Below are 57,671 nucleotides of genomic sequence, written 5' to 3' on the forward strand. Positions count from 1 at the left end.
ATTTCATAAAAATAACACCCCAAATGTTAGATTTTTCTGTCTAACTTTTGGGGTGCGGTTCAATGAGCAGATTTTTTTCATTGATGATAATCATAGGCAAGCCGAGGGCTGCCATCTGGCAAATAAATCGTGCCACACTGACTAAAGCCATAGCGGCGAATGGCTGCCTGCATAGGATGGTTATCCGCATGCGTATCGATACGGAGATAGGAAATCTGCTGCAAGCAAAAATCAAAACACTGATGAGCCAGACCCTTGACTTGTCCATTTGAAGCGATACGGTGAATCGTACCATAAGGCTCTGTGAAGTGCCAAGCGCCTTCAATCTGCTGGTAGGTAGGATCTGGTCCAATGATAAGGGCAAAGGTCCCGACAATTTGTCCAGCTTCTTCGCAGAGATAGCAGTTGTCAGCCTGGATATCTCTCTCCACCAGCTGACGATTCGGATAGGAAGCTGGCCACTGAGTTGGATTCCCATTTGCCCGCATAAAATCTCTAGCCTGATCAAAAATTGCTAAAATTGCTGGGACATCCTGCATTTCCGCCAAACGAATCATGTTCTCTCCTTCCAGCTACGCTTTTATTATTTGACAAAATCCTCGTAGTTACCCGTATAGTTAGCCCACTCCTTGCTGAAGAATTTTTCATTAATCTCATAGTTTGGAGCCGGTTGAGGGTTGGATACAAAAGGATCTACGGCCTTATCGAAGGCCAGCCAGCCATTCCAGCCCATGTGGATCGTATCCTGCATAAAATATGGCTTGTCCCCATCTTTGGAAAAGTCGGCGATATGCGTAAAGCCCTGACTTTCCAGCTGGAATTTAATCTTATCGACTGTCCGCTGATACATGTCTGCACTCAGGCCAGTGTAGGCCATCCATTTGGCGTTGACCGGCGGGATAACAAAGATAACATTCGTATGAGATTTGGCAAACTGTTCCAAAACCAGCTGCAAATCATTGTACTCTGGAGATTTTTCATAAGACTGCTTGGATTGGAAACCTTTGAATTTCTTGATTTTGCTGGCCAAACGTTTCTTATAAAAACCATTGTCAATACCCAAATCATTATTGCCAGTTCGTTTAATAGCGTCCGCTGTAGCAACCTTCTCCAAGGCTTCATAGGAAAATTCGTCTGGAAGGCGCGAAAGCTGAGGCAAAATTTTAGTCTCATAGTTCTTATTATTACCAGCCGCAAGAGCACTGAAAAGGGCATCCTCCCGCTGATAGAACTGGCACATAGTATAGATATACTGTTGCTCAAAAGAAGTCAGCTGACTACCATCTGACACTTTCTTAACAATGTCTCCCATGGCAATATTAGGATAGAGCTGCAGGAGCCGTTGGGCTGCATACTGAGAGCCTACTCCGCCGTCCTGCTGACTGAGAAAACCAATCAGCTGATCGCTATTGAAATACTGCTGAAAAGCCGAAGCATCGTAGCCTGTCTTGGTAAACCACTGGGGAGAAACGACATAGACCGCTGTCTTATTCTCCAGTTCAGAAGCCATCTGCTGCATCCCAAAATACTGGTTGAGCGAAGCGGCTCCCCGCTGCCCCAGAAAATAAGGTCGGTAATTGCGGTCATACTTCTCAGCCAGAACAGCTGGATGCATGCTGTCAAAGCGCAGCCATTCGCTGGAGCCAAAGTAGGGCACAAAACGGGTATCTTGATCTGTCAGGGCCGTCATTTTTTTGCTACGGCTCTTGAAAGTTTCTGCTGTAAGAGTCACAGCTGCCCGCTTCTCTGTTTCCACATCATGCTTTTTCTCAAGCGGATAGAAGAAAAAGAGCAGGGCGACCATGACCAAGGCGCAGAAGACTGGCCCCAGAATCAGCCAGAGTCGTTTAAGCATTACGAAGCTCCATTACACCTTCAACGATTTTAATGGCTGTGTTCCAGTCATCGCGGCCAAACTCTGATACTGGCACGCGGATATCAAATCGGTTTTCCAGTTCAACAATCAGCTCGACCGTTCCCATACTGTCCAAAACGCCAGCATCAAACAAATCTTCGTCCATCATATCTGACACATCTTCCATAAATAATTCGTCAATAATTTCAATTACTTCTGCTTTTACATCCATTATAGTTTCCTCGTTTTACATTTTATTTTTTAAACCAAAGGTCATTCAAAAATCCTGAGAAGATCAAGAATGAGAACATGACAACATGGAAGGTGATAACAACCCCCAGTGCTTGGGTCCACTTGTTATCAGGCAGGGTTGGTAACCCCTTGCTTTTGCGCTCTTTATTGATGGTCTTTTTCTTACGGAGCCAAGCATCATTGACCACCAAGCCCAGACCGTGGAAAAGACCATAGGCGATATAGTACCAAGTCACACCATGCCAGAAGCCCATAATCAGCATGTTGATGAGATAGGCCACACTGGAAGTCGTATTGCGGTTTTTAAAGACCTTGTTGCGCATGAGCACCATGACCAGCCGCATAAAGACAAAGTCCCGGAACCAAAAGGACAGGCTCATGTGCCAGCGATTCCAGAATTCCTTCAAATCGCGTGAGAGAAAGGGCTTATCAAAGTTGATAGGGCTCTTGATGCCCATGAGATTGGAAATGGCCACCGCAAACATCGAATAACCAGCAAAGTCAAAGAAGAGATCCAGACCAAAGACATACATGACGCCTAGCGTTCCTAGATTGAAGAAACCGCCGATATAGAGGGCATAGGTCTTGACATGCCCTAAAATCATGTGGCCAAAGATATGAGCCAGGACAAACTTATAGAGAAAGCCCAGCATGATATATTTGACCGACTGCTCCAGCATATCCAAAAGCTCATCGCGCTCTGGTATTTGGAGATAATTTTCATTGAAACGCTTGAAACGATCAATGGGGCCACTAGAAAAAGTGGGCATAAAGAGCATAAAGCGGAGAAATTCCCAGAGACTGAAATCAGTCAGCACGCCATCCCTCAGCTCAATGATCATACCAACTGAGCGGAAGGTCAGGTAGGAAATTCCCAGAAAACCAAAGAGCGATTGATGCCCACTGATAGCTGGCTCGACCTTGACCCAGAATAGGGGCAGGACCGCCAATGCTGTGTGCAAATAAAATATCCACTTGCTGTCCCGCTTTTTGCGGTAGAATTTATAAGAATAAACCCAGACCATCTGCCAGACGACATAAAAGAGCAGGGCATAGAGCTGCGCCAGACTAGGGCCGGTCAACATCAAGACGATGAAGGCCAAGCTGACCAAGGCTTCGTAGACTGGGAAGCGTTTTTTAAAGAAAAGTCCGATAAAAATTGGCAAAACAGCCAAGATAAGATAAAGGAAATACTGTGGGTCTCCGTAAGGCTCCAGATGAGGAAGCTGTTTCAAGAAATCCATCATGACTTGTTGACCTCACTAATCAGCCCCTTGATATCAATCTTACCGTTTGGTGTTAGGGGCAGAGATTCCCGATAGAGGAACTTAGACGGCATCATATAAGACATCATGATATCCTGCAGGTCCTCCTTGATAGCCTTGGTAATATCGATTTCGCGGTCAAATTGCTCTGCGACACCGTCTTTCAAAATAACGTAGGCTAATAAGTTTTGAACCTTGTGGTCCTTATTGTAGCGTGGCACTGCTACTGCCGCCTCGATATACTTGGATTTGTTGAGGTTTTGAGATACGTCCTCCAGCTCGATACGATAACCGTTAAACTTAATCTGGAAGTCCATCCGGCCGCCGTAGAGCAGCAGGCCTTCATCGGTCATCGTACCCACATCACCTGTATGATAGGCTGGTAGCCCTTCAAATTCAAAGAAGGCTTCAGCTGTCTTTTCAGGATTATTGAGGTAGCCCTTGGATACAGCTGGTCCGCAGACAATAATTTCGCCCTGCTGACCATTTGGCAATTTTTGCTCATTTTCATCGATGACAAAGGTTGGTGAATCCGCCTTGGTATAGCCGATTGGCAGACGCTTGAGGGTCGCTAGCATCTCACCCGTGATGGCAACTGCAGACAGAGCCACCGTTGCCTCAGTCGGACCATAAGCATTGATAATGCGAGCCTCAGGGAAACGCTCCCGCAATTTCTGAGCTGTCTTGACCGTCAGCTCCTCTCCATCAAAGTAAAAATGCGTGATGCCTGGCATCTTCTGGCTGTTAAAATCTTCCGAAAGCATGGCCATATCCGCAAAGGATGGGGTAGAGGTCCAGATTGCTACAGGCAGGCTGAGAATCGCTTCAAATAGCTGCTTGAAGTCCTGAGTCAGACTAGAAGGCAGGGCATAGAGAGTCCCTCCCAGCGCCAAAGTCGGTGCCCAGTACATAACTGACAAATCAAAAGAATAAGGTGGTTGCGCCAGCATTTGCGGACGGCTCGGTGTCGCAAATTCCTTGTCTGTAATCATCCAGTTGGTAAAGCTGAGCAGGTTATCATGAGAAATTTGCACACCTTTAGGTTTGCCGGTCGTACCAGAAGTAAAGATGATGTAGTAATTATCATCGCCCTTGACTGGATGGCTAATCTCATAGGCAGTCTTCTCTGCATAAGCTGCTCGAACCTGATCCAGACTGAGGATAGCTGCATCTGTATCAGTCAGCGGAAAATCCGCAATGGCAATAATCAAGCTTGGCTCAGCCACTTCGACAATAGCCGTCACGCGCTCCAAGGCTGAATGGCTGTCAATAGGAATATAGGCATGACCCGTCTTGGTCAAGGCCACAAAAGTAGCCAGCATCTCATACTCCTGACCACCGTAGACCACCACTGGTGACTTAGGAGCCAGCCCCAAGCTATCAATCTTCGCCGCTAGCGCATCTGAATCAGCCTTCAGGTCTCCATAAGTATAGACTTCTCCAAGGACATTATAAACAGGAAAATCCGGCTGCGTCTGAGCAAAGTGCTCAATCGCTTCAATCATATCTGTAATTGCTGTATTTGACATGTGTATAGTATACTCTCTTACATTAAAATTCATTGTAGATAAAGCCACCCTGACCTTGGCCAAGATAACTAAAGAAATAAAGCAGGGCAACAAAAATCACAAAGTATAACAGTGTCTGCCCTACAAACTTATAAATCGTCTTATATTTCGTCATTTCATTCACTCTTATCTTTTTTTAGATAGACATAGATTATTTTACCATTTTATAGAGAAAGATTTCAATATAAAAGCTATGGATTGTGTAAAGTTCTTGTAAGAAAATAAAGCGAAAAAGAGCTGATTCCCTTATTTTTCAAGGATGAAATCCTTTTTAAAACATATATGTGAAAGTTATATACATTGCTTGACTTTCAGTACAAAGGGTGTTATCCTATATGTAGAAAGTTTATATATAATATTTTTATATATAGGAGGTAGTGCATGTATTTCCCTACATCTTCTACCCTGATAGAATTTCTGATTTTAGCAATTTTAGATAAAGAGGATTCTTATGGCTACGAGATTAGCCAAACTATCAAACTCATTGCAGATATCAAGGAGTCCACGCTTTATCCTATCCTGAAAAAATTGGAAAAGAGTCAGTATTTAGAGACATACTCTCAGGAATATCAAGGTCGAAAACGAAAATATTACTCTCTGACCCCAACAGGTCAGAAACAACTGGTCAGCCTCAAAAAGGAATGGGAGCTTTATACCAGCATGATTAAGGGCATTATCGAAGGGAGTGTTCGCCATGACAAGAACTGAATATCTAGCCCAACTAGATCACTATTTGAAAAAGTTGCCAGCAAAAGACTATCAAGAAGCCATGGACTACTTTACTGAGTATTTTGACGAGGTCGGTCCAGAGGGCGAGGCAGCAGCTATGGCTGAGCTGGGCAGTCCCAAGGAAGCAGCTCACGAGATTATCATCAATCTTTTGGACAAGAAAATAGAAGAAGACAGCCAAGATGCTAGCTCTGTCAAAAACAGCAAGCAGATCGTCCAGATTGCCATTCTGTCCATCTTGGCAGCACCGCTGGCAATTCCTCTCTTAATCTTGGCTTTGACTTTGGTCTTTACTTTCTTCCTCCTCATCAGTGTCTTTGCTTTTGTCATGGCCACCTTTGCTTTTGCTATGTTTGCCATGGGGGCTAGTCTGATTTGGGACAGCCTGACTCTTGGCATGGGCACTTCTATTCCTGCTTTTGCCCTCAGTTTGGGAATGAGCCTTTTAGCCTTAGGCTTGGCTGGACTCTTCTATCTCAGCATTGGTCCTATCCTTCGCTTTATCAAACTGAGTTTTGTCAAACTCGCTCAAGCCTTGGCACGGAAAGGAGGCCGTCATGTCTAAAGTAAGAAAAAACATATTCCGCTTTGCTATTGCTGCCTGTCTGCTGGGTATAGGTTTGATACTCGTAGGGCTAGCTAGTGGTGGTCTGCAGGATCTGGTGAAGAGCTCAGCCGCTAACACCAAGATGACCAAGCAAGAAGAAACCTATGACAATATCCATTCCTTAAATCTAGAGCTGAGCAACCGCTCGGTTATTATCGAAGAATCGCCCGATGATAAGGTTCATTTGACCTATTATCAAGGAGACGGAAAGACAACTGAAAAAATCAGTACCAAGGCTGAAAACGGAAGTTTATACATTAAGGAATCCAGCTTTTTTGTCAACATTAACAGCGGTCTGCGCTCTTTACTGGGCTTGATAAATGGAGAATTAGAAAGGACTCAACAAGTTATCCTATCCCTGCCTAAGGGAAGGAACTTGGAAGAGGTTAAGGCCAGTTTAGCTAATGGCAGCCTATCAATCAAGGATCTGACTATCCAACAATTAAAGGCCGATCTCAGCAATGGTTCAATCGAACTCAGTCAGAGCCAGATTGAGAGCGGTAGCATTGAAAGTGCTAATGGCAGCATCGAGCTAGTCCAAACCAGCCTGACCGATACTCAAATCAGTCTCGCCAACGGGAGTATCACTAGTGATAAACTAACCCTCAAGGGCAATATCAACATGTCCAGTGGCAATGGCTCCATCGATCTCCATCTCACCGAAGAGACCTACAAAGCCATCTCACTAGACCTGCAAACAGACCTAGGTGACATTGAACTGCCCAACGACATGCAGACGAGCCACGACCAAGAGGACTTTATCGGTGACCGGGTCATCCATACCAATGAACATGCCCAAGCCAAGCTGACCGCCCGCACCAGCACCGGCAGTATTGAGATTAGTTATTAAAGATAGAACGGAGCCTGATTGGTTCCGTTTTTTATGGTCATTTTCTCTAACCTAACCTTTACTTCTTATAGCCTTTATGTTATGATACTCTATAAAATTTGCCACAAGGAGGTTCCTATGAAAAAACTCACACCTGGTATGCATATTCGGGTCGTCAGCCCTTCGGCATCAATCGAACACATCGGAGGATTTGAGGCCAATCTAGCCGCCAAGGAGCGCTTGGAAAAGATGGGCTTTACCGTGTCTTTTTCGGAGCATTATCTGGAAAATGACATGCTAGGCTCTGCCTCCATCGAAAGCCGGGTGGCAGACATCCATGCTGCCTTCGCAGATGAGTCGGTTGATGCTATTCTGGCCACTATCGGCGGCTTCAACTGCAATGAACTCCTGCCCTATCTGGACTTTGAATTGATTGCTAGAAATCCTAAGATTTTCTGCGGCTACTCGGACACAACAGCCTTGCTCAACGCCATCTATAGTAAGACCGGCATGAAAACTTATATAGGTCCCTCCTACTCTAGCTTTAAGATGGATGCCCTGCAGGACTATCAGACTGAGAGCTGGCTCAAGGCCGTCAGCCAGACTTCTTATGAATTGACTCCTAGTGAAAAATGGGGCGACAACGCCTGGTACCTGCCCGATGCGCCACTGACCTTCCATGAAACAGAGTGGAAAGTCTACAACCATGGAAAAGCCCAAGCCACTGTTATCGGCGGCAATCTCTCCACCTTCTCACTCCTGCGTGGCACCCCCTATGCCCCGACAGATGAAAACTATGTCCTCTTTGTTGAAGAGGCGGAGGAAGATGATTATGTGGAGTTTGACCGCAATCTAGCTGCCCTCCTTCAAGCCTATCCTAACCCTCAGGCCCTTCTCATCGGCCGCTTTCCAAAAGAATGTCAGATGACAGAGGAGTTGCTCCTTTATATCTTGGACAAACATCCAATTCTAAAGACTATTCCCGTCCTCTATGACTTAGACTTTGCTCATACTCAGCCACTCTTTACCATTACCATCGGTGCTCAGGTGACGGTTGATACGGAAAAGATGGCCATCAGAATTGATGAATAAACAAGAATCCCTCGTTCCAGCTGGAATGAGGGAGATTTCTTTTTTGGTTCTATTCAATTAAACTTTCATGATTGGGCTTAATGTCCTCCGGGACCGCCACCTTGGCCGTCTGGGGCACCGCCGCCACCAGGGCCATCGGCTGTGATTTCGGTTCGGGTTTGCCCATTAACCGTGATAGTCCCGCCCGTATAGGTAGCTTTGCCATCAAAGTCAAAGGCAGACACAGTGGAAGTGATAGCTAGGTTGCCACCTGTCATGATGATATCGCCATTGGAGTCAAGAGCATCCGTATCGCCTTGGCCAACCTCAACCTTGATGTCACCACCAGTAATCTTGATGAAAATCTCAGCCCCAGTCGCCGTACTAGCTGCATTGATACCATCATCCGTCGCATAAAGATCAAGTGTACCGCCGTTAATCGTGACATTTGTTCCCTCTAACGCTTCGACACTGGACTTGACTGTGATGGTGCCACCGTCAATCACTGCTGCATTGCTGGCATGAAGACCGTCATCACCAGCATTAATCGTGATAGTGCCGGACTGGATATAGAGATTTCCGAGCGAAGTGTCCTCGTCATTATCTGCGTGGATCGCATCCTCCGTCGCGGTAATATCCAGACTAGCCTCCTTGATGTTAATGGCATCATTAGCTGATAAGCCATTCTTGTAGCCTTTAATCGTATAAGTCCCGCCTGTGATACGCAGGTCATCATTAGATTCGACCACGTTACCGTATTTTCCTTCGATGGTCAGACTGCCTGAGCCGTTAAAGGTCAAGTCGTCCTTGCTGTAAATAGCTGCATCGTAGTCAGTATTAGTATGATTGGCTGAGTCAGAAATGCTATTCTTGCTTCCTTCAGCTAGGGTAATGAAGGTTTTATCCGCATTTTCTACCACAATCGCTGCATCCGTCCCTGTCATGGTCACGCCATCCAAGACGATCTGAATCTTGTCTTGATCGCTAGCCTTGATAACAATCTGCACATTTTCACTGTTGCCAGAGAGGACATAAGTCCCGGCTGCCGTAATGGTCACTGTGGAGCCCGAAACGCTCGCTCCGTCACCGGATATCTTGGCTGTAGAGGCGCTCAAGCTGATCTTGGTCGCTGTCGACTCATCATAAGAAGCATCCTGATCACGATCTGTGAAATGGCTAGATGTGTCTGTCTTTGTCGTACTGGTAGCCGTTTGACTGGTGCTGGTGCTAGCACTTGTAGAAGTGCTGAATTGGCTGCTCAAACTACAAGCCCCCAAGCTAACGCTCATCAGCGCTAGGGGCACCATTAGTTTTATTTTCTGAAATATTTTTTTCTTGCCTGTTTTCATGATTGGCCTCTTTCTAGTTATAATTCATTTTCTTTCGTGATGTAGCGGCTGATAGCAATCTCTAGATTGCCATTGCGCGTGCGTAGGGCATCGATGAGTTCTTTTTCGGTCATCCGACCATTCAGCTGAAGGATGTATTTAAGCTTGAACAAACTTCCCATATCAGAGGTTTTGACATTAGCCAGTTCAACATGATTGGTAGCTTTGCTGAAAATATCATCAAAAATACTTTCATAGTCCAGACTTTCTGGTATGACGACAGTCAGCTGGCGCATGGAATGCTTCATCTGTCCAAAATTGACCACCTCAAGCAACAGCATGACGAGCGACATGATGAGGGTAAAGACGGTCGCAAAGACCAGATAGCCCATTCCGATGGCAATCCCGATTGTCATAACTAGGAAAATGGACACCAACTCCTTGGCCCCTCCTGGTGCGGAACGGAAACGAATCAAGCTGAAGGCCCCCATGACAGCAACCCCTGCTCCCAGACTTCCATTGACCAAGAAAATCACAATTGCAATCAAGGTCGGCAAAAGCGCCAAACTCATCACAAAGGATTTGCTGTAAACCGTCTTAAACTGGTAAACCTTGGCAACGACCAAGCCCAAAAGCAAGGACACTCCGATTGCCAGCATCATCATAGCTGGATCTACGGCCGTATCGGTAAAAATATCATAAAATAAGTGACTAAGCATGATTTACAACTCCTTTATAGTCTGTCGTTTTCTTGTAAGCAACCCCGTATTTGGAAAAGGAGCTTGGAAAGACCTGATGGCAATCCAAAATCTCACTCAGCCAGAGCGGATAGGCTCCTGGCACCTTGACTTCCATAATCACATGATGATCCGGCAGAAGATTTTCCCCGTAATGACCATGCAAGAGGCTCAAATCATAGTTGCGGTAGGTCAAATCGTGGTCAATGGTAATCCGAACATTGGGATCCTCAATCCCTTTCATGGAATAACGATTGTAGTAGATATACATCATGGGCTGCAGGCCACCGTAGCGCTGACTCAGCCAGTCTATTTCCTCACGAATCTGACAATCCTCAATCTTACTGTGATCGCCTGCTAAGTAAGCCTCGGCAGCGACTAAATCTGTCGAAATACGGCGTTTGTAGACAATCTTGCGCACTTTTTTCTTGATTTCCAAAAAGACTTGGCTGTCTTCACTAGGGTTTTCGTCGTAGGTGCGCACGCGCAATTTTTCTTTAAAATAAGGCTTTTCTAAGGACTCACGAATCATTTGATAGGTCGGGGTGTCGTAGTAAAGATTGTTAATGGTCGAATAAGCATGCTCATCCTCTACCAGATGGCCTTCAAACTCGGTCAATAAATCGGCCAAAGTTTCTTTGGAAATAATGTATTTGGTTTCAAATCGTTGAAATTTATCTTTAAATGTTTTTTTAGCCATGGATTCTCCCCCTGTCTTTCTTGTAACTAGAGCCATTTTACGGATGAAAACTTAAAGGAAGGCTAAAGAAAACTTAAAGAAAACAAAACATTCTGATTTTCATAACAAATAAAATAGACTTGTGGAGAAAATCTACAAAACTGATTATTCTGCTATTTAGCAACCGTTTCACGTGAAACTAAAAAAACTTGGTTCTGTTCACAAAACCAAGTTGTTCCTTTCGAAGAGAAAATAATCTGCATTCTTCTCTATATTAAATGATTTCTTTCTTATCAGGACGATAGGCTATTGTGCCTAAGAACATGAAAATCAGTAAAGTCGCGGTCAAGAAGGCTAGTTGGCTACCGATTTGACCATTCATCGAGATCGTTTCCCGCAGTCCTGACACTGCATAGCTCATCGGTAAGATTGGATTGAGCATTTGAAAGATTTTCGCTGTTAGGGGCAGCGGATAAGTACCAGCGCTGGAAGCCAACTGCAGGAGTAAGAGAACCAGAGATACAAAGGCTCCAATCTTACTATCCCAAGTGACCAGAGTCGTCACAACCGCCATAAAGGCCATGCTGGCTAAAACAGTCAAGGCCAGCGTCGTCCATTCATAGTTGGCCTCAAGACCAATCAAATGAACCGCTCCATAGACCAAGATTCCTGCCAAAATAGAAATCAAACCATTGACCTCCAGACGAGCCTTGAGCCAAGCTTTACGGGAAGCTGGAACCTGACCAGAAGGGAGTGTGCCGAAAATAACATTGGTCGAAATCGCCGCTACAAAAAGAGCAACAGAAATCATGTACGGAGCCATACCAACACCATTTTTACCAACCTGATCTTTGTCTGTTTTTTTCAGCTCAACAGGACCAGCCAAAGCAGCAGCATTGTCCTCTGTCACAGAAAGCTCGGATAATTGACCCTTGGCATCCGTCAAGCCTGTATTTAGAGTCTGAGCACCGATTGACAAGTCTCCCAGTCCAGCGCTCAAGGTTAAACCGCCAGCTGCTAACTGTTGAGAACCATCTGCCATTTGAGTGGCACCCGTAGATAATTTTTGCATGCCTGCGACCAAAGTTGGCGATTTGTCATTTAGCTGAGCGAAGCCTGAGCTGATTTGACCGATACCAGAAGTCACTTGGTCATTATGGCTCGCTAGATTAGCCGCTCCTTGAGAAAGCTGATCAACCCCTGCAGTATATGCCGCTACTCCCTGAGCTACTTGAGAAAGGCCGCCTGTATAGGCTATCATTCCTTGAGAAAGGGTCGCTGAACCCGTGCTGGCAGAGGACAAGGCTTCATTCACCTGCCCCAAGCCATCGTACAGTCCACTAATCATAGCTGAGGCGCCCGGCAGGACTTGGCTCGCTGCGGCTGACAGCTGACTTGCTTGGCCGCTGGCCGTTTGCAAACCTTGCAGATTCGTTTGGATAGCTTGGACTTCCTGTACAATAGCAGCCGCTGTATTGCTGCTAGAATCGGCGTTACCTGCTAGAGCAGCTTTTAGTTCTTCTTGCTCACTAGCAGCAAGTTTCTGGTAAGCAGCTGTGCCTTCCAAAGCCGCCACGGCTGCCGCCCGATCACTTTGCGCACTACTTGCCAAAGACTGGGCATTGGTCGCTATCGTCGTGAGAGAAGCCGCAATTGTTTCCGTTGGTAGGCTCGTTCCCGATGTGGCATTCTGAATGGCTGTATTGAGCTGATCTAGACTCGCCGTCAACTGAGCAACCTTTTCTTGATTAGCAGTAACACTGCTATTAACGGATGATTGCAGTTCTGCCAAACCACTATTTAGACGCTCCACACCAGCGACTAATTCCTGTGAATTGCCCGTCAGTTGGTTGGTTCCATTCAGTAATGTTTCTGACTGAGCGGTTAATTGACTGGCACCAGCTGAAAGCTGCCCAACTCCATCTGTATATTCCGTCATCTTGCTAGTAAAAGTCGGCAAGCCGGCATTGATCTGAGCCACTCCATTTGTATATGCTACTAGACCAGTCGATAGCGCTGTAGCTCCATCTGAGAAGGTTAGGCTGGACTGGGCTAAGCTTTCCAAGTTAGTAGTCAGTTTTTGGCTGCCGTTTGCTAATTTCTGACTGCCTTCGGCCAATTTAACTGTCCCATCTGCGGCTGTTCCAAGTCCACCTTTTAGCTTATCCATGCTCGCAAAAAGGCTTGTCACATAGCTTTTCGTGATCTTCTGACTGACCGACTGCTTCATTGAAGTCATGGCAGAATCACTCATTTTACTAGCGATAAAACTATGGCCACTGGATGTTTGATAATTAATCGTGACCTGCTTAGGCTGATTGCTCAAGATACTAGCCGCATTGGCTGATAGATCCTTTGGAAGAGTCACTACCATGTAATAGTCTCCCTTTTCCAGTCCCTTCTCTGCCTGATCCTCATCCACAAAATGAAAATCCAGCGCTGCATTTTTCTTCATATCTTGGACCATATCTGAACCAATGGACAGGTCTTGTCCATATAGGCTCGCCTTTTGATCCTGATTGACCACCGCTACTGGTAAATCAGAAAGTTTACCATAAGGATCCCACATGGAGCTCAAAAAAATCACATTATACAAAGCCGGAATCAAAGAGATTCCCAGCATCACCACAATAACCTTCGGTTTTTTGAAGATGGCTTTCCATTCTTTAAACATTTTTTCTCCCCTTTTTATACACCTTGTCTAAAAATTTGATATAATAGATTATACACAATAAAAAAATTAAGGCAAGCAGAAAATTCATTTTTTGAACACCTTGTCTAATTTTGTATAATTCACCAGCAAAGGAAAAATGCGGATGATAGAAAGTAATAAACGTAAAAAAACCAAGGCTATCATTGAGAAGGCCATGGTTGAATTGTTGCATAAGGAATCATTTGACCACATCACAACGGTCGAATTGGCCAGAGCTGCTGGCATCAGCCGCAGTAGCTTTTATACCCACTACAAAGATAAATATGATATGATTGAACGCTATCAGCAAGGCCTCTTTCATCAACTAGAACACATCTTTGAAAATAATCAAGAAGATATCGCGGTAGCTATCACGGAAGTCTTTCAATTCCTGACCCAAGAGCCCCTTCTGGCTGCCCTCTTGACGGAAAATGGCACCAGGGAAATCCAAAATTTCCTGCGTCATAAACTTCAAATCATGCTATCTGAAAGCTTGCAAGAGCGTTTTAGCAAAAAAGTCTATAGTCAAATTGAAAAAGAATATAGCACCGTCTACCTCTCCAATGCCTTCTTTGGAGTCTGCCAGATGTGGATTTCTCGGGGAAAAAAAGAAAATCCCGAACAAATGGCTCATCTTCTTTTAAAGATGCTATAAAATTCAACAACTAAATAAAGGCTGGGACAATTTTTTCTCAGTCTCTTTTTGTTAATCGAGTCAGCCACCAGCTCAGCTGGTGGTTTTCTTGTTTTTCTCTGCGAGAAAAACTGGCTTGAAGTCATAATAAAAGAAGCCGAAATCGGCTTCTGAATAAATTTTCAATAGAAATTAAAGTTTTTGGTTGTAGAATTCGACGATAAGCGCTTCGTTGATTTCTGGGTTGATTTCATCGCGTTCTGGCAAGCGAGTCAATGAACCTTCTAATTTTTCAGCGTCGAATGATACGAATGCTGGACGTCCAAGAGTTGCTTCAACTGCTTCAAGGATAGCTGGAACTTTCAATGATTTTTCACGAACTGAGATCACTTGACCTGGAGTTACGCGGTATGATGGGATATCAACACGTTTGCCGTCAACAAGGATGTGACCGTGGTTTACGAATTGACGAGCTTGACGACGAGTAGTCGCAAGACCAAGACGGTAAACAACGTTATCCAAACGACGTTCCAAAAGAAGCATGAAGTTGAAACCAAGGATTCCGCCTTTGATTTTTGTAGCTTGTACGAACAAGTTACGGAATTGTTTTTCACCTACACCGTAAGTGAAACGAAGTTTTTGTTTTTCAGCCAATTGCAAACCGTATTCTGACAATTTTGAACGGTTGTTTGGTCCGTGTTGTCCTGGTACGTAGTTACGACGTGCCAATTCTTTACCTGTACCTGTAAGTGAAAGGCCAAGGCGACGAGCTTGTTTCCAAGATGGTCCTGTATAACGTGACATATGTATGTCCTCCTGATATAAATAATATTTCGGTGGAAATAGTCACTTAGAAAGCTCTGATTCGTGCAGAACATTTTCGCCCAAACAGCTAAGGCTACTTTTATAGCTGATGTTCTGTTGACGAGCTTCATGCTCTCCTGCTGCTATTTCACACAAAGGCTATTGTACCATGAAATATGAAGAATGTAAAGAGGTAAAATCAGAAAACAGCTGAAAGAAGGTCTATATCAGTCCACTTTGTCATTGGCATTCAACTACCATTCAGGCACACTTTTTAACTTTTGGGATTCAGTTGTTTTTGTGATAACAGTTTACATTATAATAGACTTATTCATTATATGAGGCTTCAATATACGATGCAAATTGTTAAAATACAACAGAGCCTATATAATTACAGAAAATATTTTCAAAAGGAGACTTCTATGAAATTTCGCCGTCGACACTACCGTCCTCAGGTGGACCAAATGGATTGCGGCGTGACATCTTTGGCCATGGTTTTTGGTTACTACGGCTCCTATTACTCACTAGCGCATCTACGAGAGTTAGCCAAAACTACCATGGAGGGCACGACAGCTTTTGGTTTGGTTAGGGTCGCTGAGAAGCTAAACTTTGAGACGCGAACCATAAGAGCAGATATGTCCCTCTTTGAGCACAATGACTTAACTTACCCTTTCGTAGCGCATGTAGTCAAAAATGGCAAATTGCTACACTACTATGTAGTGACTGGGCAAGATAAGAAATTTATCCATATTGCTGACCCTGACCCTACGGTCAAGATGACCAAGCTACCTAGGGAACATTTTGAGTCAGAATGGACAGGAGTGGCAATATTCATAGCACCGACGCCTGACTACAAACCGTACAAAGAGCAAAAGCAAGGACTTCTTTCTTTCCTTCCTATTTTGATTAGACAAAAGAGCTTGATGACCAATATCGTTCTTGCAACCTTTCTGGTGACCATCATCAACATCATCGGCTCCTACTATCTCCAGTCTATTATTGACACCTATGTACCTGACCAGATGCGGAGTACGCTAGGGATCATCTCGCTGGGCTTGGTCTTGGTGTATATTTTACAGCAAGTTTTGAGTTACGCTCAGGATTATCTGCTTTTGATTTTGGGACAACGTTTGTCTATTGATGTCATTTTGTCCTATATCAAGCATGTTTTTCACCTTCCAATGTCTTTCTTTGCAACACGGCGGACAGGAGAAATCGTTTCTCGTTTTACTGATGCTAATAGTATCATTGATGCTCTTGCAAGTACCATCTTATCTATATTTCTCGATGTTTCAATCGTACTAATCATCTCAGTAGTCCTGTTCTCACAAAACACCAACCTCTTTTTTATTAGTCTCTTGGCTCTGCCTATCTACACACTCCTTATCTTTGCCTTTATGAAACCCTTTGAAAAGATGAACCGTGACACTATGGAGGCCAATGCTGTGCTATCCTCTTCCATTATTGAGGATATTAACGGCATGGAGACTATTAAGTCTCTTACCAGTGAAAAACTTCGCTATCAGAAGATTGATAAAGAATTCGTAGATTATTTAAAAAAGTCCTTTGTCTATAGTAGAGCAGAAAGTCAGCAAAAAGCTCTGAAAAAAGTAGCTCAGTTACTTCTGAATGTTGCTATCCTCTGGATGGGGGCGGGGCTGGTCATGAATAAGCAGATGACTCTGGGACAGCTCATCACCTACAACACCCTCTTGATCTATTTCACAAATCCGCTGGAAAACATCATCAATCTCCAAACCAAACTCCAAACAGCTCAGGTAGCTAATAATCGACTCAACGAGGTCTATTTAGTAGAATCTGAGTTTGAGGAGAAAAAGATCATATCTGATCTTAGTTTGATGACAGGCGACATTGAGTTTAAAAATGTTAGCTACAAATATGGGTATAGACGAGATGTTCTAGCCAATATCAACCTAACCATCAAGCAGAAATCAAAGGTTGCTTTTGTTGGGATTTCCGGCTCAGGTAAAACTACGCTTGCTAAAATGATTGTCAATTTTTACGACCCTAGTGCTGGGCAGATTAGTCTAGGTGGGGTTAATCTTAACCAGATTGACAAACATGCTCTCCGCCAGCATATCAACTATCTTCCACAACAGCCCTATGTCTTTAACGGCACGATCATGGATAACCTGCTTTTGGGCGCCAAAGAAGGCACTACGCAAGAAGATGTTTTGCGTGCTGTCGAACTAGCAGAGATTCGTGCAGACATTGAAAACATGCCTCTAAGTTACCAGACTGAGCTAACCTCTGATGGAGCTGGGATTTCGGGCGGTCAACGTCAACGAATTGCCTTGGCAAGAGCTCTATTGACGGATGCCCCCATTTTGATTTTAGATGAAGCTACTAGCAGCTTGGATATTTTAACAGAAAAACGAATTGTTGATAATCTGCTAGCTTTGGATAAAACTTTGATTTTTATCGCCCATCGTCTGACAATTGCCGAGCGAACCGAACATGTCGTAGTGATGGATCACGGACGCATTGTAGAGCAGGGCAACCATACAGACCTGCTGGCTCAGGGCGGCTTCTATGCCAATCTGGTCAATAGCTAGAAAGGAGAACCTAGTGAACCAAGATTTTTTAGAAAGCGCTGAGTTTTACAACCGTCGCTATCACAATTTCTCTAGTAGGGTTATTATTCCTATTACTTTGCTCTTTCTTTTTACCCTACTCTTCGGACTCTTTGCTCAAAAAGAGATTACTGTCTCATCAAGTGCCAGTCTGGAGCCTAGTCGTATCATTTCTAACATCCAGTCCACGAGTAATAATACAATCATTATGAATCATCTCGCAGAAAACAAGTGTGTCAAACAAGGTGACCTGCTCATTCAATATCAAAATGGAGCGGAAGAGCTACAGAAGGCTAGCTACTCTAACCAGCTAGATATGCTCCAAGATCAGAAAAAACAATTGGAGTATTTACAAGCTAGTCTCCAAACTGGGAATGATCAGTTCCCAGAAGCCGATAATTTTGGCTACCGGCAATCTTTTCGAGATTATCAAAGTCAGGCCGTCAGTCTCCGTAGTAATACAGACCAGCAAAATGCAGCCATTGCTTCACAAAACGCTGCTGCTAGCAGTGCACAGACAGAGATTGCAAAGCTCATTTCTGAGACCCAAGCTAAAATTTCAGACTATAGATCAGTCAAGATAGCTATTCAAAATGACTCAGTAGTAGATGGTAGTAATGCAGGCTATTCCCTCTACCAAACCTATCAAGCACAAGTAAACATGGACACGCAAGACCAGCTAAAAAGTCAAATACTGGCACAAGCAGATACACAGATTGCTCAATTAGAAGGAACACTGGCAAGCTACCGCATCCAATATGCAGGTTCAGGTGCTCGGCAAGCCTACTCGAGTGGATTAAACAGTCAGCTAGAATCACTCAAAGCTCAGCAACTAACTAAGGTTGCTCAAGAATTAACTGATTTAGAGCAAAAAATTCTTGAAACAGAAACTGGAAGAAAGGTGCAAGATGGGATGATTCAAAAAACTGTCATTACAGCACCTGAAAATGGGATACTTCACCTCAATCCTGAGACTAGCCATTCTACCTTAGTATCCGAAGGAAGTCTCCTTGCCCAACTCTATCCTGTCCTGACCACGGAAAAGAAAATTAAGATTACCGCTTATATTTCTTCCAAGGATATCGCTCATCTTAAAGTCGGTAACCCTATTCGCTTCACAACCATAAACAATATTAACAAGCAAGAAACTCTGACTTCCAAGATTAGCAACATCGATACTACTGCAAGCAAGACAGAAAAAGGAAATTTTTTCAAATTAGAAGCAGAGACTACATTGACAGACCAAGAAGCTAAGCAACTCCGCTATGGTTTAGAAGGAAGAATTGTAATGATCACAGGTAAGAAAACTTACTTCCAATATTATAGAGATAAATTTTTGAAAAAAGATTAGTTAAAAAAGCTAAAAATCCGTAACTCTTATGAGAAACGGATTTTTCACCTACTTTTCTACTCCCAAAATCTTCAAAATCTCCTGCTTGTATCGCAGCTTCTGCAGTTCCTTACCCTCGCTTTCTGACCAGCTTAGCTGAAGATCTGCCACGATTTGTCCAGGGCGATTTTTCAGAATATAGATGCGGTCGCTGAGAGCCAGAGCTTCCTCGATACTATGAGTGATAAGGAGAGTCGTCAGACCCAGCCTACGATGAATATCCAGATACCAAGTGTGCAGCTCCATCTTGGTCAGCTCATCCAAAGCACTAAAGGCCTCATCCAGAAGAAATAGCTTGTGACCGAACATATAGGTCCGCAGCAGAGCCACGCGCTGCCGCATCCCTCCACTCAGCTCATGTGGATACTTGCCTGCCACATCAAAGAGCCCGAACTCCTTCAAAATCTGACTTGCCTGCTCCGTCGCGTCCTTTTTTGATACCTTTCGGATTAGCAGGGGCAAGATGACATTGCCCAGCACTGTCTTGTGCCCCAGCAGTAAGTCCTTCTGCAGCATATAACTCACCCGGCCCTTGGGATTTTCCTGCCCGTCTAGGACAATCCTGCCCGACTGCACCTCCAAAATCCCAGCAATCAGATTAAAGAGGGTCGTTTTCCCGACTCCACTAGGTCCCAAAATCGCTACGACCTGGCCTGCTTCTACCTGTAGGCTGATATCTTTCAAAATCTGCTGCTCATCATAAGCATAACTTATATTTTCAAGTTTAATTTCTGTCATTATTTTATATAATTGTTGCTGAATCCCTTGTCACTCAAGTCATTGTCCACGATACCCTTATCCTTGGCCCATTTGTAAAAGGCATTCCAGCGGCTAGTCTCAAACTGACCCCACTTGTCCTTATCTGATGCATATTGCTCAGACAGATATTTTTGGGAAGCCAAGACAAAGTCACGCTTGTTTTTCAGCTCCGGAGCATGCTTGATTAAAATATCCGCTGCTTCTTCAGGATGTTCCATGGCATATTGATAGCCTTTTTTGATGGCCTGGAGGACTTTTTTCGCCTCTTCCGGATTCTTCTTCAGATAGTCATTATTGGCAATAATGACTGGTGAATAGTAGTCAAACTCTTTGACATAGTCTTTCATGTAAAAGAAATTAGTATCCATGCCCTGAGTCTGAGCCATGATGCCGTCCCAGCCATGATAAATCCACGCCGCATCAAACAAGCCATTTTCAATCGGCGTAATAGAGTTAGAATCGTTGTTGGGAACCTTTTCTACCTCATCAAACTGACCGCCTTGGCTTTCGATCAAGGTTTTGAGCATGCCTAGCTCCACAGGGTCATTCCAGGTACCGTATTTCTTGCCAGCCAGATCCTTAGGACTTGTAATCCCTGCAGACTTCTTGGAAATAATGCCCGAAGTATTATGCTCTACAATGGCCGCGACAGCTGTGATTTCTGCACCCTTATCCAGTTTTTTAGCCATGGAGTCCTGGAAGTAAATACCAAAAGGTGCCTTGCCGTTGATAATCAAATCCGAACTGCTATCTTCAGGCGGCAACTTGATATCCACATCCACGCCTGCTTCCTCGAAGTAGCCCTTTTCCTGAGCCACATAAAGGCCGGTATGGTTGGTGTTAGGTGACCAGTCTAGGATAAAATCAATCTTTTTATCCTTGCTCTCAGACGTAGATTTCGACTGACCGCAGGCCACTAAGCCAAAGATAGACACGGCAGCCAAACCTGCCAGCAACATTTTATAAGTTTTTTTCATTATAATCCTCTTTTCTTTTTTTGGAAATAGCAGAGCTGAGCTCCTATTTCCACTTAATAACATATTTTTCACTGACAGCCACCAACTTCATCCCTAGGAGGCTGATGACCGAAACCAATATGATGATAGCAAACATGGTGTCGTACTGGAAAAGTTTCTTGGACTGAATCATGTAAACACCCAAGCCTTCGAAACCACCCAGCCATTCGGAAACCACAGTCGTGATAAAGGCATAAGATACACTGACGCGCAAGCCCGCATAGAAATAGGGCAGACTAGCTGGAATCTTAAAATGCCAGAGAATCTGCCAGCGATTGGCCTGCATAAGCTCAAAGAGAGTCAGAGTATCCCGGTCACAATGCCGAAAACCGTCCAGAATACTGACGATAATCGGAAAAGTCGTCGTCAGAATAATGAGCACAATCTTGGGCAAAATCCCATAACCCAGCCAGAGAACCAGAATTGGCGCCAAAGCAATGGTCGGAATCGTCTGTACCACGACCATCATAGGATAGATCAGATCATTGAGCCAGCTCATGCTGTCCATGAGTACAGCTAGTATACAGGCCAAGATGACACCCAAGACTAAACCCAGCAAGGCTACTTTTAAGGTCGCCCAACTATGGCTTGCTAGAAATCCAGCATCTCTGATAAAGGCCTGGCCGATTTCCAGAGGTGTCGGCAGGATAAACTTGGGCAAGAGCTTGAGCCAGCCCATAACCTGCCAGATGACAAGGATTCCCAGCATACCCAAAAGGCTAATCTGCTGCCGCAGGATATTTTTCAAGTTTTTCATCAATACTTAAAATCTTTCCATAGTTTATTTTCACATTCGCAAAAACATTGTCTACCTGAGTGCCTGCAAGCTCAATCGCCTGCTGCAGAATAGGAAATAAGGTCTCCCATTCCCCTTCTAGAACGGTCTCAAAAGGCGTCACGACCATCTTCATTGGCTGTTTTTGCAAAAACTCAATCACTTCCTCTATGACTGTCAAACGATTCACATCATTTGACAAAGGAAGGATCTGTAAAGCGATGCTGGCCTGCATTCTCCTATCTCCTTTTCTACTAATAACAAAAAACTTTTCCATATATGGAAAAGTGCGCAAAAATACCTCTGATTTCTCTTGCATAATTCCCTACGCTGGCATTACCCAGATCAGGTGCGGTCGAAGCTTACACTTCCTCTCAGACTGTACACAGACTCCCATATATAGGACTATGATAGCGCAATCATCAGCAATTGTCAAGGTTGGAGCTTGGTTTCACCACTTCCAATTGCAGATGAATATGAAATCTCATAGTTTAATCAAACTTTCCTTTCGCAGCTAGCAAAGCCTCCAAAGCCCTTATATTGTCTGTCTCGCTTGTGGATAAGATGGTTTCAAAACCCAGTTCAGCTGCCGTATCTAAGTTAGCCTGAATATCATCAATGAAGACGGATTCCACTGGATCCAGATTGTACTTTTTCAGCAGTTTTTGATAAATCTCTGACTCTGGCTTGACAACCCCGACCTCTGATGAGAGGATATAGCCCGAAAGCAGTGGATAGATTGGTAACAAACCAGCCTTTTCAATATGGTAAAAAATCTCGCAAGTGGTTGACAAGATGTAAATGTGATAGCCCTGATTAGCCCATAGCCGAATTCTTTCCTGTAAACCACTGTAAACTTGCACGACCTCATACCAATGGTAAAAGGTGTTCTTAATTGCAGAATGATAGGAAGCATCTAGCTGAGCCAGTACTTCCTCACAGGCTTCTTTCAAACTCAGCTCTCCCTTGTCCGTCTTATGCCAGATACCCGACTCAAAAATGGCCTGCTTAAGAGCCTGACGCCGCTCATTTTCAGGTTCAAAATACGTTAAGATTTTCTCAGAATTCCATTCAATCAGAACATTTCCTAAATCAAAAACCAAATTTTTAATCATTTCTTTTACCAACCTTTTTCTTTACAAAAGCCATTCTCAGTTCTCTTAAAACTTGTTTCTATGATTGATACTAAGCACTGGATTCCGACAAAGAATCCTCCCCTTGCTGAAATATAATTATTGTCAGCCAATCAGCCAGTCCAGCCCTCATTTGCTATCTTTAGCAAAGCATGTTCAAGCTAAGAAAAAATCCCAGAAATGAACTGTTCCTTAAAGTTGGGGCTTTTTACCCAACTCTAGAAAGCAATACAAAGTTCTGGAATTACATGTTATTCTTGGTCAAAATAACGAATTAAATTTTTCTCTGTCAAAATATCTGAATAGGTATAGGATTCCACATAGGTGTTCGTAATTTCACCTGGTTGTCCCCCTTCATTTGCATATTCAACGATAAATAAAGAAGGGTAAACTTCAATCAAGCGGCCTTGTTTGCTTTTTTGGCGCTTACGGCCATTTTCCAAGGTCATCTCCACCATCTGCCCCTCGTGAGCCTTGATGTCTTCCTTGATTTTCTTCATTTTTGCCACATCTGTAAATGCATCACTCATACTATACATCCTCTCTTTTAGAAATACTTGAAAACTTATTATATTCTTTTTGGAAAATTAGCTCAACCGTACCACGCGCCCCGCTCCGGTTTTTCTCAATAATGACTTCAACTTTATTATTTGGAATGCCTTCCTCTTCCTCGCCGGCCCGCTCATAGTAGTCATCCCGGTAAAGGAAGGCAACGATATCCGCATCCTGCTCAATAGATCCAGACTCCCGAATATCAGACAGCACTGGTCGCTTATCCTGTCGCTGCTCCACACCACGCGAGAGCTGACTCAGGGCAATGACTGGCACCTTGAGCTCCTTAGCTAAAATCTTAAGCTGGCGGGAAATTTCCGAAACTTCCTGCTGGCGGTTTTCACGACCCGTTCCCGTAATCAGCTGCAGGTAATCAATCAAAATCAGCCCGAGATTCCCTGTCTCTTGAGACAACTTGCGAGCCCGCGAACGAATCTCCGTAATCCGAATCCCTGGCGTGTCATCAATATAAATACTCGCATTAGCTAGATTCGCTGTCGCAATGGTATATTTCTGCCACTCTTCATCTGTCAGTTGCCCCGTACGAATGGAATGAGAATTAATCACTCCTTCTGAAGCTAGCATCCGGTCAACCAAACTCTCTGCCCCCATTTCTAGGGAGAAGATAGCCACCGTCTTATCCAGCTTGGTTCCGATATTCTGGGCGATATTGAGGGCAAAGGCCGTCTTTCCGACCGCAGGACGAGCAGCTAGGATGATTAACTCTTCTTCGTGCAAGCCCGTCGTCATCTTATCCAACTCACGGTAACCCGTCGCAATTCCTGTAATATCAGTAGTTTGCTGAGAACGTGCTTCTAGATTAGCAAAGTTAAGATTGAGAATATCTTGGATGTTTTTAAAACCGCTGCGATTGGCCGTTTCGCTGACATCAATCAAGGCCTTTTCCGCACCCGCAATGATTTCCTCTGATAGTTTTTCGCCATCATAGGCTTGGTTGATGGATTCCGTCAAACGCGAAATCAGCCGGCGCAAAATTGCTTTCTCGGAGACGATTTTAGCATAATACTCTGCATTGGCAGAGGTCGGCACAGAATTAACGACCTCCACCAGATAGCTCAAACCACCAATATTCTGCAAGTCTCCTTGGCTGTCCAAAATATTACGCACAGTGGTCGCATCGATGGCATCCCCTCGATCCGCCAAGTCAATCATCGCCTTAAAAATCAAACGATTGGCATATTTAAAGAAATCTCCAGGCTCAATATATTCACGGACAAAGACCAGTTTGCTCTCATCGATGAAAATGGCCCCTAGTACAGACTGCTCTGCCAAAATATCTTGAGGCTGAGCTCGCAACTCATCAATCTCTGCCATAGGTGAATCCTTCCTTTATTCCCTTTCTACCCTTCCGTAACCCGCAGGCGAATTACGCTCGTCACATCTTGGTAAATTTTTACAGGAACATCTATCAAACCAATCGAACGAATTGGAGAGTCAACTTTGATATTCCGTTTGTCAATTTTCAGACCAAATTGCTTTTGTAGTTCATCAGCAATTTTTTTGTTGGTAATAGAACCAAAAGTCCGTCCGTCTGGTCCGACCTTCTCAGTAAAAGCAACAACAGTAGCTTCCTCTTCTAGTTTGGCTTTAATAGCCTGAGCCTCTGCCACCATCTCTGCATGAGCCTTTTCTTGAGATTTTTGCTTTCCTCTCAGCTCCCCAATAGCTTGTGCAGTTGCTTCCTTAGCCAAGTTTTTCTTGATTAAGAAATTTTGAGCGTAGCCCGTAGGCATTTCCTTAATCTCACCCTTTTTCCCTTTTCCCTTCACATCTGCTAAAAAAATAACTTTCATTTCAATTCCCCTTTTCAATTATTTCTTCATTTTTTATAACTTGATCCATGATCTCTTGGTTTAAGCGTTGGGTCACTTCAGAAATAGACTGATCACTAACTTGCGCAGCTGCAAGATTAAAGTGCCCACCACCGCCCATTTTCTCCATAATCCGCTGAACATTAATTTTGCTGCGACTACGAGCTGAAATGGATACATAACCTTCGGTATTTTTACTCACTACAAACGTTGCCTCAATTCCCGACATGGCTAACATCGTATCAGCCGCCTTACTAATCACAACTGTATCATAGCTAGTATTATCAGGCCCAGCTGCTACAATCACATTTGGCAAAATCTTCTTACCGTTGAGAATCAGCTCATTGACTGCTCGATATTCTTCAAAATTTGTCGCAGAAATATCCTGAATGACGACACTATCACTACCACGATTTCGCAAATAGCTAGCCACATCAAAGGTTCGACTCGTCACTCTCGAAGTGAATTTCTTGGTATCCAGCATTATGCCAGCCATAAGAATGCTAGCCTGAATCTTATTCAAGCGGTTCTTCTTGGAATTTTGAAACTGAATCAGCTCCGTCACCAACTCGCTGGCACTACTAGCACCACTTTCGATATAAGCAATAACTGCATTCTCAGGAAAATCCTCATCCCGACGGTGATGGTCCACCACGATTGTTTGGCTAAATCGGTCAAAAAACTCTTTGGAGAGAGTTAGAGCCAACTTAGAATGGTCCACCATAATCAAGAGCGAGCGACTAGTCACCCTATTCATAGCTTCGGAGAGCGTCAACAGATAATCCGGACCTTCCAGACTCAATTTTTTGATTGCCCGCTGAATATCTGACGCCATCTGCTGGTCGTCGTAGACAACGTAAGCTTGGTCAATAATATTACTAGCAAAGAGCTGCATCCCAAGCGAAGAACCCAAGGCATCCATATCAAGATTTCTATGACCAACTACAAAAACCTGATCCACACTTTTTATTTTATCTGAGATAGCTGTCATCATGGCTCTGGTTCGGGTGCGAGTACGTTTCACTGACGCAGCCGTTCCACCACCAAAATAGACTGGATTCTTCGTTTCATTATTTTCTTTGACAACCGCCTGATCTCCCCCCCGTACCTCAGCTAGGTTAAGATTAAGGAGAGCGGTCTTACCGATCTCATCATGCTTGCCATCCCCATAAGAAAAGCCCATACTAAGTGTCAAGGGAAGTTGCCGATTCTTGGCCTCTGCACGAAATTGATCAATAATCGAAAATTTATTATCCATCAGCTGCTCCAAAACCGTATAATCCGTAAATAAATAATAACGGTCCATCCCAACCCGACGATAAAACATATGAAATTGCTCTGAAAATTCCGCAACAAAGTTAGCAACAAAACTATTGATATGACTAATATCTGAGTCTGAAACCACATCTTCCAAGTCATCATAATTGTCGACTGAGACAATCCCAATAACCGGACGGGTTGTCACTAAACCAACAGTTGCTTCATACTCGTTAGAAGCATCAAAAAAATAAATTACATTAGAAGCCGAATCTAAATAAACAGAGTATTTCTTATCACCTACTGTTGCGTAGTGTCCCGTACCTGAATAAGCTGCTTGTAAAATAGTTTGCAGCAGTGCTGTATCAAAATTCCCATCTTCTTTTATAAAAATTAATTCAGCATAAGGATTAAACCATTCAACATCCTCATTCTCTTCGTTAAACTTGATAACTCCCACAGGCATCTTATCTAGTAATGCAGTCAAACTAGCTTCTGCCTGATGATTGACAAAATGAATCTGTTCAATTTCATCCAATTTAGAGATTCTCTGTTGTTGAATAAAAAGGATAGTTAAGGCTGATAATACAGCAAAAAGCGCAACAATCATTGAAAAACTGTCACCAAACAAGCGTAAACAGATAGTTAATATTATAAAAGAAATGATTCCTGCTATCGCTAGATTCACAGGGGTAAAACGATTTTTTTCCATCACAGACCTCTTATTCCGCCATTTTACCATAAATCCAAGAAAAAAGCGAGTTTACATCATACTTTCATTGTAGAAATCAACTAAAATTGAGATAGTCAGATAAAGAAAATAAACTTTCAAAAAAGATATTCGACATGATTATGATTGTAAAAACTTTAAAATGCTAAACTAGACACTGGATATTTACTTGCTTATTGTCAATATTGTAAATTATGTTGACAAAAATGCACGGTTTTAAAAGAAAAATTCTGATTCTTTTTGCATCATCTGTATACTATTTTTATCATTTCAAGCATTGATAATAACCTTCATTTATTAAGTGTTGAGACTAGATTGTTATATCCTATTTTTTTATCATTTGAGCACATAGCGTTTTCATTTATTGCACCTTCATTTACAAACCAAAATATAAATTGACGTTTTATTTACAACAGTGTCAATCTTTCCATGACAAGAAATCACGTTTAAACTTTCAAACGTGATTTTGTTTTTCTTTGTTTTTTGAAATACTCCTAGACTTACCTTCTAAGTAGACCATCAAAATAGAAATATCTGCTGGATTGACACCAGAAATCCGACTAGCCTGACCAATCGTTTCTGGATTGATTTTCTTAAACTTCTGCCGTGCTTCTGTCGCAATCGAGTCAATATCATCCCAGTCAATATTAGCTGGAATCCGCTTCTCTTCCATGCGCTTCATCTTGTCAACCTGGTCAAGAGCTTTGGAAATATAACCTTCATACTTAATTTCTGTCTCAAGCAGCTCGATAATCTTCTCATCAAGCTCTTCTGCCGCCGGACCAATGAATTGAACCACATCTTGATAAGACACTTCCGGCCGCCGCATAAATTCTTTGGCAGTTACCGCATCTGTCAGAGCTTTAAAACCAAGTGCTTCTACCTTGGCATTGGTTTCCTTGACAGGCTTTAGCTTGATGGATTCCAAACGCTTCATTTCATTGTCAAATTGATTCTTTTTAATCTCGAAACGAGCCCAGCGCTCATCATCTACCAGACCAATTTCTCGTCCCATCTCTGTCAAGCGCATATCTGCATTGTCATGGCGGAGAATCAGACGGTACTCAGCTCGGCTAGTCAAAAGTCGGTACGGTTCCACTGTCCCCTTAGTCACCAAATCATCAATCATGACTCCAATGTAACCATCACTGCGTTTCAGAATCAGCTCTGGCTTACCTTGAATTTTCAAAGCCGCATTGATACCAGCGATAATTCCTTGACCTGCAGCTTCTTCATAACCGGATGTCCCATTGGTCTGACCTGCTGTAAAGAGGCCTGAAATTTTCTTAGTTTCTAAAGTTGCCCGAAGTTGATGCGGCATAATCATATCGTACTCAATGGCATAACCCGTCCGCATCATCTCAGCATTTTCCAAACCTTTGATAGAGTGAACCAAATCTTTCTGAACATCTTCTGGCAAACTGGTCGAAAGCCCCTGCACATAAACTTCTTCCGTATCACGGCCCTCAGGCTCTAAGAAAAGCTGATGACGTTCCTTGTCTGCAAAGCGGACGATTTTATCCTCAATCGATGGGCAATAACGAGGCCCCACTCCTTTAACTACACCTGAAAACATAGGGGCACGATGCAGGTTATTTTGAATGATTTCATGACTTTCAGCATTGGTATAAGTCAGCCAGCAAGGAACTTGGTCTTTCACATAGTCCTCATCGCGAGACGTATAAGAGAAATGGTTGGCCTTTTCATCACCTGGCTGAATCTCGGTCACATCATAATTGATAGATGATGCCTTGACACGCGGTGGCGTTCCAGTCTTAAAACGACCAATTTCAAAACCTAAGTCACGCAAATTATCCGCTAGTGGAATCGCTGCTAAGCTGTGATTAGGACCAGATGAATATTTGAGATCACCGATGATAATTTCTCCCCGCAAGGCTGTTCCAGTCGTAACAATGACGGCTTTAGCTGCATACTCCTGATGGGTCGCTGTCTTAACCCCAATTACCTTGCCATCTTCCACCAAGATTTCATTAATCATAGTTTGTCGTAAAGTCAGATTTTCTTGATTTTCGACAGTCTTCCGCATTTCTTTGGAGTAGACTTCCTTATCCGCCTGCGCCCGAAGAGCCCGAACTGCAGGTCCCTTACCCGTGTTGAGCATCTTCATCTGAATATAGCTCTTATCAATATTCTTGGCCATCTCACCGCCCAAAGCATCTACCTCACGGACAACAATCCCTTTAGCAGATCCTCCGATAGATGGATTGCAGGGCATAAAAGCCAGCATCTCAATATTAAGGGTTGCCAGCAGAACTTTACAGCCCATTCGACTGGCAGCCAGAGACGCCTCAACTCCGGCGTGGCCTGCCCCAATCACGACAATATCATAACTTTCAGTAAAATTGTGTGTCATTTTCTTTTTCCCTCATTTTTTCACCAAAAAAGGCCAAGTCTCTAGAAGTGCAGGACAAAAAAGCCTGCAACATCCATGAGCTTTGACCATCATAGGTATTGCTTATCTTATTGTAGCAGATTGATCGAAATTGTCAATCTAAATGTACTGTAAAACTTGACCATTCTTATAAGCTCTGTCAATCAAACCACCACCTAAGCACTCATCTCCATCATAGAAGACAACTGCTTGCCCTGGAGTAACAGCCCTTTGCGGTTGATCAAAGTTGACAACTGCCTTGTCACTCTTTACAGTAACTGTCACCTTGGAATCCGGCTGACGATAACGGAACTTAGCTGTACACTCCATAGTAAATTCTTCTGGCATTTCTTTTGTGAAATGAACCTGACTAGCGTCAAGGCTGGTTGACATCAAGTTGTCATGATAAAAGCCCTGGCCAACATAAAGAATATTTTGACTGAGATCTTTTCCCACCACGAACCAAGGCTCATTGTCACCACCATGCTGGCCGCCAATTCCAAGACCACCTCGCTGGCCAATGGTATAATACATTAAGCCCGCATGCTGGCCCATATCTCGGCCATCCATTGTCATCATGCGACCAGGCTGGGCTGGTAAGTATTGACTCAGAAATTCTTTAAAATTCTTCTCGCCGATAAAACAAATACCCGTTGAGTCTTTTTTCTTAGCTGTAGCTAAACCAGCTCTTTCAGCAATTGCTCGAACTTCTGGCTTTTCTAAATGACCCAGAGGAAACATAGTCTTTTGCAGTTGTTCCTGTGACAGTTGGCTTAGAAAGTATGTCTGATCCTTATTGTTGTCCTTGCCACGCAGCATTTGAACTAGCCCATCTTGGTCTCTCTTCACCTGAGCATAATGACCAGTTGCAACATAATCTGCACCTAGTGTCAAGGCATAGTCAAGGAAAGCTTTAAACTTAATTTCCTTATTACACATGACATCTGGATTCGGAGTCCTACCAGCTCGATATTCCGCCAAGAAGTATTCAAAAACGCGATCCCAATACTCTTTTTCAAAGTTGACAGAGTAGTAAGGAATACCAATTTGATCTGCAACAGCTGCTACATCCTTGTAGTCTTCTGTGGCTGTGCAGACCCCAAATTCATCTGTGTCGTCCCAGTTTTTCATGAAGATGCCAATTACATCATAACCTTGCTCTTTCAAGAGTAAAGCAGTTACTGATGAATCGACACCTCCGCTCATACCAACGACGACACGAGTCTTAGAGTTATCACTCATTGTGTTCTCCCATCTTTTCGTTATTTCACGATTGAAGGTCGTGCTGTGCTTTCAACGATTGAAGGTCGTTTGAGCAACGTCTATTATATCACGATTTAACAAGTAGGACAACGGATAGAATTTCCTCAAATTTTAAGATTTCCCACGATGTAAATTACGTTGACAATCTTGTAAACCAACAACTTGATCATCTTTTTTTAGTTGCAAAAGAGAAGCTTGTAAAACAAAAGGCTAGGAGAAATGTCCTAGTCTAACTCCAGTCTAAAGATTAACCTTTTTAATACCAGCCATTGGCTAACCAGAAATTTTTAGCAGCTGACCATGAACCATAGCGATTGGTTACATATTCATTCGCCACTTTCTCTTGGTTTTCTGGTGATAAATCTCCATTTAGATAGGTAATGGTTAATTGATATCGACCATAATATTGACCATTCTGAGCGGTATAACTACCGCTAGATTCCTTCTGGGCAATCCATTCCTTGGCTTCAGCGTCCTCATTACTCAAACTAGAATTTGAATTTACTGACGTTTCTTCAGTCTTAGCTGATGTCTCAGCAGTTACTTGTTCAGATGCAGATTCGTCCAATTCTAAAATCTGCCCAACACTAATTAAATTAATATTGCTAATCTTATTTTTTTCAGCAATCTTCTCAACGGTCGTCTGATGTGAAGCAGCAATTGATGACAAGGTATCGCCTGATTTGACCGTATAGCTTTCTGCATTGGCCACAACTGGAAGAAAAACAGCAGCACCTGCAATTACACCGAGAAAACCTGCCTTTAGCATTTTATTTTGTTTTTTAAAATATAAATTCATAGATAGAATTCTCCTTTTTAATGATATTTCTATCTTATCTTTTCTTTGTTACGGGTATTTATTGCTTGAGTTAAATTTATTACAGCCATATTGACAAACGAATAAAAACACCTTATTTATATTTGTTTGAATAGATTATAAAAAAATGATGAGAAATCAATAAAAATAGAAGTTCATTTATATTTTTTATACGACTCACTTAATTATTTGACTATTCCCAGAAACATTTGAAGATTTCTTCTGAAAACACATTCAAAAATCCGAGCTAAATCGCTATTACTTTGGTATAATGAAAAAGAATAGATGAAACAAGGAGAAAAGGATGAAATCATTAAAATTTCAGTCTGTTTTTGATATTATCGGACCTGTGATGATTGGCCCTTCAAGCAGTCATACAGCAGGCGCAGTCCGTATCGGAAAAATCGTCTCCTCCATTTTTAACGACGAACCAACGGAAGTAGAGTTCCAGCTCTTTAACTCTTTTGCCAAAACTTACCGAGGTCACGGAACTGACTTGGCTCTTGTAGCAGGGATTCTAGGCATGGAGACAGATGACCCTGATATCCCTAACAGCCTTGAAATTGCCCATAAACGTGGCATCAAGATTGTCTGGACGATTCAAAAGGATAGCAATGCTCCCCACCCCAATACGACAAAGATTACAGTCAAAAATGACCGTAAAACAATCAGTGTGACTGGAATCTCTATCGGTGGCGGAAACATTCAAGTAACTGAGCTGAATGGCTTTTCAGTATCCCTAAGCATGAATACTCCGACCATCATCATTGTCCATCAGGATGTACCAGGTATGATAGCGCATGTCACAGAAGCCTTGTCACGCTACAATATCAACATTGCTCAGATGAATGTCACCCGTGAGAAGGCTGGGGAAAAAGCGATTATGATTATCGAAGTTGACAGCCGTAGCTGTGAGGAAGCCATTGAAGAAATTCGCAACATTCCTCATCTACACAATGTGAATTTCTTTAAATAGGAGAAAATATGTTTTATTCCATCAAAGAATTGGTAGAGCAAGCTGACTTGGATTACCAAGGAAACGTTGCTGAATTGATGATTGCTACCGAGTATGAATTAACTGGTCGTGAAAGAGAGGAAGTCCTGCGACTGATGGGCCGCAATCTGGAAGTCATGAAAGCCTCCGTCCTTCTTGGACTTGACGAGAGCAAGTCTCGCAGTGGATTGACTGGCGGAGACGCAGCTAAACTCCACCATTATATCCAGTCAGGAAAAGCTTTGTCAGACCAGACTGTTCTGACTGCTGCAAAAAATGCTATTGCTGTTAATGAACACAATGCTAAAATGGGACTGGTTTGTGCCACACCAACGGCCGGCAGTGCTGGTTGTCTGCCAGCCGTTCTGACATCCGCTATTGAAAAATTAGGCCTCACAGAAGAAGAACAGCTAAACTTTCTATTAGCTGCAGGCGCTTTTGGCCTAGTTATTGCCAATAACGCCTCAATTTCGGGTGCTGAAGGGGGCTGTCAAGCTGAGGTTGGCTCCGCTTCTGCTATGAGTGCAGCTGCTTTAGTTCTAGCTGCTGGAGGTTCTCCTTTTCAGGCTAGCCAAGCTATCTGTTTCGTCATCAAAAACATGCTGGGCTTGATTTGCGATCCTGTGGCTGGTTTAGTAGAAGTTCCCTGTGTCAAGCGAAATGCAATGGGAGCCAGTTACGCCTTTATTGCAGCTGATATGGCTTTAGCGGGAATAGAGTCCAAAATTCCTGTTGACGAAGTCGTTGACGCTATGTATCAAGTCGGCTCAAGTCTGCCTACTGCTTTCAGAGAAACAGCTGAAGGCGGTTTAGCTACAACTCCTACAGGCCGTAAACTTTCAAAAGAGATTTTTGGCCAATAAATACTATCTAAAAGTGCTAGTATAAAAAAAGCGACTGGGATGAACCAGTCGTTTTCTTATATTTATTTTAGTAACCCCAAGCAGAAAGCCCTTGCGCATTATAAGCATTGTAGGCTGATTGGATTTGATCCTCAACAGTTGCAGTAGATCCCCAACCTGGCATTGTTTGGAAAAGACCGCTCGCCCCTGATGGATTATAAGCATTGACTTGTCCATTAGATTCACGAGCAATGATATTTTCCCAAGTGGATGCTGATACCCCTGTCAATTCAGCCATACGAGCAGCTGCATAAGAACCAGTCTCTCCAGCAGTATTTCCATTTGAAAGAACGACATTTGAAGATGTAGTAGAAGTAGTATAAACTGGGTAGTTATAATATTCAACTGCATTTACATAAGCTTCAGTTGGTGCAGCTGCAGGTTGAGCAGAAGGTTCTGAGGTAACTTCCTTAGATTCTACTGTTCCGTCTAATTCCAAAATCTGTCCAGCCACAATATGATCTGGATTAGCAATTTTATTCAACTTAACTAAGTGATCTACTGTTGTTGATTTTTCTTCAGCAATAGAGGACAAAGTGTCTCCAGCTTTGACAGTGTAAGATTCAGCCTTTGCAACAATTCCTGTAGCAAACAAAGTAGCGGCTGCAGTGATCAGGGCTAAAGTTAATTTTGATGTTTTTGTGTTCATTAAAAAATATTTCTCCTTTAAAATATAATACTATATTACACATTAAATATTACTATAGAGTTACAGCAAAAATACAAAGGTTACAAAAACATTGAAATTAAACACAAAAAACTTATTTTGAAAGGAATTTTAGCTTATTTTCTAAAATATAAGTAAAAAATATCAATTTTTCACTTATACTATTCTTTAAAAAATAGTTTAATTAATCAATCATTTTTTAAGAAAAAGAGTAAGATTCCGATAAGACAAATGGAGATAATAGCAAAATTATCCATCATTTTCCAAGAAAGCTGGCGATAGCGGCTTCTTCCTTCACCACCACTATAGCCACGCGCTTCCATTGCAATAGCTAAGGCATCTGCTCGCTTGAAACTAGAAGCAAACAAAGGGATTAAGATTGGAATAATCGACTTAACCTTTTGTACAATCGTTCCTTCGCCAAAATCAACTCCCCGAGCCCTCTGAGCGTTCATAATTCTTGTGGTGTCATCCATTAAAGTCGGTACGAAACGCAGGCTCATGGAAAGCATGAGGCCAATTTCATGCGTAGGAACTTTAAAGACTTTGAGTGGCTTTAGTAGGGCTTCTACTGCATCTGAAAGGCTGAGCGGTGTCGTGGTTAAGGTCAACAGAGTTGAAAAGAAGATAATCAAAACAAAACGGCTGAAGATAATACCAGCTTGTGAAAGACCAAATTCCGTAATTTTAATGAAACCCAACTGGAACAGTACCTTGCCTCCCCCCGTCAGAAATAGCTGGAAGAGGGTGGTAAAGGCAATAATGAAAACCATTGATTGAATTCCCTTTAGGAAGAATGTCAAAGGAATTTTTGAGAGAAAAATCAGAGTAAAAACGAAAACAAACAGCAGCACATTAGTGATAAGATTGTTGGCCCAGAAAATCAATAAAATAAAGCAGAACATGGCCAACAATTTACTGCGCGGATCCAATCGATGGATGACTGAATTTCCTGGAATATACCGTCCTAAAATCAATTTATCCATGCATCATCTCCTTAAATTCTTCAATCGTAATCGGATAACGAGAAAATTTCATTCCTTTTTCAGCTAATTCTTGGGCAAATTTTGTTATTTTAGGAACCCCTAGCTGAATCTTTTCCATAAAATCGACATCTTGAAAAACCTGAGCAGGCTGACCGCTTTTGACGACGCGCCCCTTCTCCAAAACATAGACTGTATCAGCAAAATTTGCGACATCATCCATTAAATGGGTTACAAGAACAATGGTCATTCCAGCTTGATGCAGTTTCTTAAAGAGGCTCATCAATTCCTTGCGCCCTGCTGGATCAAGTCCAGCCGTTGGCTCATCCAAAACCAAGATATCAGGCTCCATTGCTAGGATTCCGGCAATGGCGACCCTTCTCATCTGCCCGCCAGAAAGTTCAAAAGGGCTGCGGCTAAACAATTCTTCAGAAATGCCGACAAGGCTTAATTTTTCACGTGCTAAAGCCTCAGCTTCTTCTTTAGAGACCCCAAAATTTTGCGGGCCAAAGGCCACATCTTTCAAAACAGTCTCATCAAAAACTTGACTTTCAGCAAACTGAAACACCAAACCAACCTGTTTACGAACTTGTTTGATGTCCTTGTTGACAGAGCTGGAAGTAATGGTAACATTGTTGACTTGCACGCTGCCTTCGCTAGGAGTAAGTAGACCATTCAAGAGCTGTAAAATGGTTGATTTTCCGCTGCCAGTGTGCCCAATCAAAGCCGTATAGCTACCATCTTTGATTTCCAAATCAACTTCAAAAAGCGCTGGACCCTCAAATGGAGTTCCAGCCTGATAGGTATAACTGACTTTATTTAGAGTAATTCCCATAATTGTTCCTGCAATTCTTTTTCAGTTAAATAGGTTTTTGGCAGAGTTAGCCCGGTTTGAATCATGGCAGCTTTGACCTGGTTGACAAAGGGTTGATCCAAGCCCAAGTCTTCCAAATCAGGTCTAGAAAAGAGTTCTCTCGGTGTAGCAGTTGACTCAACCTGACCATTTTTCATAACGAGGACACGGTCACTCAGCGAAATTTCGTCCAAATCGTGAGTAATGGAGATGACTGTTAAATGATTCTTATCTTTAATTTCCTTGACAGTCCGAATCAATTCCAGTCGTCCTTCTGGGTCTAACATACTGGTTGCTTCATCCAAGATGATAATATCTGGCTGGAGCGCGACTACACCAGCAATGGCGACTCTTTGCTTCTGTCCGCCAGAAAGTCGAGCAGGTTCCCTCTCTTTAAAATCCTGCATTCCGACTAGTTCCAAAGCTTCATGGACTCGTTTAACCATCATGGGATAATCCATACCTTGATTTTCCAGACCAAAAGCAACGTCATCCTCAACAGTCGCCCCAACAAACTGATTATCAGGATTCTGAAAGACCATGCCGATTTGGCGACGCTTTTCCCAGACATTATCAGCCGTCAATTTATCTCCAGAAATGATGATATCACCACTCTCGGCCTCCAAAAGACCGTCAATCAAACGAACCGTAGTCGATTTCCCGCTGCCATTGTGACCGACAATAGATAACCATTCTCCTTGTTTCACGTGAAACGAGACATTTTTTAGAATATAATCTTCAGAGTTATGATCATATCGATAACTAAGATTTTTTATTTCAATGATATTTTTCATATTATTTAAATGTATCTTTAAAGAGATGGGCACTGCCCTTGAAATAATCATAACCAGAATAAATGGTGAAAATCAGGGCTATGTAAAGGAGAATCTGGCCTAGTAAAGTCCAATGCAAAAGGAGAAAGAGAATAGCAAACATCTGCGTGAAAGTCTTGATTTTCCCTGGCATAGCAGCTGCTAGAACTGTTCCGCCAGTTTCTACTAGGAGAAGTCTCAGACCAGTTACGGCCAGCTCTCGGCAAATGATGATAGCTACTACCCAAGCAGGAGCCATTTTCATTTCAATCAGCATGATAAAAGCAGACATGACCAGCAGTTTATCAGCCATAGGATCGGCGAATTTTCCAAAATTGGTCACGACCTGCCACTTGCGCGCCAGATAGCCATCCAGGTAGTCTGTGATACTGGCAAGGGCGAAAATGATTCCAGCTAGGATATGCATGGCTGGCGAATGACCAAAAGTCAAAATCAAAATAAAGATTGGAATTAAGGCAATTCTGGCAAGGGTTAAAGCGTTGGGGATATTTTCTTTTTTCATCATTCTTCCTTTATGATTCTTTAATTGTAAGTGTAATTGTAGCATTATCACTGGTCAAGGACGATAGGTCTAATTTCTGATTGTCCACAGTGACAGAAATACCTTTAACAACACCTAGAGTAATCGTATAAGTAGTATTTGGAGAGAGGGTGACCGTCTGACTTGGCTTATCAGCTGATAAAGTAATGCCATTAGACAATTCAGAATCACTAACACTGAGCCAACTAGTTGTATTTGTTGCTGAAAAAGTTACATCAATAGGACGGTTGATTCCGCTATATTGTACGGCCAACTGCTGACCACCGCCACTTACCTCAAGTTTTCCCAGTGTAGAAGACGCTTCAGAACTATCAGACAATGAACTAGACTGAATAGTTGATAAGCTATTTCCTCCCTCAGAAATGACACTATAACTGTCTGACGCCTTGAAACTCAAATCATTGGTTCTAGTGTAATTCCATACGTAATAAGTGACAAATGTAAGTATTAGCAAAACTAGCATCAGAAAGTAAAAGAGCGGAAGTGAAAAAGTGCGATTTTTATATTTTCTACTTCGAAAATCCTCGTTGTTAGCTAATTCAATTTCATCATAGATAACAGTGTTATCTGTTTCATAAGCATCTAACAAAATTTGTTCATTTAAATCCAAGGCCCAAGCGTATTTTCTCAGCAGGCTACGGATGTAAAAGGCATTTGGAAATTTTTCGTATTGATTGTTTTCAAGAGCCTTTAGGTAGTCAGTTTTTATATCTGTTTTTTTGGCTAGATCTGCTAAAGTAAGCTTTTGATTTACTCGAGCAAGTCTGAGTACCTCTCCTATCGTTTTTTTTCTCATACGGATAGTCCTTTTCTCTTAGACATTATTCTAACAAAATTTTGAAATAAACTTTAGAATTATTTTGGAAAAATAGTAAAATCTGTCATATCACAATGGTCAATAAAACAATGTCCGACTTTTAACACATCATTTAAAGTGATATCCTGTAAAATTTTAGGTAAATCAAAAATATTTTCACCTCTTAGATGTGGCTCATACTGAGTTGCCATATATTCAAGAGAATTCAGACCATGCAGAAAATCTCCAAACATTTCACTTTTAATCGTATCCAAATGCTCCTCTGTAACATCTGAATCTTGAGCAAATTTTCTAATTGCCGTGCGGAATTGGTGAGAAAGGCCGACTGGTTCCTGAGTATCCATGGTCAGCATGACAAAATGGAAATCTTTTTCCACCTCTACTTCAAGAGTAAGAGAATTGTCAATCTTTCCATTTTCATACAAAGTCTGGAAACGTTTAGAAGTCCAACCAAACATCATGGCAAAAAGCAATTTTAGAGCAATTTTGTACCGATAAAGCGCTGTATCCTTTATCGCATCTTTTCCACGAATGCCAATAGCCAACTTAGGACTGGCAACCTCCATCCGACTAGTAGCTGTTGGAATCACTGGCTGTAACCTGATAGGCTCTTTTTCAATTGCTTCAGTTAATAATTGAGGATATAAAGTCTCTTGTGTCTTGACGATATCTTCAAAAGTGGATTCCAAATCAAAATTTCCAATGACAAATAAAGTCATGTTGGACGGACGGTAGAAAAGCTCAAAGTTCTCTGTTAGATTTTCCACAGTAATATCCATGATTGACTCTGTCGTTCCGGCAATATCTTCTGCTAGTGGAGTTTGAGGATAGAGATTGCTCAAAGCACCAAAGAAGAGCCTATAATCTGGATCGTCTTGGTACATTTCGATTTCTTGTTGGATAATTCCTTGCTCACGCTGAACAGATGCTTCTGAGAAATTGGCTTGATGAACGAGTTCCTGCAACAGCTTCAGATTTTCTGCTACACAATCTGTTGTAGAAAACAGATAGCTGGTCCGTGTAAAGCTTGTAAAAGCGTTGCTCTCTGCCCCGAATTTAGTAAATTCCTGCAGCAAATCTTCCCCATTTTTTCCCTCAAATAATTTATGTTCCAGAAAATGAGCGATTCCTGCTGGGTAGTGACGGACTTGCTTTGTTTCACGTGAAACAACTTTAGTATCCACAGATCCAAAATTGATTGAAATGATGCCATAGGTTTCATTAAAATCATTTTTAGGGAGTAAGTAAACCTGCAGTCCATTTGCTAGCACCGCCCGATAGACGCTTTCTCCCACTGCCATGTAATTGATTTTTTCTAGACCTAGATTCTGCATTATTTCCCTTCCATAAAGTAAATCGCCTGTAATTTTAACTGCTGGGCTGCTTTGATAACCTCGTTTTTACGAACATTTTCTAATGATTCCAGCCAAGCTTCTAATGACAGAAATTTTTTCCCTAGAACAGCAGACATGTAAGCACGTTCAATCAAGGTGTTTTGCCGATCTTGCGCCAGAAGTATGGAATTTTTCAGCATTTTTTTTGTTTGCTCAAGCTCGTCATCTGTAAAATTCCCCCGCTTCAAATCCAAGATTTGCCGATTGATTAAAGCGATGGTTTTTGTCCGATTTGCTCGGTCAATTCCTGCATAAATTCGCAACAGGCCAGAAAAAATATCAAAATTACTAGAAATCGTGTAGGCCAGACTCTCCTTTTCACGAACGTTAACAAAAAGTTTAGAGTGGGCAAATCCACCCAGTAACCCATTCAAAACAATAAGAGGCAGGTGATCACTATCCCCATATTGAGTAGAAAAATGGTAAGCCAACTCAATAATTGATTGATGAACCTCTCTCTGCTCTAGATTTTCCCGAGTCACATTTGAATAGTTCTGCTGGTACATGAGTTCTAAAGGCTGTTCTCTTTCAGCAAAATGAAAATCTTGGATTTTATCTCGGATAGCAATTTCATTAAAGTTACCGATAAAGAAAAAATCTATCTGATCTTCTTTCAGCATTTGTTGAAAAGTAGCAAAACTACTTTCAGCAGTTTCTTCTTCCACCAACTCCACGGTTCCCACACGGGGAATCCGCATTTCTGATAAATCATAGAACAAATCGTTCAGCTTCCTATGAGCATGGTAAAAATGATTTTCAATTTCAGCCTCTAAGTCTGTTAAAACATTTTTCTTTTCAATTTCAAAGGTTTTAGCATCAAAAGCATCTCCATTTGACAGAGGAGAAAATAGACTGGCTTTCAAAAATTCTAGCATTTCATCTGTCAAAACATTTTTCCGACTCAGAAATTGATCCCGCACAAAAGAAAGATTAATATCCAAGTAATGCACCAACCCCCGTCGTGAAAGACTTGTCGAAAAATTGGCTCCATATAAGTTAGCCAATTTTTCTCGAAAAGATTGCGATGTTGGGTAAAGAGCATTTGAAGTCTCCAACATACTAGCAGTAAGAACCCGTCCAGCTATTGTTTTTTCAGACATAGGAGTTGAAAATCGCACTTTTATTTTATTTGTTTTGAATTTTTCTGACTGAATAAAATGAAGATGTACTCCTTTTGTGATTTCCATTACGCCCCCCATACCGAATAATATAGACTTCTATTATAACACGAAATACTTTTTAATGCTTTGTCACGACTAGCTTTTTAATGATTAAAACGTTTTATATTTTTTTTAAATTTGGCATTAAATTAAACTATCTCGGCACTCTTTCTGCTTGAATTATGATATAATGACAAGGATTGAGGTGAACTATGGAATACAAATTATTTGACGAATACATTACCCTACAGGCTCTTTTAAAAGAAGTCGGTATCATCCAGAGTGGCGGAGCAATTAAGTCCTTTTTAGCAGATAATCAGGTCTTTTTTAACGGGGAGTTGGAAAATAGACGAGGTAAAAAGCTTAGAATTGACGATGTCATCTCTCTTCCAACTCAGCAACTAGAGATTGTTCTGCTTGCGCCAAGTCAAGAGGAAATCCTTGAACATCAAGAAGAACAAGCAGAGAAAAAAAGAGTAGCAGACTTGGTTAAAGCGATGAATAAGGATTTAAAAAAATCAAAACCAGCTAAAAAAGAACAAAAGACAAGAAAGTCCGAACAGACAGGTAAAAAATCAGCTGTTCGTTTTCCAGGAACCTAAGCCATGTGGTTAAAAACGCTGAAAATCAAAAATTTTCGTAATTACCAGGCTACAGAGATTGATTTTCATCCTGGCCTTAATATCTTTCTGGGACAAAATGCACAGGGGAAAACCAATATCCTTGAAGCCATTTATTTTTTAGCTCTCACTCGCAGTCACCGAACCCGAACAGATAAGGATTTGATTCATTTCCAAGAAAAAAAACTGTTTGTTTCAGGAATAGTTGAAAGACAAGCAGGTAAAATTCCACTTGACATCGAATTGACACCAAAAGGTAGGATAACCAAGATAAATCATTTAAAACAAGGGAAATTATCAGATTATATAGGTGCTGTCAACGTTGTCTTGTTTGCTCCAGAAGATTTACAACTCATTAAAGGTGCACCTGCTTTACGCCGAAAATTTATTGACATTGAGCTCGGTCAAATCAAGCCCATCTACCTTGCGGACTTATCCAGCTACAATCATGTACTCAAACAACGAAATGCCTATCTCAAAGCTAATGATAAGATAGATGAAACTTTTCTCTCTGTTTTGGATGAACAGTTGGTTGATTTTGGCTGTCGTGTTATGCAACACCGCTTGGACTTTATTAAAAAGCTGGAAGAATTTGCTCAGGAAGGCCATAGCGATATCTCCCAAAAAAAAGAGAGATTGACGATCAAGTATCTGTCATCTGTTCCGTTTCCTTCTCTTGACGAGTTGGAAAATTCCTTCCGAAATTCCTTATTAACAAGTCGGAAACGTGACCTTTTCAAAAAAAATACAGGAGTTGGCCCCCATCGTGATGATATCAGCTTTTTCATAAATGAAATGGATGCTAGCTTTGGCAGCCAAGGTCAGCATCGTAGTGTCGTCCTATCGCTCAAATTAGCTGAAATTAAATTAATCGAAAACCTTACAAAAGAAACCCCTATACTACTTCTTGACGATGTTATGAGTGAACTTGACAACATGCGTCAATTGAAATTACTAGAAACAATTACTCAAAATATTCAAACTTTCATTACAACTACCAGCTTAAACCACCTTCAAAACCTACCAAGAGATATTAAAGTCTTTTATATAAGGCAAGGGGTGGTTGAAAAAGTAGAAAATTCATTATTGACAGATTAGACAATCATCTGTAAATTTTGTTTACAACTTTGTAAAACATCATAAATCATATTCTCAGCGACTTAAACAGCCTTGTCAATCAATGACAAGGCTGTTCTTCTTTATAACTTTATTGTACTGAATAGTTTGGAGCTTCATTCGTAATTTGCACATCATGAGGGTGGCTTTCCTTTAACCCAGCACCACTCATCTCGATAAACTGAGCATTTTCATGAAGTTCTTGCAGGTTAGCTGCACCGACATATCCCATACCAGAACGGACACCGCCCAACATTTGGAAGACAATATCTGCAGCCGCTCCTTTGTACGCTACACGACCTTCAATTCCTTCTGGAACCAACTTATTGGCTTCATTGACAGAACCTTGGAAATATCGATCACTAGAACCTTTCTTCATAGCAGCAATTGATCCCATACCGCGATAGGTTTTAAATTTACGGCCTTGGAAGATTTCTGTTTCGCCTGGCGCTTCGTCTGTTCCTGCAAACATGGAGCCAAGCATAACAGCATTCCCACCTGCAGCAAGAGCTTTGACAATATCTCCTGAATACTTGATACCGCCATCAGCAATGATAGTTTTTCCGTATTCACGCGCTACAGCAGCTGCATCATAAATGGCAGTGACCTGAGGAACGCCGACACCTGCAATAACACGAGTTGTGCAAATGGACCCTGGGCCAATTCCCACTTTAACCACATCAACACCAGCGTCGTAAAGTGCGCGTGCTCCTTCGCCAGTTGCAATATTACCAGCAATCAAAGTACGGTCAGGGAAATGAGCGCGAATTTCGGCAATTTTACGCAACACACCAGCTGAATGACCGTGAGCTGTATCAATAACAATGGCATCTGCACCAGCCTCAAATAGAGCTTCTGCACGTTCAAAAGTATCAGAAGTAACGCCAACAGCACCTGCTACCAGTAGACGACCAAATTCATCTTTGGCAGCATTTGGAAATTCAATAACCTTTTCAATATCCTTGATGGTAATCAGACCAGACAAACAGCCATTTTCATCTATCAGAGGCAGTTTTTCAATCCGGTGTTCCTGCAAAATTCTTTCAGCTGTTCTCAAATCAGTTCCAACTGGAGCTGTGACTAGATTTTCACTAGTCATGTGATTAGAAATTGGTTGAGTATAGTCTGAAATAAAACGCAAATCGCGGTTAGTCAAAATACCAACTAATTTACGATTTTCCATCGTTTCAACAACTGGCACACCACTGATGCGGTAGCGTCCCATCAATTCATCTGCTTCAGCAATCGTATGGTCAGGAGTCAAAAAGAATGGGTCAATAATAACACCGTTTTCAGAACGTTTTACCTTGCGTACTTCATCAGCCTGATGTGCAATAGACATATTTTTGTGGATGACACCTAGACCGCCGGCTCGGGCAATAGCAATCGCCATTTGACTTTCGGTAACTGTATCCATAGCCGCAGTAATAATTGGGATATTTAATTTCAAATTCTCAGCAAGTTTTGTACTTAAATCAGCATCATTTGGCAACACATGACTTTCAGCTGGAATAAGCAATACGTCATCAAAGGTAAAACCTTTTTTCAAAAATTTAGTGTCCCAGTTAGACATCCACAGTTTCCTCTTTTCTTATATAATTGAGCAAGGCTCGTCTTTTTATTGTTATTATCATACCATTCTATAGGCATTTGTCAATAATTATTAAGCAAAAATTAAAAACCATGTCTTTTTTAAATAAAAGACGATGGTTTTGATAGAATGAAGACTTTATTGTTCGTTATTTAAAGTAATTAATTCCCATTGCATCCTTGACTTCTGAAAGAGTTTGGCTAGCTACCTGACGAGCACGATCACTGCCTTCTTTCAGCATATCATAGACTTGTCCCATATCCTTAGCAAACTCAAGACGACGCTCTCTGATTGGTCCTAATTCCCGCTCTAAAATATCTAAGAGATAACGTTTAGTTTTGACATCTCCCAGACCACCACGTTGGTAGTGTTCTTTCATAGCCGTGATTTCAGCAGCATCTTCTGGCTGTCCAAAAACATCCAGATAGTGGAAAACCATATTGCCTTCGATTTTTCCTGGATCTTCAACCTTTATATGTTCAGGATCTGTATACATACTCATAACTTTTTTCTTGAGAGTATCCAAATCATCGGCAAGATAAATCCCATTGTTCAAAGATTTGGACATTTTAGCATTGCCATCAAGCCCCGGCAGACGACCCGCTCCTTCATTTTCTGGATAGATTCCTTCTGGCTCAACCAAAACATCACAATGATAAGCATGATTAAAAGAACGAACAATTTCACGTGTCTGCTCAATCATCGGTTTTTGATCATTTCCCACAGGTACATAGTTGGCCTTAAAAGCTGTAATATCCGCAGCTTGAGAAATAGGATAAACTAAAAAGCCGGTTGGGATACTTTCACCAAATCCCTTTTGAGCAATTTCTGTCTTGACAGTCGGATTGCGCTCTAATCGGGCTAAAGAAACCAAATTCATATAGTACATTGACAGTTCTGCCAACTCTGGAATCTGACTCTGGATAAAAATGGTCACTTTTTTAGGATCTAATCCAGCTGCCAGATAGTCCAAGGCTACATTTCCAATGGATTCTACAATCGTCTGCGGATCTTTTGCATGGTCTGTCAGAGCTTGCTGATCAGCCAGAAAAACAAACATATCATACTTGCCTTGATCCTGTAGAAGAACGCGATTGCGTAAACTTCCTACATAATGACCAATATGTAATTTTCCAGTTGGACGGTCTCCAGTTAAAATAATCGGTTTTGTCATTTGCTGCTCCTAAATTTGTATTGTTTTCATTATATCATTTTCAAAGAGAATGCGGAAGAAGATAGCAGAAAAATCAGAGTTCTCATTTAAAATGAATAACTAATTGACAATAGGTTTACAATAATTTTACAGACTTATTATAACTTTCACTTTCAAATATGATATTTTATCTCATAATAATTTGAAAAAAGAAGAATTTTCTAGTAAAATGAAAGAGATTATATATATAGGAGAAAATCATTGCTTACAGTATCTGATGTATCACTACGTTTCAGTGATAGAAAATTATTTGATGACGTAAATATTAAATTTACAGAAGGAAACACCTATGGCCTGATTGGGGCAAATGGTGCGGGTAAATCTACTTTCTTGAAAATTTTAGCTGGGGATATTGAGCCAACAACAGGCCATATTTCTTTAGGTCCAGATGAGCGGCTTTCTGTCTTGCGTCAAAATCACTTTGACTATGAGGAAGAGCGAGCTATTGATGTTGTGATTATGGGAAATGAGCATCTCTACAACATCATGAAAGAAAAAGATGCTATTTATATGAAGCCTGATTTTTCTGATGAAGATGGTGTACATGCGGCCGAGCTTGAGGGAGAGTTTGCTGAGTTGGGTGGCTGGGAAGCTGAAAGCGAAGCTTCTCAATTGCTACAAAACCTCAACATTCCAGAAGACTTGCATTACCAAAATATGAGTGAATTGACGAACGGCGACAAGGTCAAGGTCCTTCTTGCTAAGGCTCTTTTTGGCAAACCAGATGTATTGCTTTTAGATGAACCTACGAATGGTTTGGATATTCAATCCATTACTTGGCTGGAAGATTTCCTGATTGATTTTGAAAATACAGTCATTGTTGTATCTCATGACCGTCACTTCTTAAATAAAGTTTGTACCCACATGGCCGACCTTGATTTTGGTAAGATCAAACTTTATGTCGGAAATTATGATTTCTGGAAAGAATCAAGTGAATTGGCAGCTAAGTTGCTCGCTGACCGAAATGCTAAGGCGGAAGAAAAAATTAAGCAATTGCAAGAGTTTGTTGCTCGCTTCTCAGCCAATGCTTCCAAGTCCAAACAGGCAACTTCTCGTAAAAAGATGTTGGATAAGATTGAATTGGAAGAAATTGTTCCATCAAGTCGGAAATATCCATTTATCAGCTTTAAAGCGGAGCGTGAAATCGGGAACGATCTCTTGACAGTAGAAAATCTTTCTGTCAAGATTGACGGCGAGACTATTCTTGACAATATCAGCTTTATCCTGCGTCCTGGCGATAAGACAGCTTTGATTGGACAAAATGATATCCAGACAACTGCCTTGATTCGTGCCTTGATGGGAGATATTGACTATGAAGGAACTGTCAAGTGGGGCGTTACAACCAGTCGTTCTTATTTGCCAAAAGATAATTCTCGTGACTTTGCGGGTGGTGAATCTATTCTTGATTGGCTCCGTCAATTTGCTAGCAAGGAAGAAGATGATAACACCTTCCTTCGAGGTTTCTTGGGTCGGATGCTTTTCTCTGGCGATGAAGTTAACAAGTCTGTCAACGTCTTGTCAGGTGGAGAAAAAGTTCGCGTCATGCTATCTAAGCTCATGCTTCTCAAGTCAAATGTTTTGATTTTAGACGATCCAACCAACCACTTGGACCTAGAATCTATTTCCAGTCTCAATGATGGCCTCAAAAATTTCAAAGAATCTATTATTTTCGCCAGCCATGACCACGAATTTATTCAAACATTGGCTAATCATATCATTGTTTTATCAAAAAACGGTGTTATTGACCGCATTGACGAAACCTATGACGAATTTTTGGAAAATCAAGAAGTTCAAGCAAAAGTTAAAGAACTTTGGAAAGATTAATAAGTTGTCAACTTTAGTTGACATAAGTTTACAGGGGCATGAAACAACGTTTCGGCCTCTTTCTCTATAAGAAACATGGACAAAATCATATATTTTTTAAAGAAAAATTGGATATATTTCGCTTCTTTCTTCTTGCCTTTTCTCATCATGTGTTTTGTTTATATGAGTCAAGGAATTTACTGGGGAAGCGATACTTCACCTTTACTTGGAGACGGCTTCCATCAGTATGTCGTATTTGATACGACATTGAGGAATATCCTTCATGGAACGGATAGTCTTTTTTACACATTTTCAAGTGGATTAGGACAAAATTTTTATGCTTTATCTAGCTATTATCTAGGAAGTTTTCTTTCACCCTTCCTTTACTTTTTTAATTTAAAATCAATGCCAGATGCAGTCTACTTGTTTACACTTATTAAATTTGGCTTGATAGGATTGACAACATTCATTAGTATCAAAGGGATCTTTAAAAAGATTCCAGATACACTGATTTTGATTCTGTCAACTTCATTTGCCTTGATGAGTTTCTCAGTCAGTCAACTAGAAATTAAAACTTGGTTAGATGTATTTATTTTAGTCCCTCTCATTATATTAGGTTTACACAAGTTGATGAATGGACAAGGGAGAGTTTTATACTTTACAAGCTTGTCAATTCTCTTTATCCAAAACTATTATTTTGGTTACATGATGGCCTTATTTTTAGTACTTTGGTATCTAGTACAGCTTTCCTGGAACTTCAAGGCAAGGCTTAAGTCTGTCCCTGATTTTTGTATTGTTTCAGTATTGTCAGGCCTCACTAGTCTGATTATGATTTTGCCAACCTATTTAGATCTAAGTTCACATGGCGAAAAATTGACAAAGGTTGAAAGCTTGCTCACTGAAAAAAGTTGGTATTTGGATATTTTTGCGAAGAATTTTATAGGAAGTTTTGATACAACAAAGTACGGATCTATTCCTATGATTTACGTTGGAATTTTCCCTCTCATTTTGAGTATCATATTTTTTACTTTAAAAAGTATCAAGTTTCACGTGAAACTTTCCTATCTTTTTCTAATTGTCATTTTTATAGCAAGTTTCCGGCTACAGTATTTAGATTTGCTTTGGCAAGGAATGCATGCTCCCAATATGTTTCTTCATCGTTATTCTTGGCTCTTTTCTCTTTTTATCATTTTGATAGCTGCAGAAACTCTCAATCGTTTAGATGAAATTAAATGGAAACAAGCATTTGTTGGCTTTATTGTTATATTTTCAGGCTTTCTAGCTACACTATTCTACAGTCAACATTATGATTTTCTTGGTCCAGAAAACTATATTTTAACCTTAGAATTTTTCTTATCCTATCTCTTGATAACTTTCGCTTTTACTCGTTCTCATATTCGGCAAAGTATATTTACTTTATCTTTACTATTTTTTGTTGTTTTTGAACTTTCTCTAAATTCCTATTATCAAGTTAATGGAATTGCTAAGGAATGGGTATTCGCTAGTCGTTCATCTTATTCGAAAAAAATGAATGAGATTGACAAGTTGGTCAAATATAGCAAGGAAAAAAATAAGGATTTCTTTCGAACAGAGAGACTTGATCCTCAAACGGGAAATGACAGTATGAAATTCAACTACAACGGAATTTCTCAATTTTCGTCTGTCAGAAATACACAGGCTAGTTCGACTCTAGATAAATTAGGTTTTAAATCAGCGGGAACCAATCTCAATCTTCGTTATCAAAATAATAGTATTTTAATGGATAGTCTCTTTGCTGTAAAGTACAATTTGTCAGAGACATCCCCACAGAAATTTGGTTTTTCTGCTGAGAATACTGAAAATTCAATGACCCTCTATGAAAATAAGTATGCTTTGGGGTTAGCTTTCTTGACAAATGATGTTTACAAGAATGTCAAGTTTACAAATTTGACACTTGATAATCAGACAACTTTTTTAAATCAATTGTCAGGATTTGATTTAAAATATTATCAGAGATTATCAGCAATACCTAAAAATGAAAATCTAGAAATTAAAGATAATAAAATTTCTGCTACTATTGATAAAAATAATGATGCAACATATGCTAGTGTTGATTACTCAATCGAGGTGTCTTCTGATAGTCAAGTTTATGTCAATCTTCCAGATATCCAATTTTCAAATGACGAACAAACAGATGTTGACATTACCGTAAATAATGTGACAACCCGTTACTCAACAAATAATGTTTTTCCTTTTTTTAATATTGGCTACTTCAATCAGGCTCAAACCATCTCTGTACGATTCACTTTTCCACAAAATTCTACTATTTCTTTTAACAGTCCAGAATTCTTTGCTGTCAATGTTGAACAATATAAAAAGGTTTTTGAGAACTTAAAAGCACAACCTGTTACTGTAAAAAATAATTTGAATACTGTTTCAGCTCATTATCAGGCTAATAAAGATACTTCTTTATTTTTCACCATTCCATATGATAAAGGATGGACAGCTAAGTTAAACGGGAAACCAGTTAACTTACAGCAAGCTCAAAATGGTTTTATGAAAATTGATATTCCAAAAGGAAAAGGACAAGCTACACTAACCTTTATACCTTGCGGCTTGAAAGAAGGTTGTATAGCTTCCCTGTCAGGTATTTCACTCTTTCTTCTTTATCAACGCGTCAGAAAAAAGCATTCGTAATACTAAAAAAGCGAGAATAAACTTGTAATGCAAAAAAAAAAGTTAGACAAATAATTTAAGTAAAGGATTTAGTTCTGTATTGGACAGGACTAAATCCCTTTAGTTTGACTTTAATTCATTTGTTGTTGTAGTAATCAATGTAGTCTATAATGGCTTTTTTAAGGTCTTATAATGACCTAAACTCATGTTCAAAGCCATAAAACATCTCTGATTTTTAAATGCCAAAGAAGGATTCTATCATGCCATTATCTGGATTTTTCCACTTTCGTGACATTGAAGGCTTAATGCCTTTGAACTGCAGAAACTGATGATAAGATGCGTGTTGATACTGCCAACCTTGGCTACTGTGTAGAATGGTATGTTCATATTGTTTATCTGTAAATGCCTGTTCTAACATTGTTTTCACCTGCTCTAAGTTAGGCGAACAAGAAAGATTATAAGCTGTAATTTCACGTTATATCCGTCAAGAATAGGGGCTAAATAGAGCCTCCCTTTAACATGTGGCAAAGAAAATTCACAGTTACATCTGTATAACATTTTTCATATGGTTTAGATCCTTTAAACTGGCGTTGTATGAGATGTTCAGCTTTCTTAGCAATCTCCCCCTTATAAAAAGAGTACTTCCGTTTACGACGAATACGAGTGCTTAGACCCATAAATTTCATCAAACGTTGAACCTTTTTGTGATTAACCGGAAATCTACGATTCTTTAGTTCTAAATGGATGCGACGATAATTGCTTGAATTTCTTCTTTAAGCTCTTTATCAAGTTGTTTCAGCTGATAATCATCAGTTGAACGAGGTAAGCCAGCCGTTTCAAGAAGGAAATCTAGTCGAAATCCTCCTGATACCATTTCTCTAACTGTCTCTGTCTTTCGTGTCGTAAGGCTTCTTCCTTGGCTTCAAGCTCTCTTAATTTTTTTAGGTAAGTTACTTCAGTACGAAAGCGTTCATTCTCTTCTTGAAGGACTCTAGTTTAGTCATTTGTTTCCAGTTTTTCTTTGGCTTGCATCCCATTTTAGACGCTCTCCCTCTGTTTTCTCAATAATAGTAGACCCATTTTTCTTGTATTTTACGAGCCAATTAGGAAGCATTCCACGATTTGGAAGAACATAGTCGAGGGATACACTTTCTTGAGGACAACTTTCAAGTAAGAGTTTATCAATCATTTCTTGTTTTAATTCAGGGGAATACTAAAAATTTTTCCCTTTCTTAACACTCTCTAATCCAAAACGATTGATTAACTTAAACAAGTATCTAAAGATTAGAAATATTTCCCCCTTATCTATTTGAAAGTTGCCTGTAGCTATATCCTTGTTTTCTGAGTTCATAGATCTGAACTTTATTCTCATAAGTTAAGACATAACAAAACACCCCAAAAGTTAGATTTTTGCTGTCTAACTTTTGGGGTGCGGTTCAACATCTCGCTTTTTAAATACAATCTCTATAAAATAAAAAGCACTTATAAAGTGCTTACTAGCTCCGCCAGTAGGACTCGAACCTACGACATCATGATTAACAGTCATGCGCTACTACCAACTGAGCTATGGCGGAAAATATAGTCCGTACGGGATTCGAACCCGTGTTACCGCCGTGAAAAGGCGGTGTCTTAACCCCTTGACCAACGGACCATTGATATGTTCTTTTTCAGAACATATTCTATTATATCAGCTTTTTATCCTTTGTCAACTATTTTTTTGATTTATTTTTTAAAATTTCTTTTAAATATTTAATTCTTAGACGAGAAACTGGACAGCGATGGCCTTCATAAAACACAATTTCTTTTGTTTTCTTATCATAATCACGAATATTATCAATATTTGCTAAAAAAGATTTATGAGAAGAAAAGAAACGTTTGGTTTTCTCATCCTGCTCCTGAACACTGGAAATGGTTCCATAAAATTCTTTGATAAAATTTTTTCCAACAATCCGCAGTTTATGAGAAGAGCCCGAAGTTTCAATATATAAAATATCATTAAATGGTACGCGCACGTCATTCCCACGATAACTATATTCAAAGTAGTCAACCATGTTGGTATTTGCAATCAAAGTATTTTTCGTATAAATAATACAGTCTTTTATACGTTTTTTAAAGGAAGTATCATTTATATCTTTATCAATAAAATCGAGAGCGGATACCTTATATTTAAACGTCATAGTAGCAAACTCTGATTTTGAGGTTACAAAGACGATGATTGCATATGGGTTGTGATGACGAATAAAGCGAGCAACCTCCAATCCTTTTGTTTCTTCCCCTTTAATATCTATATCCAGAAAATAAATCTGATTTACATCCTCATTCTCAACATATTCTTTAAATTCTTGAATTTTTCCTGTAATTTTTACTTGGATATCTAGCCCCATTTCATCAGCAATTTCTGCTAATATTGTCTCCATACGGACCTGATGGGATAATGTATCTTCTAACGCTAAAATTCTCATAGGCTATTCCTTCTTTTTATTGTTAATACTTGGGTGAAATCATGCTTATTTATTTCTGTGTCAAGCATGATATATTCATAATTCTCTAAAATTTCTTTCAGATTATTTAAACCTAAACCTCTTCTATAACCTTTAGTTGAAAACTCTGGTTCATAAATTTCTTCTAAGTCTAATTTTCTTTGCTTGCGGGAATTTTTTACAACAAAAATGATTTCTGTATCCAACTGAACTAGGGTCACATGAATCATTTTCTCATAGCTTTCGATAGCTCCCTCAACAGCATTATTTAATAAAATACTGGCTATCCTCACAACATCTAACAGCTTAATAGGCAATCTCTCAACAGGATCCTTTACTTCAAAAGTCAGATCAATTTGATTATCACGCGCCTTAAATAAAGTTTCCGTCATAACACTCCGCAGAGCAGAATCTCCAACATTATTCAAATCAAAATAAGTATATTTATCCGAACGTAATTTTAAATTTGCATCAACCAAAACCTCTTGATAGATTTTTTCAATTTCCTTGATATCTTGAGTATTGATAGCCATATGAAAGCTAGTCAGCATTCCTGCATAATCATGACGAAAACCTCGAATCTCATTATACAGAGAAACAATTTCGTCAGTGTATTGCTGCAGTTGCAGCTGCTCTAACTCCCTTTGTTTTATTTCCTCTTCTTTTTCATATTTTTCTCGAGCAGCTTTTAGATAAAAAAGCGTGGACATAAACATTAAAAAACAAATAGTTGCCAGCATGCTGCTGAGACTATTAAAATGTTTGACTTCACTTAGCCAATGAGAAATATTTAATAGGAGGATATCTATAAAATAAAATAGATTGATTCTATTAATTGTATTTTTAAAGACCTGTTCCTTAAAATCTCTAAGTCGAAATTCAAAGTAATCAATAGATTTTAACATAAAGAAAAAAGAAATGCTGTTAATGATAATATAAAAAATAGTCCAATTAGTTTCTACAAATTTATCTCCAGTAACTGATGAAATAATAACTGAAAAAAAGGTAGATGAGGCTTGGGTTGCCATATAAAGGAAGAAAGATAAAAATAAAGCAAAGAGAGCAGATAATTTTTCTTTTTTATAAAAATAGTAATAGAAAAGAAAAGGTTGTAAAACTAGGATTATATAATGTACAAACACACTAATTAATGAAGTTAAAGGAAAAAGAATAACTGTAAAAAAGCAAAGACAAGAGGCTGAGACAAAAAGATTTCAATTTTTAAAAATCTTAATTATTAAGCCCTTCAAATCTATAATTAAATGCAAAAAGCGAACAAAGCAGAATTCTGATTACCAGAAAACTAGTTTTATTCGCTTTTTATATTTGAGATCGGACTTTTGTCCCAGCCTCTTGTTATTTTTTTATAAATTTTTACAGTTGCAAAAATTTCTATTAATTCACACATAAACCATAAGATTAAGTCCAATATCATCTCTTTCTCCTAAACCACCTATACTTATTTTCCAAACAATCTAGGTAACCTTACCTTTCTAAAATCCCCACCAATAACCTTTTTCAGTTCTTTTTCAGTTAAATCTGTAAATTGAGTCAGCGCTTTGAAGTTTTCTTGAGTTTTTTTCATCATAATCTCCTAAAATTTTTTTGTAAGTTTTACCTTACAAAAACTATTATAAATAAATTCTTAAATCATCGTCCAAACTCATCTAAAATGTATTTTTTTATTCCTGAAATGTTATTTTATCAAAAAAATAACAAAAAAACACGAAGTTTTTCGTGCTGTGCTACTATATAAAATAAAATGATCCCAGCAGGATTCGAACCTGCGACCGTTCGCTTAGAAGGCGAATGCTCTATCCAGCTGAGCTATGAGACCAATACCATTTCATTCTATCAGAAAAATCTTCTATCGTCAAGATTCACTTATGATAAGGACTCCCCTGCTGAATCATAAAAGCACGGTAAATCTGCTCAACCAAGACAAGACGCATCAATTGATGAGGTAGCGTCAATTTTCCAAAACTCATCAGTAGATCGGCTCTTTTTTTAACAGCAGAATGCAGACCCAAGCTTCCACCGATAACAAAAGTAATATCAGAAAAACCACGGACTGTAATATTGCTTAGAATAGAACTAAACTCTTCTGAAGGAAATTGTTTGCCTTCAATAGCTAAAGCAATCACAAATTCTCGCTCAGCTATTTTTGCTAAAATCCGACTTCCTTCTTTTTCGAGAATTTGCTGATTCTCCAAATCACTAGCCTTATCTGGCGTTTTTTCATCTACTAACTCCAGAATTTCTAACTTACAAAATCGGCTAAGACGCTTGGTGTATTCAGCAATTCCATCTTTGAGATACTTTTCTTTTAATTTTCCAACGGTTACAATCTTTATTTTCATATTTATATTCTATCATATCCACATAAATTTCACACTTTATTCACAAAACTTTTTTATGTACTACTTGATTTATCTATGGATTTTCTAACCTCTATCAACATTTTTTCTAAGTTTTCCACAAGTTGTGGAAAACTTGTGGATTTTAAGTTATAATTAAGAATAGATTTTTATAATTTCATCAATTGTAATCCAAGGAGGAAAATATGAAAAACGCTTCAAACTTCTTCAAAAAGTTTTTGTTGCTTTTTATTGTTTTAGTTGTGGGCTTTATTGGTGGGAGCCTCGGAAATTTAGCTACTACATTTTTTACTGCTAAATTGGCTAGTATCAGCTCTTCTAATTCTAAAACCACAATATCAACTGCCTATAAAAACTCAACTGATACCACAAAGGCCGTTAAAAAGGTCCAAAATGCAGTTGTATCGGTTATCACTTACGCAGATTCCAATAAACAAGAAATTATCAATAATGAATCAAATGATGAGCCTCAGGTAGCTAGTGAAGGATCCGGAGTGATTTATAAGAAGGAAGGAAAATATGCCTACCTTGTTACTAATACTCATGTACTGAATGGTGCAACAAATGTTGATATACTTTTAGCAGATGGCAGCAAGGTTCCAGGAGAAGTTGTTGGTTCAGATGTTTATTCTGATATTTCTGTAGTAAAGATTAGCTCTGAAAAAGTAACTGATGTAGCTGAATTCGGGGATTCTAGCTCCCTGACAGTAGGAGAAACTGCTATTGCCATCGGAAGCCCTCTTGGAACAGAATATGCCAACTCTGTAACACAAGGAATCATTTCCAGTCTGGGTAGAAATGTGACACTTCAATCTGAAGACGGTCAAAATATTTCAACAACTGCACTTCAAACAGATGCTGCTATCAACCCTGGTAACTCTGGTGGCCCACTCATCAACATTCAAGGACAAGTAATTGGTATTACATCTAGTAAAATCTCAAACAATGGCCAAACCTCTGTAGAAGGTATGGGATTTGCGATTCCATCTAATGACGTTGTCAATATCATCAATCAATTGGAACAAAGTGGTACAGTTACACGCCCTGCTCTAGGAATCCAGATGCTAGATTTAGCTAATATTACCACCACTGACTTAGCAAAATTGAATCTTCCTTCATCTGTAAAATCAGGTGTCCTTGTTCGCTCTGTTCAAGAAGGTATGCCTGCTGAAAATAAGCTTCAGAAATACGATATCATCACAAAAATTGACGATAAAGAAGTTGAATCAACCAGTGATTTACAATCTGCACTCTACAAGCATGCTATCGGAGATGAGATAAAAGTTACTTACTATCGTGATGGTAAAGAAGCAACAACAACCATTAAACTGACTAAATCAACTCAAGATTTGGGCGGCAATTAAATCATTTACAGAATTGTCAACACACCTTTACACGATCGTAAAGGTGTGTTATTCTATATACAAATGGAAAATTATCAATATATATCACTAAAAGACATTCGAACAAACCCTTATCAACCTAGAAAAAATTTTTCTCAAGAAAAGATGAATGAGTTAGCGGCTTCCATTAAAGAAAATGGAATTATTCAGCCTATTATTTTGAGAAAATCTTCCTTATTTGGTTACGAAATTTTGGCAGGCGAAAGAAGATTTAGAGCTGCTAAACTTGCTGGATTAGAAAACATTCCTGCCCTTATTAAAGACCTATCTGATGATGAAATGATGAAACAAGCCATTATTGAAAATTTGCAAAGAGAGGATCTAAATCCAATTGAGGAAGCTGAATCTTATCAGCATCTGATTGACAGGGGCTTGACTCACGAAGAAATTGCAACAATTATGGGAAAATCCAGACCTTATATCAGTAATCTTGTACGTTTGTTACATCTGCCCACTTTCATCCTTAATGCTATCAAAGAGGAAGTCATTTCTCAAGGACATGCTCGCCTCTTGATCCCCCTTAAGAAAGAAGAACAATCCTTCTGGCTTGAAAAAATTGTTCAAAACAATCTATCCGTGCGTGCTCTTGAACATTCATTACAAAAAAGAAAAAAGTTAAAGTCTAAGAAGACGAAAGAAATTTTTGCTCATTCTGAAGAAGAAAAACTGAAAAAAATCCTTGGTTTGGATGTCACTATTCAATTAAAAGGTCATTCAAAAGGAAAAATAATTATTCCTTTTGAAAATGAGGAAGAATACCAAAGAATTATAAACAGCTTGAAATAGAGCTGTTATTTTCTTTTTTCAAACTAACAGACTTGTCCACGAAAAAATCCTTATAAAGCCTTGAAAAATAAGGAGTAATCTAGTAATTCACAAATTGTGGATAACTTTTGTAAACATTGTTATTTTTTCTTCACATCTTGTGGAAAACTATCTAATTTTATGTTAAAATGAAATTCGATATAGAGAAAAATTTTGTGAAAAGGAGGAGTGAAATGACCAAAGAGCAAGAATTTTGGCAGAGAATTTTAGAGCTTTCAGCCGCTCAGTTAAAACAAACAACTTATGACTTTTTTGTAGCTGAAGCTCAGTTAATAAAAATTGATAATAATCAAGCCACAATCTTTCTTGACAGCCCCGTAAAACAACTATTTTGGGAACAAAATTTAGTGGGCGTTATTCTTACAGCTGGATTTGAGATTTTCAACGATCAAATCACTGGAAAATATGTCTTTGAAGATGCAGGAAACGAAGAGTTGTCGAAACATCCGCTGGAAGAACGTACTGAAAAAGTTTCATTTCGACCAAGTTTACCACCCATTGATACTGGATTAAAAGCTAAATATACATTTGATAATTTTGTACAGGGAGATGGAAATATCTGGGCTAAAGCAGCAGCCTTGGCTGTTTCTGAAAATTTAGCAACAACTTATAACCCACTCTTTATTTATGGCGGTCCAGGGCTAGGAAAAACTCACTTACTCAATGCTATCGGTAATCAAATTTTGGAAAATATTCCTGATGCGCGTGTTAAATATATTCCAGCAGAAACTTTTATCAATGATTTTCTGGAGCATCTGAGGCTCGGTGATATGGATAATTTCAAAAAAATCTATCGCAGTTTGGATTTGCTTTTAATTGATGATATCCAATCCCTTGGAGGAAAAAAAGTCTCTACTCAGGAAGAATTTTTTAACACTTTCAA

General features: G+C 40.3%; 52 protein-coding genes, 3 tRNA genes and 2 pseudogenes (1 of these 57 running past the window's edge). 16 read left to right on the top strand and 41 right to left on the bottom strand.

What is annotated here, in order from left to right:
- Positions 1-77: 77 nt before the first annotated feature.
- Genes SSIN_RS01540 through SSIN_RS01565 form a run of 6 tightly spaced genes read right to left on the bottom strand, consistent with a single transcriptional unit; the run spans position 78 to position 5,055 of the window.
- Complete coding sequence (locus SSIN_RS01540; RefSeq protein ID WP_037614970.1) at positions 78-557, bottom strand: GNAT family N-acetyltransferase; 480 nt, start codon at positions 555-557, stop codon at positions 78-80.
- Positions 558-583: 26 nt separating this feature from the next.
- Positions 584-1,855, bottom strand: a complete 1,272-nt coding sequence (gene dltD / locus SSIN_RS01545) for a D-alanyl-lipoteichoic acid biosynthesis protein DltD (RefSeq protein WP_037614972.1) — start codon at positions 1,853-1,855, stop codon at positions 584-586.
- Positions 1,848-2,087 (bottom strand): D-alanine--poly(phosphoribitol) ligase subunit DltC, encoded by a 240-nt coding sequence (dltC, locus tag SSIN_RS01550; protein ID WP_037614974.1) that lies wholly within the window; start codon positions 2,085-2,087, stop codon positions 1,848-1,850. Before dltC ends, dltD begins: the two co-directional genes overlap by 8 nt.
- A gap of 22 nt (positions 2,088-2,109) precedes the next feature.
- A complete protein-coding gene (gene dltB, locus SSIN_RS01555; protein ID WP_037614976.1) occupies positions 2,110-3,354 on the bottom strand; it encodes a D-alanyl-lipoteichoic acid biosynthesis protein DltB in 1,245 nt (414 codons plus the stop codon).
- Complete coding sequence (gene dltA, locus SSIN_RS01560) at positions 3,351-4,901, bottom strand: D-alanine--poly(phosphoribitol) ligase subunit DltA (protein ID WP_037614977.1); 1,551 nt, start codon at positions 4,899-4,901, stop codon at positions 3,351-3,353. Before dltA ends, dltB begins: the two co-directional genes overlap by 4 nt.
- A gap of 22 nt (positions 4,902-4,923) precedes the next feature.
- Positions 4,924-5,055 carry a teichoic acid D-Ala incorporation-associated protein DltX gene (locus tag SSIN_RS01565; RefSeq protein ID WP_005591428.1) on the bottom strand — a complete coding sequence of 44 codons (132 nt, stop codon included), beginning with the start codon at positions 5,053-5,055 and terminating at the stop codon, positions 4,924-4,926.
- Positions 5,056-5,321: 266 nt separating this feature from the next.
- Here SSIN_RS01565 and SSIN_RS01570 point away from each other — a divergent pair, with 266 nt between their 5' ends.
- From SSIN_RS01570 to SSIN_RS01585, 4 genes are all read left to right on the top strand, one after another.
- The gene (locus SSIN_RS01570) at positions 5,322-5,648 is read left to right on the top strand and encodes a PadR family transcriptional regulator (protein WP_037614981.1); all 327 of its coding nucleotides are present in this window, start codon (positions 5,322-5,324) and stop codon (positions 5,646-5,648) included.
- Entirely contained in the window at positions 5,635-6,234 is a 600-nt protein-coding gene (locus SSIN_RS01575; RefSeq protein WP_037614982.1) for a DUF1700 domain-containing protein, read from the top strand. Before SSIN_RS01570 ends, SSIN_RS01575 begins: the two co-directional genes overlap by 14 nt.
- Positions 6,227-7,126, top strand: coding sequence for a DUF4097 family beta strand repeat-containing protein (locus SSIN_RS01580; RefSeq protein WP_037614984.1), 900 nt, complete (start codon positions 6,227-6,229; stop codon positions 7,124-7,126). The genes SSIN_RS01575 and SSIN_RS01580 overlap by 8 nt, the downstream gene beginning before the upstream one ends.
- A 117-nt stretch (positions 7,127-7,243) precedes the next feature.
- Positions 7,244-8,197, top strand: coding sequence for a S66 family peptidase (locus SSIN_RS01585; RefSeq protein ID WP_037614986.1), 954 nt, complete (start codon positions 7,244-7,246; stop codon positions 8,195-8,197).
- Between the two features lie 77 nt (positions 8,198-8,274).
- Here the strand turns inward: SSIN_RS01585 and SSIN_RS01590 are convergent, their stop codons facing one another.
- The 4 genes from SSIN_RS01590 to SSIN_RS01605 all read right to left on the bottom strand — a co-directional run bounded on the left by SSIN_RS01590 (position 8,275) and on the right by SSIN_RS01605 (position 13,594).
- Positions 8,275-9,525: a carbohydrate-binding domain-containing protein gene (locus SSIN_RS01590; RefSeq protein WP_037614988.1), complete on the bottom strand. Its 1,251-nt coding sequence runs from the start codon at positions 9,523-9,525 to the stop codon at positions 8,275-8,277.
- Positions 9,526-9,542: 17 nt separating this feature from the next.
- On the bottom strand, positions 9,543-10,223 hold the full coding sequence (locus SSIN_RS01595) for a DUF4956 domain-containing protein (protein WP_037614989.1): 681 nt from the start codon (positions 10,221-10,223) through the stop codon (positions 9,543-9,545).
- Positions 10,216-10,941, bottom strand: a complete 726-nt coding sequence (locus SSIN_RS01600) for a polyphosphate polymerase domain-containing protein (protein WP_037614992.1) — start codon at positions 10,939-10,941, stop codon at positions 10,216-10,218. Before SSIN_RS01600 ends, SSIN_RS01595 begins: the two co-directional genes overlap by 8 nt.
- 253 nt (positions 10,942-11,194) lie before the next feature.
- A complete protein-coding gene (locus SSIN_RS01605; RefSeq protein WP_037614994.1) occupies positions 11,195-13,594 on the bottom strand; it encodes a YhgE/Pip domain-containing protein in 2,400 nt (799 codons plus the stop codon).
- A 142-nt stretch (positions 13,595-13,736) separates the two neighbouring features.
- Between SSIN_RS01605 and SSIN_RS01610 the strand changes: the two genes are divergently transcribed.
- Positions 13,737-14,267, top strand: a complete 531-nt coding sequence (locus SSIN_RS01610) for a TetR/AcrR family transcriptional regulator (protein WP_037614996.1) — start codon at positions 13,737-13,739, stop codon at positions 14,265-14,267.
- Positions 14,268-14,438: 171 nt separating this feature from the next.
- On the opposite strand, the gene rpsD is transcribed toward SSIN_RS01610, so the two are convergent.
- Positions 14,439-15,050: a 30S ribosomal protein S4 gene (rpsD, locus tag SSIN_RS01615; protein WP_037614998.1), complete on the bottom strand. Its 612-nt coding sequence runs from the start codon at positions 15,048-15,050 to the stop codon at positions 14,439-14,441.
- Between the two features lie 422 nt (positions 15,051-15,472).
- Here rpsD and comA point away from each other — a divergent pair, with 422 nt between their 5' ends.
- Complete coding sequence (gene comA, locus SSIN_RS01620) at positions 15,473-17,626, top strand: peptide cleavage/export ABC transporter ComA (RefSeq protein WP_037615000.1); 2,154 nt, start codon at positions 15,473-15,475, stop codon at positions 17,624-17,626.
- 13 nt (positions 17,627-17,639) lie between these two features.
- Entirely contained in the window at positions 17,640-18,995 is a 1,356-nt protein-coding gene (locus SSIN_RS01625; protein ID WP_037615002.1) for a bacteriocin secretion accessory protein, read from the top strand.
- Between the two features lie 48 nt (positions 18,996-19,043).
- On the opposite strand, the gene SSIN_RS01630 is transcribed toward SSIN_RS01625, so the two are convergent.
- From SSIN_RS01630 to apf, 12 genes are all read right to left on the bottom strand, one after another.
- Positions 19,044-19,772 (bottom strand): ABC transporter ATP-binding protein, encoded by a 729-nt coding sequence (locus SSIN_RS01630; RefSeq protein WP_037615004.1) that lies wholly within the window; start codon positions 19,770-19,772, stop codon positions 19,044-19,046.
- Positions 19,772-20,770 (bottom strand): ABC transporter substrate-binding protein, encoded by a 999-nt coding sequence (locus SSIN_RS01635; RefSeq protein ID WP_037615006.1) that lies wholly within the window; start codon positions 20,768-20,770, stop codon positions 19,772-19,774. The genes SSIN_RS01630 and SSIN_RS01635 overlap by 1 nt, the downstream gene beginning before the upstream one ends.
- Positions 20,771-20,813: 43 nt before the next feature.
- Positions 20,814-21,566, bottom strand: a complete 753-nt coding sequence (locus SSIN_RS01640) for an ABC transporter permease (protein WP_037615008.1) — start codon at positions 21,564-21,566, stop codon at positions 20,814-20,816.
- Complete coding sequence (locus SSIN_RS01645) at positions 21,529-21,819, bottom strand: thiamine-binding protein (RefSeq protein ID WP_037615010.1); 291 nt, start codon at positions 21,817-21,819, stop codon at positions 21,529-21,531. Before SSIN_RS01645 ends, SSIN_RS01640 begins: the two co-directional genes overlap by 38 nt.
- 256 nt (positions 21,820-22,075) lie before the next feature.
- The gene (locus SSIN_RS01650) at positions 22,076-22,699 is read right to left on the bottom strand and encodes an HAD family hydrolase (RefSeq protein ID WP_037615095.1); all 624 of its coding nucleotides are present in this window, start codon (positions 22,697-22,699) and stop codon (positions 22,076-22,078) included.
- 269 nt (positions 22,700-22,968) lie between these two features.
- Positions 22,969-23,247 (bottom strand): Veg family protein, encoded by a 279-nt coding sequence (locus SSIN_RS01655; protein WP_037615011.1) that lies wholly within the window; start codon positions 23,245-23,247, stop codon positions 22,969-22,971.
- 1 nt (position 23,248) lies between these two features.
- Positions 23,249-24,604: a replicative DNA helicase gene (gene dnaB / locus SSIN_RS01660; RefSeq protein WP_037615013.1), complete on the bottom strand. Its 1,356-nt coding sequence runs from the start codon at positions 24,602-24,604 to the stop codon at positions 23,249-23,251.
- A gap of 26 nt (positions 24,605-24,630) precedes the next feature.
- Positions 24,631-25,083, bottom strand: coding sequence for a 50S ribosomal protein L9 (gene rplI / locus SSIN_RS01665; RefSeq protein ID WP_037615015.1), 453 nt, complete (start codon positions 25,081-25,083; stop codon positions 24,631-24,633).
- A 1-nt stretch (position 25,084) separates the two neighbouring features.
- On the bottom strand, positions 25,085-27,070 hold the full coding sequence (locus SSIN_RS01670; protein ID WP_483316110.1) for a DHH family phosphoesterase: 1,986 nt from the start codon (positions 27,068-27,070) through the stop codon (positions 25,085-25,087).
- 472 nt (positions 27,071-27,542) lie between these two features.
- Positions 27,543-29,462, bottom strand: coding sequence for a tRNA uridine-5-carboxymethylaminomethyl(34) synthesis enzyme MnmG (gene mnmG, locus SSIN_RS01675; RefSeq protein ID WP_037615019.1), 1,920 nt, complete (start codon positions 29,460-29,462; stop codon positions 27,543-27,545).
- Positions 29,463-29,600: 138 nt separating this feature from the next.
- On the bottom strand, positions 29,601-30,746 hold the full coding sequence (gene mnmA, locus SSIN_RS01680) for a tRNA 2-thiouridine(34) synthase MnmA (protein WP_280513200.1): 1,146 nt from the start codon (positions 30,744-30,746) through the stop codon (positions 29,601-29,603).
- A gap of 253 nt (positions 30,747-30,999) precedes the next feature.
- The gene (gene apf, locus SSIN_RS01685) at positions 31,000-31,512 is read right to left on the bottom strand and encodes an aggregation-promoting factor (RefSeq protein WP_244880070.1); all 513 of its coding nucleotides are present in this window, start codon (positions 31,510-31,512) and stop codon (positions 31,000-31,002) included.
- A 352-nt stretch (positions 31,513-31,864) separates the two neighbouring features.
- Here apf and sdaAB point away from each other — a divergent pair, with 352 nt between their 5' ends.
- Together sdaAB and sdaAA are read left to right on the top strand one after the other, a co-directional pair.
- A complete protein-coding gene (gene sdaAB, locus SSIN_RS01690; protein ID WP_037615025.1) occupies positions 31,865-32,536 on the top strand; it encodes an L-serine ammonia-lyase, iron-sulfur-dependent subunit beta in 672 nt (223 codons plus the stop codon).
- Positions 32,537-32,544: 8 nt separating this feature from the next.
- Complete coding sequence (gene sdaAA / locus SSIN_RS01695) at positions 32,545-33,417, top strand: L-serine ammonia-lyase, iron-sulfur-dependent, subunit alpha (RefSeq protein WP_037615027.1); 873 nt, start codon at positions 32,545-32,547, stop codon at positions 33,415-33,417.
- A 67-nt stretch (positions 33,418-33,484) separates the two neighbouring features.
- Here sdaAA and SSIN_RS01700 read toward each other — a convergent pair whose 3' ends face one another.
- The 8 genes from SSIN_RS01700 to yfmF form a co-directional block, all read right to left on the bottom strand.
- Positions 33,485-34,105 (bottom strand): LysM peptidoglycan-binding domain-containing protein, encoded by a 621-nt coding sequence (locus SSIN_RS01700; protein WP_037615029.1) that lies wholly within the window; start codon positions 34,103-34,105, stop codon positions 33,485-33,487.
- A gap of 206 nt (positions 34,106-34,311) precedes the next feature.
- On the bottom strand, positions 34,312-35,109 hold the full coding sequence (locus SSIN_RS01705; RefSeq protein WP_037615031.1) for an energy-coupling factor transporter transmembrane component T family protein: 798 nt from the start codon (positions 35,107-35,109) through the stop codon (positions 34,312-34,314).
- Complete coding sequence (locus SSIN_RS01710) at positions 35,102-35,941, bottom strand: energy-coupling factor ABC transporter ATP-binding protein (RefSeq protein ID WP_037615033.1); 840 nt, start codon at positions 35,939-35,941, stop codon at positions 35,102-35,104. Before SSIN_RS01710 ends, SSIN_RS01705 begins: the two co-directional genes overlap by 8 nt.
- A complete protein-coding gene (locus tag SSIN_RS01715; protein WP_037615034.1) occupies positions 35,926-36,753 on the bottom strand; it encodes an energy-coupling factor ABC transporter ATP-binding protein in 828 nt (275 codons plus the stop codon). The genes SSIN_RS01710 and SSIN_RS01715 overlap by 16 nt, the downstream gene beginning before the upstream one ends.
- A gap of 1 nt (position 36,754) precedes the next feature.
- Positions 36,755-37,294, bottom strand: coding sequence for a CDP-diacylglycerol--glycerol-3-phosphate 3-phosphatidyltransferase (gene pgsA / locus SSIN_RS01720; RefSeq protein WP_037615036.1), 540 nt, complete (start codon positions 37,292-37,294; stop codon positions 36,755-36,757).
- A 10-nt stretch (positions 37,295-37,304) separates the two neighbouring features.
- Entirely contained in the window at positions 37,305-38,129 is an 825-nt protein-coding gene (gene rodZ, locus SSIN_RS01725; protein WP_037615038.1) for a cytoskeleton protein RodZ, read from the bottom strand.
- Between the two features lie 59 nt (positions 38,130-38,188).
- Positions 38,189-39,484, bottom strand: coding sequence for an EF-P 5-aminopentanol modification-associated protein YfmH (gene yfmH, locus SSIN_RS01730; protein WP_037615039.1), 1,296 nt, complete (start codon positions 39,482-39,484; stop codon positions 38,189-38,191).
- Positions 39,484-40,731, bottom strand: a complete 1,248-nt coding sequence (yfmF, locus tag SSIN_RS01735; RefSeq protein WP_037615042.1) for an EF-P 5-aminopentanol modification-associated protein YfmF — start codon at positions 40,729-40,731, stop codon at positions 39,484-39,486. The genes yfmH and yfmF overlap by 1 nt, the downstream gene beginning before the upstream one ends.
- 185 nt (positions 40,732-40,916) lie before the next feature.
- Between yfmF and yaaA the strand changes: the two genes are divergently transcribed.
- Positions 40,917-41,306 carry a S4 domain-containing protein YaaA gene (yaaA, locus tag SSIN_RS01740; RefSeq protein WP_037615044.1) on the top strand — a complete coding sequence of 130 codons (390 nt, stop codon included), beginning with the start codon at positions 40,917-40,919 and terminating at the stop codon, positions 41,304-41,306.
- A gap of 3 nt (positions 41,307-41,309) precedes the next feature.
- Positions 41,310-42,422 carry a DNA replication/repair protein RecF gene (recF, locus tag SSIN_RS01745; protein WP_037615046.1) on the top strand — a complete coding sequence of 371 codons (1,113 nt, stop codon included), beginning with the start codon at positions 41,310-41,312 and terminating at the stop codon, positions 42,420-42,422.
- 109 nt (positions 42,423-42,531) lie between these two features.
- Here the strand turns inward: recF and guaB are convergent, their stop codons facing one another.
- Both guaB and trpS read right to left on the bottom strand, forming a co-directional pair.
- Entirely contained in the window at positions 42,532-44,013 is a 1,482-nt protein-coding gene (gene guaB, locus SSIN_RS01750) for an IMP dehydrogenase (RefSeq protein ID WP_037615048.1), read from the bottom strand.
- Between the two features lie 166 nt (positions 44,014-44,179).
- Complete coding sequence (gene trpS, locus SSIN_RS01755) at positions 44,180-45,205, bottom strand: tryptophan--tRNA ligase (protein ID WP_037615050.1); 1,026 nt, start codon at positions 45,203-45,205, stop codon at positions 44,180-44,182.
- A gap of 240 nt (positions 45,206-45,445) precedes the next feature.
- On the opposite strand from trpS, the gene SSIN_RS01760 reads away from it, so the two are divergent.
- Both SSIN_RS01760 and SSIN_RS01765 read left to right on the top strand, forming a co-directional pair.
- Complete coding sequence (locus SSIN_RS01760; RefSeq protein WP_037615052.1) at positions 45,446-47,068, top strand: ATP-binding cassette domain-containing protein; 1,623 nt, start codon at positions 45,446-45,448, stop codon at positions 47,066-47,068.
- Positions 47,069-47,143: 75 nt separating this feature from the next.
- Positions 47,144-49,723, top strand: a complete 2,580-nt coding sequence (locus SSIN_RS01765; RefSeq protein ID WP_037615054.1) for a YfhO family protein — start codon at positions 47,144-47,146, stop codon at positions 49,721-49,723.
- A gap of 115 nt (positions 49,724-49,838) precedes the next feature.
- Here the strand turns inward: SSIN_RS01765 and SSIN_RS10450 are convergent.
- The 8 genes and pseudogenes from SSIN_RS10450 to rlmH all read right to left on the bottom strand — a co-directional run bounded on the left by SSIN_RS10450 (position 49,839) and on the right by rlmH (position 54,542).
- A pseudogene (locus SSIN_RS10450) lies at positions 49,839-51,096 on the bottom strand (IS3 family transposase).
- A gap of 106 nt (positions 51,097-51,202) precedes the next feature.
- A tRNA-Asn gene (locus SSIN_RS01785) sits at positions 51,203-51,276 on the bottom strand.
- Between the two features lie 5 nt (positions 51,277-51,281).
- Positions 51,282-51,353, bottom strand: a tRNA-Glu gene (locus SSIN_RS01790).
- Between the two features lie 58 nt (positions 51,354-51,411).
- Positions 51,412-52,164, bottom strand: a complete 753-nt coding sequence (comE, locus tag SSIN_RS01795; RefSeq protein WP_037615056.1) for a competence system response regulator transcription factor ComE — start codon at positions 52,162-52,164, stop codon at positions 51,412-51,414.
- Positions 52,161-53,366 (bottom strand): annotated as a pseudogene (locus tag SSIN_RS01800) (GHKL domain-containing protein); the annotation flags it as partial. The gene comE and the pseudogene SSIN_RS01800, both read right to left, overlap by 4 nt.
- 275 nt (positions 53,367-53,641) lie before the next feature.
- Complete coding sequence (locus SSIN_RS01805; protein WP_037615058.1) at positions 53,642-53,767, bottom strand: ComC/BlpC family leader-containing pheromone/bacteriocin; 126 nt, start codon at positions 53,765-53,767, stop codon at positions 53,642-53,644.
- Positions 53,768-53,945: 178 nt separating this feature from the next.
- Positions 53,946-54,019: transfer RNA gene (locus SSIN_RS01810), tRNA-Arg, on the bottom strand.
- 43 nt (positions 54,020-54,062) lie between these two features.
- Positions 54,063-54,542, bottom strand: coding sequence for a 23S rRNA (pseudouridine(1915)-N(3))-methyltransferase RlmH (rlmH, locus tag SSIN_RS01815; protein WP_037615060.1), 480 nt, complete (start codon positions 54,540-54,542; stop codon positions 54,063-54,065).
- A 203-nt stretch (positions 54,543-54,745) separates the two neighbouring features.
- On the opposite strand from rlmH, the gene htrA reads away from it, so the two are divergent.
- From htrA to dnaA, 3 genes are all read left to right on the top strand, one after another.
- Positions 54,746-55,924, top strand: a complete 1,179-nt coding sequence (gene htrA, locus SSIN_RS01820) for a serine protease HtrA (RefSeq protein ID WP_037615063.1) — start codon at positions 54,746-54,748, stop codon at positions 55,922-55,924.
- 63 nt (positions 55,925-55,987) lie between these two features.
- On the top strand, positions 55,988-56,749 hold the full coding sequence (locus SSIN_RS01825; protein ID WP_037615066.1) for a ParB/RepB/Spo0J family partition protein: 762 nt from the start codon (positions 55,988-55,990) through the stop codon (positions 56,747-56,749).
- 212 nt (positions 56,750-56,961) lie between these two features.
- Positions 56,962-57,671: the 5' portion of a chromosomal replication initiator protein DnaA gene (gene dnaA, locus SSIN_RS01830; RefSeq protein ID WP_037615069.1), read on the top strand. Its footprint extends 646 nt past the window's final position; 710 of the gene's 1,356 nt are visible here — the first part of the coding sequence; it begins with the start codon at positions 56,962-56,964; the stop codon falls past the right edge of the window.

The organism is Streptococcus sinensis, from assembly GCF_000767835.1.
In the GTDB taxonomy this organism is placed as follows: domain Bacteria; phylum Bacillota; class Bacilli; order Lactobacillales; family Streptococcaceae; genus Streptococcus; species Streptococcus sinensis.

Coding starts and splice junctions, on each gene's coding strand:
- dltA (WP_037614977.1), bottom strand. CDS start 4,901: ATGTCAAATACAGCAATTACAGATATGATTGAAGCGATTGAGCACTTT.
- SSIN_RS01650 (WP_037615095.1), bottom strand. CDS start 22,699: ATGATTAAAAATTTGGTTTTTGATTTAGGAAATGTTCTGATTGAATGG.
- yaaA (WP_037615044.1), top strand. CDS start 40,917: ATGGAATACAAATTATTTGACGAATACATTACCCTACAGGCTCTTTTA.
- SSIN_RS01825 (WP_037615066.1), top strand. CDS start 55,988: ATGGAAAATTATCAATATATATCACTAAAAGACATTCGAACAAACCCT.
- SSIN_RS01595 (WP_037614989.1), bottom strand. CDS start 10,223: ATGCTTAGTCACTTATTTTATGATATTTTTACCGATACGGCCGTAGAT.
- yfmH (WP_037615039.1), bottom strand. CDS start 39,484: ATGCAGAATCTAGGTCTAGAAAAAATCAATTACATGGCAGTGGGAGAA.
- SSIN_RS01590 (WP_037614988.1), bottom strand. CDS start 9,525: ATGAAAACAGGCAAGAAAAAAATATTTCAGAAAATAAAACTAATGGTG.
- SSIN_RS01765 (WP_037615054.1), top strand. CDS start 47,144: ATGGACAAAATCATATATTTTTTAAAGAAAAATTGGATATATTTCGCT.
- SSIN_RS01715 (WP_037615034.1), bottom strand. CDS start 36,753: ATGAAAAATATCATTGAAATAAAAAATCTTAGTTATCGATATGATCAT.
- SSIN_RS01710 (WP_037615033.1), bottom strand. CDS start 35,941: ATGGGAATTACTCTAAATAAAGTCAGTTATACCTATCAGGCTGGAACT.
- SSIN_RS01565 (WP_005591428.1), bottom strand. CDS start 5,055: ATGACGAAATATAAGACGATTTATAAGTTTGTAGGGCAGACACTGTTA.
- guaB (WP_037615048.1), bottom strand. CDS start 44,013: ATGTCTAACTGGGACACTAAATTTTTGAAAAAAGGTTTTACCTTTGAT.
- comA (WP_037615000.1), top strand. CDS start 15,473: ATGAAATTTCGCCGTCGACACTACCGTCCTCAGGTGGACCAAATGGAT.
- rpsD (WP_037614998.1), bottom strand. CDS start 15,050: ATGTCACGTTATACAGGACCATCTTGGAAACAAGCTCGTCGCCTTGGC.
- SSIN_RS01605 (WP_037614994.1), bottom strand. CDS start 13,594: ATGTTTAAAGAATGGAAAGCCATCTTCAAAAAACCGAAGGTTATTGTG.
- comE (WP_037615056.1), bottom strand. CDS start 52,164: ATGAGAATTTTAGCGTTAGAAGATACATTATCCCATCAGGTCCGTATG.
- SSIN_RS01575 (WP_037614982.1), top strand. CDS start 5,635: ATGACAAGAACTGAATATCTAGCCCAACTAGATCACTATTTGAAAAAG.
- SSIN_RS01705 (WP_037615031.1), bottom strand. CDS start 35,109: ATGGATAAATTGATTTTAGGACGGTATATTCCAGGAAATTCAGTCATC.
- dltD (WP_037614972.1), bottom strand. CDS start 1,855: ATGCTTAAACGACTCTGGCTGATTCTGGGGCCAGTCTTCTGCGCCTTG.
- rplI (WP_037615015.1), bottom strand. CDS start 25,083: ATGAAAGTTATTTTTTTAGCAGATGTGAAGGGAAAAGGGAAAAAGGGT.
- SSIN_RS01610 (WP_037614996.1), top strand. CDS start 13,737: ATGATAGAAAGTAATAAACGTAAAAAAACCAAGGCTATCATTGAGAAG.
- dltC (WP_037614974.1), bottom strand. CDS start 2,087: ATGGATGTAAAAGCAGAAGTAATTGAAATTATTGACGAATTATTTATG.
- SSIN_RS01635 (WP_037615006.1), bottom strand. CDS start 20,770: ATGAAAAAAACTTATAAAATGTTGCTGGCAGGTTTGGCTGCCGTGTCT.
- htrA (WP_037615063.1), top strand. CDS start 54,746: ATGAAAAACGCTTCAAACTTCTTCAAAAAGTTTTTGTTGCTTTTTATT.
- recF (WP_037615046.1), top strand. CDS start 41,310: ATGTGGTTAAAAACGCTGAAAATCAAAAATTTTCGTAATTACCAGGCT.
- SSIN_RS01645 (WP_037615010.1), bottom strand. CDS start 21,819: ATGCAGGCCAGCATCGCTTTACAGATCCTTCCTTTGTCAAATGATGTG.
- rodZ (WP_037615038.1), bottom strand. CDS start 38,129: ATGAGAAAAAAAACGATAGGAGAGGTACTCAGACTTGCTCGAGTAAAT.
- trpS (WP_037615050.1), bottom strand. CDS start 45,205: ATGACAAAACCGATTATTTTAACTGGAGACCGTCCAACTGGAAAATTA.
- pgsA (WP_037615036.1), bottom strand. CDS start 37,294: ATGAAAAAAGAAAATATCCCCAACGCTTTAACCCTTGCCAGAATTGCC.
- SSIN_RS01570 (WP_037614981.1), top strand. CDS start 5,322: ATGTATTTCCCTACATCTTCTACCCTGATAGAATTTCTGATTTTAGCA.
- dltB (WP_037614976.1), bottom strand. CDS start 3,354: ATGATGGATTTCTTGAAACAGCTTCCTCATCTGGAGCCTTACGGAGAC.
- SSIN_RS01630 (WP_037615004.1), bottom strand. CDS start 19,772: ATGACAGAAATTAAACTTGAAAATATAAGTTATGCTTATGATGAGCAG.
- SSIN_RS01655 (WP_037615011.1), bottom strand. CDS start 23,247: ATGAGTGATGCATTTACAGATGTGGCAAAAATGAAGAAAATCAAGGAA.
- sdaAB (WP_037615025.1), top strand. CDS start 31,865: ATGAAATCATTAAAATTTCAGTCTGTTTTTGATATTATCGGACCTGTG.
- SSIN_RS01805 (WP_037615058.1), bottom strand. CDS start 53,767: ATGAAAAAAACTCAAGAAAACTTCAAAGCGCTGACTCAATTTACAGAT.
- dnaB (WP_037615013.1), bottom strand. CDS start 24,604: ATGGCAGAGATTGATGAGTTGCGAGCTCAGCCTCAAGATATTTTGGCA.
- rlmH (WP_037615060.1), bottom strand. CDS start 54,542: ATGAAAATAAAGATTGTAACCGTTGGAAAATTAAAAGAAAAGTATCTC.
- SSIN_RS01600 (WP_037614992.1), bottom strand. CDS start 10,941: ATGGCTAAAAAAACATTTAAAGATAAATTTCAACGATTTGAAACCAAA.
- mnmG (WP_037615019.1), bottom strand. CDS start 29,462: ATGACACACAATTTTACTGAAAGTTATGATATTGTCGTGATTGGGGCA.
- SSIN_RS01640 (WP_037615008.1), bottom strand. CDS start 21,566: ATGAAAAACTTGAAAAATATCCTGCGGCAGCAGATTAGCCTTTTGGGT.
- SSIN_RS01700 (WP_037615029.1), bottom strand. CDS start 34,105: ATGAACACAAAAACATCAAAATTAACTTTAGCCCTGATCACTGCAGCC.
- SSIN_RS01670 (WP_483316110.1), bottom strand. CDS start 27,070: ATGGAAAAAAATCGTTTTACCCCTGTGAATCTAGCGATAGCAGGAATC.
- apf (WP_244880070.1), bottom strand. CDS start 31,512: ATGCTAAAGGCAGGTTTTCTCGGTGTAATTGCAGGTGCTGCTGTTTTT.
- sdaAA (WP_037615027.1), top strand. CDS start 32,545: ATGTTTTATTCCATCAAAGAATTGGTAGAGCAAGCTGACTTGGATTAC.
- yfmF (WP_037615042.1), bottom strand. CDS start 40,731: ATGGAAATCACAAAAGGAGTACATCTTCATTTTATTCAGTCAGAAAAA.
- SSIN_RS01585 (WP_037614986.1), top strand. CDS start 7,244: ATGAAAAAACTCACACCTGGTATGCATATTCGGGTCGTCAGCCCTTCG.
- SSIN_RS01580 (WP_037614984.1), top strand. CDS start 6,227: ATGTCTAAAGTAAGAAAAAACATATTCCGCTTTGCTATTGCTGCCTGT.
- SSIN_RS01540 (WP_037614970.1), bottom strand. CDS start 557: ATGATTCGTTTGGCGGAAATGCAGGATGTCCCAGCAATTTTAGCAATT.